Here is a 57,671-nt window from a genome sequence, read left to right as displayed (position 1 = left end):
TTCATCATCTGAAACAAGCACTTTTTTGGTGATATCGTTACTGATAAGATTCAGTTCCATTTCATGCCTATCGGTAAGTCTCAAGCTTTCGACTTGCCAATATTCGTCATGGAGCAATATTGTTGGCATCTTATCAGGATTGCTTGAATCAAACTTCAACTCCTTCTTTCCTGTATATGATTGGTCACCTATAAGAATAGAAATACCAAAGAAGCACTCGTTTGTATCTCGGTCATCCCAGATTAAGAAATTCTCTTTAATGGACTCTTCTTCAACAATGATTCTGCGGGTTTCGTCCAGGACTTTGCCAAGAAGGTTGAGCCCTTTCCACTTAGTCTCGTTGTCTATATCTGGATTACTCTCATACATACGAATACCCCATACTTTATCATAAGGAGAGGCTTCAACAAAACCATGTCCCTTATATTCCGGGGATAGAAGAAGTTGTTTCAAGTCTTCGTTTTGACTGAACTTGGCGACATTGGCTTTAAGCATGATTTGATAACGCTTATCATTCCAAACCTGTTCGTCATAGTTCTGCACCTTACGGCCAAGAGCCTTTACCTTTTTGGGATTGCCATCAGCGAGGATTTGCTTGGCAATTTCTTCATCACCAAAGACAATGGCCTTCATATACATGAAATACTGCTCAGTATTATAGAAGTGACAGTGTACTTCGTTTACTTCAATGTCAAATTCTGCTGGATGCCAATTGCTTGGCCATTCGTTCCAGAAACATACGTGTTTATCTGTTACTCTCATAATTATTTGATTTACTTTACTTCAACGACGAATTGTGTGATGGGATAATAGATAATTCTCGCAGCGACCTTTTTCTTCCCTTCAGCTTCTAAAGCCTGCTGATAGCAGTCGAGTTGGTCGCCATGACGGCCTGCATAGTGTTCACTGGTTGGATTGAACACAAGACTATAGCTGCCGGGACATGTCTTGTAATCAATAATAATATACGAATCTACTGTTTCCCAGATGAGATCAATGTAGCCGCTAACTACATGTCCTTCATCGTCAATATGACGGAAAGGTTTCTCATGATGCCGCATTACAGATTTTCCGTAGCGTGATTCAAGCAAATCTGTCAGATATGTCCACGAATCTAACAGTCGGCCTGGCTCTGGCATATTCTTTTCTGTAAACCCATAGCTGTCACGGAGCTGAATAATTCGCTCAACACTGATACCGTCATCACAACAACAAAATACTTGGTGGATGAAGTCCCCCATGAGAGCTTCTTCGCTCGTTTTGTTACGGACGAGCATACGATACTCTTTGTCGTTTATGGGAACAATGTCATGTGGAGCAGTTCCTGCTTTTGACGGAGATACAAAAAGGATGTTATTTAGCGGAGAGAAGTCTTTTGCCATATCGTGAACACCGTTCATGACGTGTTCAGGCCAAGCTAAAACGTTGTCACTATCATAACGCTCGATATGGAACGGCATACCTATGCCAAAGAGGTCTTGGCTATGACTCCCGTCAAGAAGTTGTGCAACATTCTCAACTCTAACTGAACGGAACCAGCTGAGGGTAATGCCATTGTCTTTCTCTTTAGGGGCAAGAATCAGAATTTCGCGAGCACGGGTTACACCCACATATAGTAGTCGTGCATTCTCTCCTATCTCACGTTCTGAGATGGATTGCCAAGACGGATGTTGCTGCATACGTGATGTGACTGCAGATTTCTTGGCATTCTCGTTTGAAGGAGCATAGATGTTACGAACCAATGAGATAGTCATAGGAGGGTTTGGATTCTCCGGAGTCGGTAGCTGTTCGCGATGATAGTGGCATCCCAACATACTACGTGTAGCTATCTTTGTGGCATCGGAAGCATCGTTTTCAAGCGACAGCAGGATGACTACCTTCCATTCCAACCCCTTCGACTTATGATAAGTAAAAAGCCGAACACCGTCTTCGTTTGCAGCTCCGTCTTGTTTCTGTCCGGTGAAGAAATCTATAAAGCCTGCCACTGTTGCGGGCTGTGCTAATTTGGTAGCATAGTCTTCATATCTCCGTGCAAGGTCTATAAGCACTTGGAGGTTAGTTTCCTCTGCTAACGCGTTTTCCCACCCCTGTACTAGAGCATAGAGGTCAAGTTCGATAACGAGACTCTCAACAAGCGAACTTATACTTTGATAGCCAAGCAAGTTAGTTGCAAACTCCTGTTCTTTCGTGGAGCGAAAACTCAGAAGACTACCCAAACGGTTTAAAATGGGCACTTCTTTTAGATACACAGTAGGGTCTTGACTCTCTTCAGACAGGAAGTCAAGTCGATTTTCGATAATCTTGGTGACATTATAGCCTGGTTCCGTCAGATAGGCTACTTCTGCTCGTGCCAACTGATTATGTGGTCTGTTAACCAAAGTAAGAAGAGCTTTCATAAGACGGCCAGCCCTTGACTCCTTTATGTCATTGGATTCACGACATACAGGAACCTTTAATGCTCGAAGTTCATCGGCCAACTTATCCAAGTTCTCATTCGTACGAGCCAAGACGGCGACGTCTTTCGCATCCATTCCCTCTTGGAGTATGAACTGTTGGATTTGTTGAGCAAGATTCTTGTCACCGTTATAAGGCCATAGGCGAAGCGGATGTTTGACAGGAGTGTCATTGCCATTCTTCTCTGGCATCAATAGTTTCACTTCCTTCTCTGTCATCTTGCTGAATACCTGCGAGAAAATGGCATTAGAGAAGTCAACAAGCGGCTTGACTGAACGGTAAGAGTGCTCCAAATGTTCTGTGTCAGAAATGCTGTCGGCTACTGCAGCTGTCAATTCTGTGTCAGATCCTCGGAAGCCATATATAGCCTGCTTCTTATCACCAACATAGCAGGTGTTAAGCAGTTTGGAAAGTCCCTGAAAGATGCGTACCTGCATGGGGTTGGAATCCTGGAACTCGTCCACAAACAGATGGGTATAACGCGACTTGATGTCATTCTGAACCTCAGGCATCCCAAGTAGGTCAAGGAACATCTCCTCCATGTCGTTGAAGTCTATCAGGTGATGCTCATCCTTATACTGACGGTATTCCTTTTGCCATCTGCTGGCCAATCGGAAAATGAGGGAGGCGTACTCTCTTTGACGTTTGGATCTCTCCTCTGTGAAAATTTCCATTCCTGAAAGACTTGCTGACAAACGCTTTGTATTATCAGAATCCTTGCAACGTCCCTTGGCTATAGATTCCAAGTCATTCAGTTCGTCTATAGAAAGTTCTCGCCCCTTGTAGTAATTGATACGCTCGAATTCAGCTTTTGCCTTTGCCCCAGGTCTGGTCATACTGGTCAGAATCTCTTCAACCTCACAGATAACGGCTTTGGCACATTCCATCAGTGATGTATCTTCCTTAGGTTCCAAACACTTAATGAAGCTTTCGGTTGTTTCAAGGCTTTTCTTCAGTTGCTCTTCATTGATGCCATACCACTGCATGAAGTCGAGAACTTTACAGAGGTCAGCCTTCCAAAACTCATAATTGATACCAGACTTGCGCTCCTTTGGATCATATATAACATTATAGTCTTCCGCATATCTATAGAGGAAATTGCGGTCTTTGGGCTCAAGCAGCCCGCGAAGTGAATGGTCACGATAAAGCTGGAGTTCATTCTCTTCCATAGCAGCGGCATCAGGCATAATGCCGAGCAGATACCAATACTTGGTCAGGAAAGAATTGGCCACAGAATGGACAGTTCCAATAAGAGCATGTTCCATTTGCTGTGCCTCACGATGCTTGCCAAGTTTAGCCAGTTCTTTTTTTGCCTTCTCGCGTAGTTCCTGTGCGGCAGCCTTGGTAAACGTAGTCATTATTACCTGTTCGGGATTCAACTTCCCGTCGAACACCATCTTTGCGACATCGGTGGTTATTCTGTATGTTTTGCCAGATCCTGCTCCGGCGCTTATGAAAGTCTTTGTCATGATAATCTGCAGCGTTAGATGGTGAAACACTTATAGTCTGAATACAGGTTCTCTGCCTTTTTGGGCTCAGTCTTTTTCCCGTCATCTTCCAGAGGATAGACATTGACAGACTGAGCATAACTCAACTTGCTGATGGGTACATTATCAGCCGTTTCAATAACTCCACTACTAATCTCACTTACCCTCTCGGCATAGCCCTTTCGCAGTTGTTCCATGATATCAGGCTGCATGTTGGGAGTAATCAACTCACAATTGCTACCAAAGAAATCATCAGTACTGTAGAGTATTCCATAAGGCATGACAAAATATGCAGTGCGAACGGACTGAGGACGATTATCATGGTGTAATAGCATATCTTTATAAATCGCAAGCTGGAGAGCACGATTTTTCTCCAACACTGTCTTGTACTTATCTTTTTTGCTAACCCATTTTAAGTCGAACACCACATTGTTGCCTGCTTTGTCATTTAGCAACATATCAATAAAGCCATGGAGAGCGACACCCCCTTGTAGTCCCAGATCTTGTTCTTCTTCCTGCTCGCACTGAATGACCGTCAGACCATTCTCCTGAATGATAGTGGCCAACTTACTGACACATTCTTTCAACTTGTATTTTATGCGCTCTTTGTTGAGATGATGCTCAGGCAGCAAAAGTATAGCGCCTTTTCTAATAAGTGCCCTACGGAATGCGACTTCATAATGGCTGACGACAAATTCTGAAAGCGGTTCACCGTTTCTTTCGGAAGTGAAGAGATTCTCAACCACATCATGAGCCACATTTCCATAAGTCAGCGGCAATTTGATGTCCGTATCACTGGCATCTGTGAATCCCAAAGTGTAGTTCATGAAATAGTCGAGGGGGGACTGGAGTAGCTTCTCTAAGGCAGAAAAACTCTCTTTAGACCGCCATTTGACAGGATGCTTTCCCGCATCAAAACAGATTTTCTCTGCATCTGTATCACGGTGATTGTCAATCACGTCAATCTTCTTGGAAGCTATCTCGCTATACAGTTTATCTCCGTCTTCCTGCTTAGTGATGGCGGGCAATTGGAGATACAGGGGATGCATGGGTAGTTTGGTGGCTCCTTGCTGTGAACAAGTTATAACGGTGAGATTACCTGAAGTCTTATAAACAGGCATGGCCAGCATCAAGTGCATAAAGTCACTTTCATGCTGTTTGTCCCAAAGTAAGATACCGGCATCCTTCAGTTGTTTTACCTCAAGATTTGAAAGGAAATCAGTAGAGAGGGTGGCCTGCACATCACCATAGAAATCACACCATACGGTATTCTTGGACTCCCCAATCATATTTGAGGGTCTGTTGATAACGTTCCTTCTATTGACTTGCGCATGATAGAGTGTATAGTCACCGTCCTCATAAAGCGATTGCGCCCATTGGTTAAGAGTAGTAAAGGACAAGTTGCCATCAATCAACGTTTCTATCTGATGGAGCAATGCATCGGTCATCTCTGCAACGTTCCTTAATTGAGCAATCCGTGCGTCATAAGGTTGTACAGCAGCAATCTTTACTGCTTTACTTGATGCGTAGGAACTGATTGAAGACAGAAATTTAGACAGAGCTTTGACATTCACCTCGTTCGCTTCCTCTGCGAGTGGTAAGGCTCCTTCATCTGTCCTTATATCGAACGGTAAATAGGTGATATAGTTCTCCTCGCGCTGTTCCTTTGTCATTTCCTGTGGTGTTTCATCATCTTCATCTTTAAGTTCTCGCTCAATATAGCTGTTGACACAATCCTGCACCTTCTCATTGCAAAAGCCTCCCTCATGAACAATTCTATTTGCCAACTCTCTTCGAAGTCTTCTGTCAAGAGGACATTCTGGCAGGAAGAGATATTGCAGAAGCGTATTCACATTAAGAGGACGCTGGAAAAGTTGTATAGCCAATAGAAACATTTGTGTTATCTGCGGATTGGTATCGGTCATCTCGCTACCGCAGACAGGGTTGCCCGACATATGAAGCCAGTTGTCAAGGCGCTTGTTGTTGGTGTTGATCCAAACTTCATAAGCATTTGGTTGCTGCTGTGCCAACCATGCTTCAGCTTTCCATAGCTGAGAAAAATGTATCTCTGTGATAGTCGCTGGTTGCGACTTTGTATAGTCCGTTTTCTCCTCAATGGTTACATCAAGATTTTGGAGTGATGACATAAGTGGTTTTATGAAATCAGGAAGGAGATCCACATGACAAGGTATCTCAATGATGAGAGTCTTGTATGCCATAGGGACATTTAGCTCTCCAGATTCCATCCTGCGGATAGTGTCTGATAGTTTAGTAAACAATGCGGCAAGGCCTTCGTCCTTGAAATAGTTATCAATCTCAGCCAATGTATTGAGACGAGTACTATCTTTCAAAACAATATTCTTACTCCAACCGCACAGAGCCAAGTTATCTCGCCAACGGAGTAGAGTTTTAGCAACACTCATGCTATCAATGACAATACTCCGATGGAAGATATTGTCCTTAAAACTGCTATCATAATCCAGCAGAGCTTTATGGTACGAGGTGAGCCGTTCCGGATATGATGGCATTTGTTGATGGATACCAGCATGTAAAGCAAGCTGGCTAAGAAGACCTTGGGTTTCCAATACCTGAACATCAAGTGCCACTTTCTGGTCTTGCATGTTCATAAAGTAATTCCCACTGTAGAAAGGACTATATACAATCTTCATACTTGGTTTATTTAGCTATCTTCTGCAAATTTACGAATAATTTCCCAAACTTGTACTTTCTGAGGCTCATTTTTAAGAAATAGTAAGGGACTAATGATGAATCAGTCCCTTTGCACCTATATATGAAACACTTTGAGAAGCAACCCGCTGTGCTTCTTCCAGGCAGTGGGTGACGTTTGGCAGATGAATTCTGTCAAAGGTCAGCATGTGGTGATGCCCCATCTCATTGATGAAAGCCGAGGTTGTCCAGTCACCGGCACCTTCACCATCCACAGCATGTGGGTTGTGTTCAGGAGGAATTGTAATCCAGCCCTCTGAACGAAGCTTGAAACGAAGACCTTTCTCGTTCAGCGTCTGAATGAAGAGCTTGTCAGTAAAACCTTCAGTGAACGAGACGTCAGGATGCTTCTCGTTAGAGAATTTCACGATGTCACTGGCAGCTACAGCACGGAGAAAATTGCGGTCTACAGGCTCATTCGGTTCGTAATACACAAGCACCCCACGCTCATGGAACAGCTGAGCAAGTAGGATGTTGCCAGGAGCGCAGCGGTCGAAGAAGAATACGTCGGGCATCTCCTCCAGCGAGTCGAAGAGTTCCTGCGCCTGTTTCAACGTCCAAAAGCGATGGTTGACGAAACGTCCACCACGAGGAGAGTGAGCCATGTAGGCGGTCTTGGGTTTACCGTCACGCCCTGTTTTGTGGATGATGTCGAGGATGGTCGTACCACCGTCAGGCGCATTGCTGACAAGCCGAGTGTCACAGCCATAAGCCTCCATGTCAGCCTTCAGCTGAAACCCCACCTCAGAGTCATCGAGACGAGCAGCAGGCAGTGTATGCCACCCCATCCATGCGAGGATGGTCATGACATTGCCTGCCGTACCACCCACATGCTGGTAGATGATGTTCACGTTCTTACCGATCTTCTCCTGAAGATTGTCGAGCGGGAAAGTACCCGCACCAAGGCATGTCAGCCCAATCGTTTCATTTACCTTTTTCATATTATACAACCTAAATAAATCAATCTGGGTGCAAAGGTACAAAATACATTTCAGGAGTTCTTTCATTTTATACGTATACCGTTCTGTTCCATCCGTCGAGAATCTCCCGCAGTTCAAGCGGGAGTTTCTCATAAGCGAAGGTGGCAAGGTCGGCAGGCACGTCCATCGAGGCAGCAGCAATGTTACCAGCCATGCAGCCCATGGTGTCTGTATCGCCACTAAGGGAGATGGCACGGATGACAGCATCTTCGAAGGACTCTGCTTCGAGGAAGCAGATTATGGATTCTGGAACGCTCTTATCACAGGTGGTCTCGAATGCGTATGAAGGTCGAATATCGTCAGTGGTACGGTTGAGATCGTAACCGAAGGTCTGTTCGATGTACGACCTAATGTCGGACTTCGAGTGGCCAGTTCTGTTCAGGAAGATGGCGGCAGCGATGGCCTGGGCACCACGGATACCCTCATCAGAGTTATGGGTGACTTCGGCGGAGGTCTTCGCCAGAGCCAGACACTCATCAAGCGACTGGGCGTACCAAGCTACAGGAGCAACACGCATGGCACTGCCGTTGGTATTGGCACCATAAGGTTCACGGTTGTCAGAGCGAACCCAAGCACGGAAGGTTTTACTGAAAGAGTATGGCGCATATCGACGAGCGAGATGTTTGAAGAGGTCAACGAGCGTCTGTTTGTCATGCGATGGGTCATAAACGAGCCACTTGGCAATAGCCAGCGAAAGCACGGTGTCATCGGTGTATGTCATGGTTACAGACGGCTTCAGATGGGATTTGCCAGCGAGAGCTTTTATTTTCAGTTTGTCCTTCTCCAGCTCATATTTCGAGCCGAGTACATCTCCGACGATGCCACCAATGAGTCCACGAGTGGGCAGTGTTACAGGTGCACCTGGAATGACCGTTTCAACACTGATGGTTCCATCGGGTTGGCGAATGAACCACAGCGTGCTGCCCAGCCAGTTGATATATGCATCGTTAAGAATATTGATGTCGGCAGGTTCTCCCTGAAGAAACTTCTTCCACTCAGCACACCAGAGACAGTCGGGCTTCTCGAATTCCAGTGCTCTACGGCACTTCGCATGGAAGCGATCTTCAAGGAAGTCGCGGCGAATACGCTGGGGATTGTTCAGATATCCCTTTTCAGGGTTGAGAATGGTCTGCTGCGTCTTCAGCGCATCACGACTGTCATCGAAGGCTGCCAACAAATACGGCACTTCAATGTCAGAGAAGTGATATCCGAGGACATCAACACTGTTGGTTTTGGTCTTCAGCTGAAGTCTGTCCGTATATGGAACAGGGGCAGCTGTGAAGTTGAGAGGACCGTACAAGCTAAAATCTTCCTGAAAGCTGACGAGGTCGCGGAAGGCTCCTTTACTGAAACCGCCCAGGTTGTTGGGATCGTTGGGGTTGGAATGACGGTACTTCTCGCCGAAGTCGCTGGTGAACATACTCATCTTGTACAGCAGGTCAATGGATCCCAATGGCGAGTCGATGTCAGTACGGATGATGATGACGGGCAGATGACCTGGCAGTCGGTCAAGCAGGTTACGGCATACGGCTTCTTCGCGAGGAGTGACTAACAGCACCAGTGCGCAGTCGGTCTGTGGGTGTTTGGGACTGCTGATGAAGTTGGAGAGTGCAAGGAAACGTCCGTGACACTCGTCGCGGAAGTCAGAGATGACACAGGAGGCCAGACCGGCTTCGGTCATGTTACTCTCCATCTTATGAGCTACAGGTTCACCGTATGATCCGTACAATACGGTGAATTGCGAGATGGAGCTAAGGTCTGGCGGAGTCGAGATACCATCGACACAGCGATATGCGTAATTGTCGGCAGGCTCTGACGAGAGAGCCAGCTTATTCGAGAAGTCGGCATCACCAGTAAAGGCTTTATATAATAAAGAGAAGTACGCGAAGGTTCCATTGACGCTAATGAATCCGTTGGAGTGCTCGAAAGTATGACGGATGACACTGTTGGGATTGGTCTTCTGCATACGCTTCATGACGGCGTTCTCGTCGTGGGACATGGTGAGGGCGCAGCTATGTTGTGGATTCACCCGAATCATGCGGTCTGCGATGTACACGGCGTCCTGATTCTTCAGCGATGTACTGACAAGCAGGAGCTTCGAGTTACGGAGTGTTTCGTCAGAAAAAGAGTTGGCCTGATACGGAGTTACGACACGGCCTAAGCTACAGTTGGTTCCGTAGAGCAGTGCTGCATACGAAGCAGAGGAGTGGGCACCACCATGTCCCATCGCGATGAGGGGACGTTCCGGATTGGTGAGCAAGAACTGACGCAGGGATTCTACGTCTGCTTGTTCCGCCTGTTCAATGTAATTACGAGTGTCTGTCAGTAACTCGCTCATGAGCTTCTTCCCGCCCCGAGTTTTCGGTGTAATTTTGCTTGTCTGTTTTGCTGTCATTGTACTGTGATTTATGTTTCGCGGTGCAAAGTTCGGAATTTCCTTCCATATAGACCGTGAATATATACGTATAGAACGAGGTATGTCAACCAAAGAAAATCTGTAATTTTGCACCTAGAAAAGAATAATAATAAGAATTGGATATGGATAAAAACGTTCATTTGATAAGTATAACCGGCGAGAAGATAGCTATACCTCACAAGGTTTTTAATGATTCTGAAATGCTGAAAGATGGGAAATATGATGAGTACTACCTGGATGTGGATTGGTATCTGGCAAGTGGATATGTAACCATTGAAGAAGCGAGAAGACGAATAGAAGGTCAATTTTATGGGAAGGATAGTTAAAATTAGAGATGGTAAAGGTAATATTTTTGAAATGGATGAGAATCTCCTTAATGGAGAACCTGCAAATCTTTCTGAGGAAGAAATTGAAAATCTTCCCAGGTTGGATGTTTCTTCCTATTTAGAAAGAGGCTATATTTCAGCAAGTGACTATCGTAAATATCTCAATGAAAGATTATATGGGCAGGAAGGTACATCTGATAAATAATGAAGGTGAGAAAATGGTTGTTTATACTCGGGATCTTATGATATCTGAACATAATTGTGATGGTAAATATGATGATTATGATCTTGATGTTGATTGGTATCTGGCTAATGGATATAGTAAAGCAGAAGATATGTTTAGGAGAATTGAAAGAGGATATAGTTCCATTTCCCAAGAAGAGATTAACAATAATGAGTGGCTCACGATAGATGAAGCTAAAGAAGAAACAATGAAAGCAATAAGCAAAGAATATGAAGGACATTAGTTCAGAAGAAATGCTCGCGAAGTTAAAAAAGCAAGAAAGAAGAATCATTGAGTCTGATTCGCTTAAAATCCAGAATACGGAGATTAAACTGCACCCGAAGATAGATGTAGAGGAGTGCTAACGTAATGGTTATATCTCAGCTGATGATTACCGAAAGACCCACAATAAAGAGAATGTGTAATATGAAAGAAGAACAAGATTTGATACCTTATAGTGATGATAATAGTAAAATGGGATATAAAAACCTTCAAGGTCAGATCGTAATTCCTGCCCAATGGAATATGGTTTATAATTTTCATGAAGGGTTGGCTATGGTTCAAAATTGGCAATATGGTTTTATTGATAAGACAGGAAAAGTTGTTATTCCTTTAGAATGGGACAATTGTGAATCTTTCTCAGAAGGTCTTGCTGTAGTTGAAAGAGATGGGAAATGTGGTTATGTAAATAAATCTGGAGAACTGGTAATACCATTAGTTTGGAACTACGCACATCCATTTTATAAAGGAAGGGCGATTGTTTTTGATGATAAACAAAGATACATAGACAAAGAAGGAAACGTAATATGGACAAGGGAAAGAACTGCTCCTCAAATGATTAAAATAAGTGATACCTGTGAAATGGATATCAATGACATGGTGATTATTGAAGATTTGAATGAATTAGGAGATGTTGTTGATTCTGAGGAATTTTTCAAAGCTATAGACGATATTCTCGAAGGCAATGGGAAGAAAGGTACATCTGATAAATAAGGAAGGTGACAAATTGGTAATTGAACATAGGGATTTCATGGATTCTCAGCTCAATGTCGATAATAGATATATAGACTATGAAGTCGATATGGATTGGTACTTGAACAATGGCTATATGACATTGGAAGACATGAAAAAGTCTATAGAAGGTGATTTTAAATAGACATGGAGATACAAAAGGAAATATTGCCATCAAAGATAAGAATCAACGAAAACGTTGAGATGGATATTTCTGACGTACTTTTCGTAAAAGACTGGAGTGAAATAGGTAATTTGGTATCTGCAGAAGACTTCTTGGAAGCATTGGATGGAATAGCTGATGAATAAAAGATAAAGATAGATATGCCTAAAATAGAGAGATGGATAATAGATAAGGTTCTTGATGCGACGAGCATCGTTGAAGTTATAGGCGACTTCGTGGAACTTCGCAAGGCTGGCGTGAACTATACCGGCTGTTGTCCGTTTCATGACGATCACCACGACGGAAACTTTATTGTGCGTCCAGAAGGCGTGAAGTCTGGTGGTGGCACATACCGGTGTTTCGTCTGTGATGCTAAGGGAGGAGCTGTTCAGTTCCTGATGAATCATGAGCACATGACCTTCCCAGATGCTATTCGCTGGCTCGGAAAGAAGTACAACATTGACGTAGATGACGTACCAATTGACTACACTCCACCACTACCACTACCACGTCCAAAACCATTACCTCTGGAAACGCTGAGCATTCCTCGCGATGTAGTTGGGAAGTCAATGCGCTATACCCAGCGTGACCGCTTCTGCAACTGGTTACGCAGTTTGCCTTGGGAAACCAAAGAGGAACGAGACAGAATAGAGAAAACGTTATGGAGATATTGTGTGGGGCATTGGCGAGATGGGCGTGTCATCTTCTGGCAAATTGATGAAAGTGGCAATGTGCGAAGTGGCAAACTGATGAGATATCTACATGATGGCCATCGCGACAAGAAATATAACCCAGGGTGGATGCATAATCAGAAGATTGTTCGTGAGCAAATCGATTTCGAACATACGGAATTTCGCTCTACTCTCTTTGGCATGCATCTCGTCAGCAAATATCCCCAAGCCACCATTCATCTTGTGGAGAGTGAGAAAACGGCGTTGATATGCGCCATTCACTTTGGTGAGATTGAACAGGATTTGTTTCTGGCATGTGGCGGGTTGAAGAATTTAAGGGCTGACACACTACATCCACTCATTGACATGAAGCGCAACATCTGTTTGTGGCCAGACAAAGATGGTATTGAGGAATGGAGAAAACTCCTCGACAAATTCAACTATAACAGAGTGGTGCTTTACACCGACTTCCTGGATCAGAATTGGTGTGAGGAGGATGGTATGAAAGCCGATGCTGCAGATATTATTATACGCAAAATACAAAATGTTGAAGAAGGGTATAGCAATGAAGGAGAATAATAGAAAACAACAGTCAATGAAGCATCTAATTGACAACAGTTATCTACCTCTTGATGTGTTGCATACAATACAAAAAGATTGTAAGTTGCTGGAACTCTCTCATATGTTTCCACATTGGTTTCAGAGACGCATACTGGAGATAAAACAGGTGTTTAACGTAAATCTCCTTGGGCCGAGATGTCATAAGGAACACAATTCTGGTATCTATATTCGTGTTTTCATGGATGATTTCCATCAGGTAGTTTTATGCTTCCACAAATATCACTATCGTTTTATAGATGTACAAGTTTCTGTAAGAACGTATAAAAGCTTAAAAACTATTATTGAAGATTTAAAAGTACAATCCCATATTTCCATTATTAATGGAATGGATTTTTGTGTTGATTTGCCAAAAGAATTCTTCAATAACTGTCCTATTGGGGATAATGATATCATTAGGAATGAAGCTCTTCCTGAATTAAATAAAGAATCGAATGATTATTGTATAGATTCATATATTGGACATGTTGGGATTGTATGTAATAGACATTACGTACATGGAGGATGGAATATAATGATATATCCAGATGAAATAACTACATCAGCATTGTCCTTTATTAAAGAAGCCCGATCTCGTATTGACAATCTTTTGGAGGTGCTCCACAAGAATAATGTTCACACTTCCTCAGATGTAGCTATTGGAGTTCTGCCACTTGACAAAGAAGAAATGATTAAGTATAAGAGGAATATAGATATTTGAAAATAATTTGAAAACAAAGTGATTATGGAAACGATTGTGATAAAAACGGGATTCTCCGCAATTGATATAGTAACGGGAGGACTGAAATCTTCAGAAATGATAGTGATTGCAGGACAAGGTAGAACAGGAAAAACCTCGTTGGCACTATCTATAGCAAAAAACGTTGCCGTTGACGAGAAAATCCCTTGTTCATTCTTCTCCATGGAGATGAGCAATGTAAAACTGGTGAATCGGCTAATTTCCAGTGTATGTGATATTGATGGGGACAAAATCCTGAATGGCAAACTTAACCATGATGAATGGGAGAAACTCGATGAGCATATTTCTCGATTGACGGCTTCACCTCTATATATTGATGATAAGCCTGCTATTACAATTGATGAACTCAGAGACAGAATGCGTAAATTATCATCAGAGCATGGAGTGAAACTCTTTATCATCGACAGCCTTCAACTTATTGACTGCTATAAGCACAATCGTGCGGATGAATTATTTGTATGCATGAGATCTTTGAGAGAATTAGCTGATGAACTTCGAGCTACTATTATCACTACGGCCATGTTAGGATCTGGCACAGAAGAAAAGCATCGTTATCCCATAATGTCAGACCATCAGGAATTCATGACGATTAATGATTTTTCTGACTATTCCGTATTCTTATATCGTCCAGACCACTATCAAGTTCAGACTATCGAGAAGAATGAACAAGGAATTTGCTTCGGTCTTCTTACTATTGCGAAACGTGGCTTTGAACAGATGGGAGAAGGCATCTTGAGATATGATACAGAAAGGAATGTTTATGTTCATTTGAAACATTCTCTTTACAATAAAGCGCTGCGGATGGTTACAGCTATGGATGAGATTTGCAAACGAAGTAAGACTATACTGCTCCTACAAGGCTCTGGACTAATGGACAATATTTCTGATAGCTTAAAGGCTTGTTTTCCTCATGACAATGTTATTGTGCCACATATCGAGTGTAATCCAGATGAAGATTTGCCATATATAAGACTTTTGTGTCAGGGACATCATCCTGATTTGATTATTGGTGTAGAATTGGGTGCAATGTATGCAATTACGCTGCATGAATATCACCGTATTTGTATCAATCCCAGCTCTTGGAATGTATTAAGAGGTATTATGAACGTTATGGCTCTCGAAAACCTGGACAAGCATCTGTTTGATAATCTTTCAGAAGAAAGTCGTAGAAAGTGTTGGGGGTTCTTTATAAGTGAGATTCCATATAACTTTTTGAGGGGAAGCTTCATTCCTCAGTTCTTCCCTAACGTAATTGATATTCCTCGTAATGGTAGAGATAATAGCGTAATTCTCCAAGATGTCATTCTACCTTTTGCTAAAATGCTGCTTGACGAGGAGCAAACAGACGAATGGGGTGTGACCTACAGCAATTATGGTCGCATATTGAAGAAGGTCGATCCTTTGCTCTTCACATGTGAGGAGTATTCCATCCCTGAAGGAGTGGAAATTATGGAGGATTCCTTCTGGCTGCCAGAGGCGAAACTTAAGAAGATCGAATTGCCCAGTACACTGCGTGAGATGGATGTTAACACATTTATTCGCTGTCCAATAGAAGAAATTGAATTGCCAGAAGGTATAACCGAGGTGCCTGAATTTATGTGTGAGAGTTGCAGGAAACTGAAAAAAGTAATTCTGCCTTCATCTGTAAAAGAAATAAAAGGCGGTGCCTTTAACTGCTGCAGCCAACTCGAAAAGATAAATCTGCCTGAAAGTATTGAGTCAATAGAAGATGGCGTTTTCCGCTATACAGAAGTGCTTAGATATCTAAAACTGCCTTCACAAATAGACTATATAAGTCCTGAGTTGTTTTATTGCAGCGGTATAAAAGAGATTGACATCCACGAAAATATTACCAACATTGGTCATTGGGCTTTCTGGGGGTGTAATCATTTAAAGCGTCTTGTAATTCCTGATACAGTAAAAAGTATTGACTATGGTATAGTAAGTGCACACGAAGGTTTTGAAGGCGTTGTCTGTCATGCAGAAGGATACCATGTGGAGAATGACGCGCTGATTGACGATAAGAACCAAGAGCTGCTGTGTTGCTGGACTCAGCAGAAAAACTATGTTGTATCAGAAGATGTCAAGCGTATTGCCGACTTCGGTGGTAATCCATTTGTTGAAACAATAACTGTAAACCAGTATGTAGAGCTGACCTCTGCTGATACTTTCGCTTCCGATATTAATCTTAGAAGAATTGATTTCCAAGGTGGAGTTACGGGAGTTACTTCTCAAACATTTTGGAATTGTCCCAAACTAGAAAAATGAATAATATAGGAATTATCAAAGTTATAGACATAACAGGAAAAATGGATAATTATGTTACGTTGGAGGAGTTTATGAAGAAGACGGAGTATAAGTTTAGTTGTGATTTTAACATGGCTGGCAAAGGTGTTGTTAGTTCTGATAAGGTTAGGGTTTACTATCGATTCTGGGGGCAACTGGGGCCTGCCAAAATCAAACTCGACTGGAATGATGATGATGCCATGCCCTTTGTGTATTATCTTGACCAGAAAGGGAGAATACAATTCGGTTCTTCAGATGAAAGGCATCCAGACCTCTTTAATAAAATGGAACGTTGCCGCTTTAGTTACCCCCATATATATTATAAGGGAAGGTTATGGTCAAAACGAAAGATGATAGTCTTCGATCAGTTCTCGGATAGTAATAAAGAAGAAATGTATGGTCAATTTCGGGAATTCCTTGACATTATAGAACATTATGTGGAAGACATTCATGCGTACAAACTTGTTTTCCCCAAAGCAGAGGGTTGGAGTGACGTTTATATGAACACTATCAAAGATGTTTTTGATATGTGTCTGGATGAATCTACGCGTCTATATATGAAAAGGCATTCACCTGTTGGAGGGAAGTGGAGAAAACTTAAACGTCCACCCAAATCTACTTCAGATACTGAAGGAACGTAAAAGCGTCATCAGGGAGTTTATATTCCAATTTCCCGTTGTCGCGAAGTTCCATCAGGAGTCGACCTAAGAGGTTTGGACCGACATAGTTGTCACCTTGTTGTTTGACACCCCAGGTGTCTGGAGTCTTTTTGGGGAAGGATGTCTGGTCTTCGACAATGTATTTACCTTTAGAGCGCTCCAGTTCCTTACGGAAATCCTCACTTTGTTCGTACTTCTTTGTAAGACAGAACTTCATGGCATCAACGATGATCTTACCCCAGTCTTCTCGACGGTGGGTCTTTTCCCAATGCTTGGTGGTCATCTTGGGATTATTAGCACTGAAGACTGCCTTCACTGGCTCTTCGTCTTTGAATTTCATAAGCTGGAACAACAGCTCTGAAGTTTTGAACGTCACATTATTAATAACAATAGGTGTGGGAGCGAAATTTCCCAAAATACCCCAAAACTCTTTCACCTTACGGATGGCAACACACTCAGAAACAGGGTACGTCTCTATGGAATAATATTCAGGATAGAATTCCTGAATAAATGGGGCTATACTGTAGAAGTTCATACTATCTAGATTTTAGAAACTGTCAAACGGAATTTCTTTTGGGGAACCTTCTACGAGCTGGAACTTCTTCGGGTCAAGCTCCACCTTGTCGATGCGAACAATGCGAATCTTGTCAATGTTCAAGACAACTCTATTTGTCAAGCCATCAGGGTTAGTCTGTGCCTGTGGCCATGCAAAATATTCAAGACCTATCTCGCTGAAGAATTTAGCAGCAGCCTTTTCTGAATCGAGGTCTGCACTACCAATGAGTTTCTTTACAGTACCCTCTTTACCTGTAAGTCGATTACCAACATATTTACGGAAATACTTGCCAACAGTAGTTGCTTCAGCAGGAATCTGCTCGCCAAGAACCTTTTCAGTACGTCCAATGATAGATGGATGAACAGGGCGACAGGAGAACAGATAGTTATCTTCTGTCATATCGGGAATCTCAAGGGTATAAACATAATAGTCTTTGTTCTCTGGACGCTTCTTATTGTAAGCATAGTGCGCAGCAGATGTATATGACTCTGTGACATAAGTACCAAAACCAAATTTCGCCTTGCCATCGCCTTCCAAAGCATGGGCAATATCAAACTTCTTGAAAAGCACTGATGTGCCATGATAAAATATTTCCATATAACAAGCCATTAAAATTGATGCAAATATACGAAAAAAATCGATTATAAGTATAATAAAGAGCAACTTTTGATTATTTTTCGTACTTTTGCGTCATCAAACTATTTAATTGCATGATTGAAGTTATTAAATCCCCGACGCCAGTGACTGAGAAAACTCAGTGGACTGTATTTCTGGCAGGCCCGATGAATGGCGCACCATCTTGGCAGGCTCAGGCTCCCAAGGTGGCTGCAAAGGTTGGTATTGATGACATTACATTCCTGAATCCCCGTAAGACAGATCGATTTGTGACGGGTACCTATCAGGTGAACTGGGAAACCTTTGGCCTGCGCATGTGCGACGTGATTTTATTCTGGATTCCGCCTCAGGCCCGTCCTATGAAGCCTTGGCGTTATTATGCCATCACCACCAGATTGGAGATGGCAGAGAATCTGGCGCGTGGGCATAGGGTAATCATCGGTATTGATCCCGAGTTCAAGAATGAGAATGGTGATGACATGGCTGGTATTCATCATCTGCGGCGTATGGCAAAGTACTATGGAGTAGAAAATATCCATACTTCACTCGAAGGTTGCATGACGGAACTAAAGGCATGGATGGAACGTCCTCGTAAGGAGGAAGAGAAAGCTCACCATATGCCAGGTCCGGCATTTGAGCCGATGGATAAGTTGAGCAGGATGATTAAACCAAGTACGAGTCGCAACGAGACACTGATGGAACACTGGAACCAGACCGTTGCTCCTGGCGATACGGTATTTGTGGAGGGGGATTTCGGAGCCGATGAATGGAAACCATTCCTCAACGGGAAGATAGAAATAATAACAAAATAGGTATTCAGCGGAATATCATACTATCATTATTATGGGAACGTCGTAACTATTCCAATCATCTGTGAGTTGTCCAGATTTATCGGATAGGAAAGACTAAACCTTCCTTTATATGTCTACGGACGGTGCAGTCGTTGAGACTCCACCGTCCTTTATTTATTACCAATTCCATACATCTTTCATATGTCCCCAAGCACACTGACTACATTTATATCCACCTGAACTGAACGGGCCACTATGACTGGAAAGACATGATGGGCAAATACGATACCCACAGGAATCACAAACGAACCAATGTCCTTTATCTGACATTGTTCTATGACAACATTGACATGTAACCAACATAAGCTATTGAGTTTTAATTATCCAAACACTTCTTTAAATGCATTATAGTTTTGACCATGGGAGTTATGATCCTCGATGATGGCAAAATGAATCTCACGGAAAAGTCCCTGGAACTCTGGCTCTTCAAAGACCTGCTTGAACAGTTGAGCCATGTGCTTGGGTGGATTGGCAAAAGCTCCGCAACCAAAAGCCCCAAGCACTAGTCTGCGCTGGCCGTTATTGTATGCAATTCGTAAGATGGTACGAATAAGGTTGAGAGTTGAGGGAATGAAATTATCCGGTATGGTTGTTCTACCATTCATAAACCTTCTTATATTAATTGCTGCGACAGCTACAAAATTCACCTGCCAAGGGTTATCTAACAATGCATAGCCGTTTGCTTCGGTATCGCGGAAAACTGTAACACCATGAGAGTACACGCCACCATAATTCCTTTTCAATGGATAAGAGTGATGTGGATTGTGGGGGATTCCATATTCCTTCTCGCAATCAAACATTGCAGGATCTGCATATTGGAAAAGGAAACGGAAATAATCTGAGCAACGGAAAAGGTATTCTTCCTGTGCGCCAGCACCACCATATACTCCACCTCCAGGATTCTTGGGACTGGCCATATTGAGTACACAAAGGTCGTCTGTATAATCTTGATCAAAGAGAGTCTTGGCATATGCCAAACAATCTTGATTGACAACTTTGTACTCTGTAGTATATTTGTGCTCTACATTTTTCAACGAGATCTCCTTTTCACAAAAGACATTATCTCGAAGTGTCTTTCCATTATGGAGGTTGTCAAATCGTATAGTTATTCCAGAAGGAGCCTTATAACCACCTTTAGTTACTATTTCCAAAGTCGACTGGAAGACTTTGGCTCTTACAGGGCGAGTGCCACCCTGTACCATTTTGGATGGCTCAAACTCTGCGAGCCATGCCTTTGCATCCCATGAGGGGTAATTGTCTGTTGTCATATTTCTACTTTTTGTTTGCAAAACTACAAATAATAAATCAAAATACCAAGAATTAGCTCGTAAAAGAGGTGATAACATCCTCATAAGAGGTCAGTTCTGTAACCAATTCAATTTTTCCCATTTCGTTGAGCGAAAATGCTGCACGACAGTCAAGACATGCAAGGTCTTCTGTGATAATCGGCCCATCAAACTGCATAGTGTGCCCAACAATCTGGTAAATACCAAATAAGGGATTCGAGACGAGCAATTCTTCAACATCAGCCCATACCATACTACCGCTGGGATAATCACCCCAACGCATTTCACCTACTTGTGCCAAAGATTCCAGACCCTCATTGGAATGAAGAAGGCGATTCAAATGCCTTGCGTCCGGTTTCCTAATCAGTTCCACATTCCGCTTAAGCCAGCTCTGCGTGATACCTGCGTGCGAAAACAGATAGTGTTTATTGCCCCAATCTGTTTCCCATGCTAGTTGAAAACAACTATGATATTTTGAGAATAAACGCTGAAGGGAAACGGCAGAAACAGGATCATACCTGACACCACCGGCAAGTTCATAATAATACTCAGAATAGTAATGAAGGTCATGATTACCCAACAGCAAAACGACTTTTTCAGGGTTCTGCTGCTTGAAGGCTATGATGGATTTGAAGTTCTTAAGAGCCTCACGATTCGTAATGTCCTCCATTTCATAGGGATCAGTGTAGTCTCCAAGAAACACAATTTTCTCGTAGTCACCAGATCTCAAGGCCGACTTCCAAAAAGTACGGCCATGAACATCTGGAATAATCAGTATTTTCTTATTCATTATCTTATGCAAACAATTCAACCTAAGTGCCTGAGAAGAAATCTTGACTTGCTGCTTTTGCGCATCTTGTCCAGACCACGCTCACGGATCTGACGGACACGTTCACGGGTAAGTCCCATATCGTAGCCAATATCGTCGAGTGCCCTCTCTTGACATCCAATGCCAAAACTTTGGATGACAATAGTTCTTTCCCTATCATTGAGGACGGTACACAACACTTGCATCAGGTCGCTACACATGGAGTCATGGTCAACCTTTCGGTCAGTTGCATACTCTGAGGAGGACGACATCATATCAGCTACCGTTGTTCCCTCATCTTCAGAAATGGGAGCATCAATACTGGCAACATGTGCTTCACCTTGAATGGCCTTTTCAATCTTGTCAATTTCCAAAGAAATAATGTCACTCAACTCCTCTGCAGACGGGTAACGTTGCTGTTTCTGAATAAATTCATTCGTGGCATTCTTGATCTTGTTGCTGATGGCAATCTGACTCTGGGGCCTGCGTACCATATTGCTGTACTCTGCGATGGCCTGAAGGATGCTTTGACGAATCCACCAGATGGCATAGGAGATAAACTTGAAACCACGTGTTTCATCAAACTTATTAGCAGCTGTTATAAGTCCAATATTTCCTTCACTAATCAGGTCTGTAAGGGAAACACCTTGGTTCTGATATTGTTTAGCAACAGATACCACAAAGCGCAAATTGGCTTTAACAAGCTTGTCTTTGGCAATTTCACCTTTCTTTCCTCCCGCATGAATGGCTTGGGCAAGTAATACTTCTTCTTCAGTTGACACCAAAGGAACACGACTAATCTCAGAAAGGTACTTGTCGAGTGACTGCTCAGAACGAGGGGTAATGCTTTTGTTAATCTTCAGTTGTCTCATATTTCTACTATCTTATACTTTTTGGGTTGCAAAGTTACTATAATATAAACACACATGCCTCCATTATATACGTATAGCGATAAGGATTGGGAGAAAAGCGAGAATTAACTCGCAAGTTTCCTCCTCAAGTCCCTTATTCTTGATTCAAATCCTTTACAATGAACAGAATCTGGTAATCTCAAATAATAATAGTCATAGTGATGCATAAATTCATGAAGAAGTGTATTGATGAAGGTTCTGATGTCACATGGAACCATATAGTGACGATTGTTCCAAAGGGTAATTCCTTCTTTAACTCCTTGATATAATCCCATACATGTGAATCCAAATTTGGGGTCGTATGTCGTATTAAAGACAAATATTGGGCAACGTGGAATTCCATATTTGTCACAAAGGTAGTTCAAAAGTTCTTGCGCAGCTTTTTTCCTTGGTTCAACTTTACTCCCACTATGAAGGAGATTCTGGTACTCCTCATGTGAGAAATCTGAGTAATCGACAGTTTGATACTTGTTACTTTTCTTAATGTTTCTAATACTTGCCATATTGATGTTACTTTTAATTTTATGGCAAAGATAATTAATAGTATTTGTATTACCTGTTTTGTTATATGTATAACAGAAATGTAAATAATTGAAGAGTATATGTTATACCTATAACTCCAGACCATATACATATTTTTTGTCTTATCTTTGCCACAGAAATCCGAGGACTCACCAAGGATAGTAATTAAAAAGAATATAAACATGAGTGTAAAGAGTGCGACAATCGTGGTGAACAAGCCAAAGGCTACAGTGAAGAATCTCCAGTTCGTTAAGAAACTGGATAATATTATTGATGATATAGAGAAAGCAGAAGAGAATGATGAGGTGATAGAGGGAAATCGTCGTTCTTCCTATGACTTAGTGATGATTCGATCCCAATACATTGACCGTTACGACTGGTATGACACCATTTTTGAGAAAAATGGAAAATATGGCACAAAGGATGCGACTGGTAAGGTACTCTTGCCCGCGAAGTATGACGGTATAGGTGAACTTTGTCACAAAATATATTGCGGAAACATTCCTCGGGTTGCAAAACTGAACGGAAAGGCAGGACTGGTAAAGCCAGATGGTAGTGGCGAGGCACTGACTCCTTTTGTCTACGACTCCATCTCATATATGCTCATAGAACCTTATTACACTGTCAAGAAAGACGGTAAACTTGGGATTATAGGCAAGGATGGACATGTAATTGCCCCTTGTATGCTTGATGAAATAACGCATGCTAACGGACGATGTCTTGTGATTAGGTCAGGTAACAAGTACGGCCTTCTTGACAGAACATGTAATGACCTCTATATTGCTCCTCAATATGACAAGGTTGAATTTGTTGATATGGAGCAGCCCTGCACTGTCACAAAAGACGATGTGGAAGGTGTCATCAACGAATCAGGTGATTTTATGACATGCGAGGAAGCCATCGACTATGAGGGGTATCTCGTTGGGGAGTACAATCCAGATACATTTTTTAAAGACTGAGATATGATAAGAGGCAAGAAAATAAGAAAGCCACTACGCAAACTTAAAATACAGGAAAAGGCAGAGATGGAACAGGAACTGACTCCTGACTTTATTGATGAGAATGAAGAACTAACCATGTTGTCAGCAGTGGATCTCATTGTAACCCTTGCTGAGGATTCGGAGCTGAGTTCTTTATTCTTTGAGAAGGCAGATCGTTTTATTACCTTCCTTTCAGAACGTCAGGGCATCACTAAGATACAGGCTGTGCTACTGGCTCTTTTCGCGGAGTCGAGTGCCTCAGGCAATAAGTCCGACTTCGCGGATGTCGCTCGATACCTTGATTGTAACAGCGTACAAGTGCTACAGTATAAAGGAGAGGTGGATGACTTGGTAAGGAAAGGTATGCTTCGCATGATAAGAAATAACATGAATGGAAGTTATGACTATGCCGTGACCCAATCATTTCTGGAAAGCCTCGCTAAGAATGAGCCGTTCCAACGTAAGTCATACAAGAATGCCTCTGGAATTCAGTTCTTCCAGCATTTTTATGATATCACCCATCTGCGCCATGAGGATGAACTCTCTTCAGAACTGATGTTTGAAGAGATAGAACGGCTGATGGATGAAAATCCGGATCTTTCATATGTAAAGGCTCTACGTAATATTGGCATGTCAGCAGAAAGTGAGGCTGTAGTTACTCACATGTGTCGTCATCTGGTATTATGCGGAACAGTTAATATCCCTATGAGTCATCTTGTCTTCTTGTTTGATGCACAGCATCAGAAGTATAATTTTGACAGAGCCATGTCCGAAGGAAGGCACTTTCTGGTTAGGGAAGGTTGGGTAGAAAACGCTTTTTCTGAAGGTTTCAAAGATAAAGACGAATATCAATTGACAGCCAAAGCACGTGAAACACTCCTTCAAGAGTTTGACATCAAGCAGCCAGAGAACAAAGGTTGTGACGTGGTGCGGAGCGATAGTATAGTAGCCAAAGAGCTGTTCTTTAATGACGAGGTCATGCACCAACTTGAAGGACTGGCTGAGTTGCTTGATGAGGGGCATTATATGAGTATATGTAACCGCCTGAAGGAAAAAGGACGGCGTCAGGGCTTTGCCTGTCTGTTCTATGGCGAACCTGGCACAGGAAAGACTGAGAGTGTGCTCCAGATGGCTAAAAAGACTGGCCGTGATATCATGCAGGTGAATATCTCGCAGGTGAAGAGTATGTGGGTAGGCGAGAGCGAGAAGAATATCAAGGCTATTTTTGACCGCTATCGTGCTGTCGCTAAGAATTCCAAGAAAGTTCCTATCCTTCTCTTCAATGAGGCAGATGCTGTCATCGGTAAACGAAAGGAGGGTGCTGAGCGTTCTGTTGACAAGATGGAGAACTCCATTCAGAACATCATTCTACAAGAGATGGAAACGCTGGACGGTATTATGATCGCAACGACAAACTTGGTACAGAACATGGATGATGCCTTTGAGCGACGCTTCCTCTACAAGGTAAAATTTGAGAAACCCGAATTGGCTCAGCGCACCAAAATATGGCAGTCTATGCTACCGGAACTCTCTGAAAAGACCGCTGATAAACTGGCCTCTGCCTATGATTTTAGCGGAGGACAGATTGAGAATATTACCCGTAAGTGTGATATAGAGAGCATTCTTTATGGGAATGATTATGTGACCGATGAGAAAATTGAGCAATACTGCCGCGAAGAGAAAATTGTGAAGAAAGGCGGAGCACATATAGGTTTTATATAAAGAAGGAGCAAAATGATTACATTTAGAAAAGTTAGAGAAGATGATTTGGAACTCAACTCCAAAATAGAGGAGCTGAACATAAAGGTGTTCCCTTCGGCAGAAACAACTGCGAATCTTCACTTCCTTGCAGGGTTATATAATGGCGCATCAGTGGACTTTGTTGCAGTTGAGGATAATAGTGTGTTTGTTGGCTATACTTATGTGATAAACTTCTTTCAAGGTTCTTTCATCTATTATCTCGCCATTGAGCCTGACTTTCAGGATAAGGGCTACGGAACAGCATTATTGAAGTATCTACGGGAGATTCAAGGCAATCGCCCCATAGCTCTGACCATCTTTACACCTCACCCGGACAATGATGACTATGAGGAATGTCTCAGAAGAAAGTGGTTTTATGTCAGAAACGGCTATGTAGATCAGAAGATACCATATCCAGATGAAGATTATCATCGATACGATATTCATATGAACGGTTATGGAATCGGTTATATTGAACTGATGGCCATGCTTAATAAGGTCAATATGTTTATTAATTCACTTATTTGCAATGGAAGGTATAATTTATAGAAACCTATATGATGAGGATGGAGCTATCATATCCCTTGACGGAAAGACTCTTTTAAAGGTTCCAGATGTTTCACGATATCGAGTCCCAGAAGGTGTTGAGGAAATTGATAATAAGGCTTTTAAGGATCGACCCAATCTTAAAGAAATTGATATCCCTTATACTGTTGAATGGTATACGGATTATCCTATGAGCAATGATGCCATGCGTTATGCTCCAAAGGGCTTGAAGGTGAATTACTGGAATTGGCCTTATCCGGAGAACTGTGTTCGTAGTGATGAACTGGAGGAGGAAATTGCCAATGGCTTTGTTGATGAGTTCGGGGCAGTGTATAGTAAAGACGGGAAATGTCTGCTAAAATGTGCAGATGTTAAGAACTACAAGATTAGGGAGGGTACAGAAACAGTTGAGAAACTGGCTTTTGTCGGTTGTGACAAACTTGAATGCCTTTACATACCATATACCTGCCCGGAGGAGTCATTTGATGCTATTCTAGGTGGTTCAGACACGGTAGGGGCAATCTGTTTCTGGGACAAACCGTATGTCCCAGAGGAATTGGATCCCAATGAATCATGGTCTGATGATGAGGTGATCATTGATGATAAAGACGTGGTCTATACAATTGACAGAAAGCGTCTGCTTTATGCCCGTAAAGGTTTTACAGATAATGAATATTTCGTTCCAGAAGGGACATTGACCATCTGTGACCAGGCATTTTTGTTTCATGAGGGTTACTTGATTTTGTCTGTCCCTGCTTCTATAAAGGTAATCGGTGACGATATATTTGGGAAAGATGGTGGTAAGATCATTATTCGGGATGAATAGAGTATTGTATTATTGTAATAAATTTAATTTAGGTATTGACTGTAACCTCGAACAAATAGATGTCAAGAAATATATTCTCGACATCTATTCCGATAGATACATGCTTAACGATGTAATCCTTTCTTCCGATTTCTGGCCACCTGCAGGGATGCATAAAGCAGACAACGGCGGGCAAAAGAGTCCTCATCTTCACCTGGCTTACGGCCATCCCATCGCAAGTCAGAAGAATCTCCGCCACCACCTCCTGAAGAGTAATTCGGATCATTAATGATGTTATTGGCAAGTGCAAGAACAGCACTACGAAGATTTGGCGTACTAAACTGATCAAGGAGCGTGTAAAGTTGAGAATTCAATTCTTGATTCTCTGCAGACAAGTGCTGGTTGTCGGCACGAAGATGGTGTAGCTCACTATAGTCATAAATGACGTTTTTTTGAGCCTCTTCTATCTGTCGGTTGGCTTCAGTTTGGTATGTGGCAGCCATCTTTTGAACAGTATCTTTGAAGGCCTCTTTAATCATTTCGTTCTGCTTTGCAACCCAACTGTCAGCCCCAAATGTAGGCGGTTTTGATGTGATTTTTGGTATGGTGTATGACCCTCCAACGCTTTGTATAGGCTTTCTGATGGTGTATGCTTTCTTCACGTCAGCAGACATTGCATCCAGTTCTTCTTGCTTATGGAATAGCTCTTTTTCTACAGAAATCAGTTTCTGATTCTTGTCGTTGATTTTCTGTTTTACTTCTTCCAAATCTCTTTCAATGGCAGCTTTTCTTTCCTCAATCTGCTTGGCATTACCTTTTTTCATCATCAACTCCCACTTAAGATTATCGCTTTCTCGATTCAAGTTAGCCCTTTCTTTTTCCAGATTGGAGATCATGGTCTGAAGCCCTTTGATGGCTTTCTCTTTCTCCTTGATTTCCTTGTTAAGTTTCCGAATATATTCTGTTTTGTTCAGATGTTTAACATCACGACCACGCACACTGTCACCTCTCTCCAAGCCATATTTCTTGCCGACTTCTTCATAAAGAGAGGTGTGCATATCCCTAAGGATCTTACCATATTCGTAGATGTTTTTGCCAAATTTTGCAGACCACATGACGCATGGATGCTTGTCTTTTCCACGTTCTCCAACAGGGACAATCAGGGCATGGATGTGGGGTGAAGTCTCGTCCAAATGAACTTGGAAACCAATGATATTTTCTTGCCCATATCGTTTAGCACACCATGAATAAACGTCCAATGCCCAGTGCTCGATTTCTTCACAACGCTGAAGGTGGCTGTTGTCTGCCTCTTTGTCCAAGTTAACTTCTTGGCTGCCAAAAGCCATCTCCAATGTCCTGTCATGGTCTCCGCCAAAGATGAATTTTGCACAGCAATTCGGTTGGATTTTGCTGTCTTTTTTGAATGGGTGCCACCCTAATTTTGTTAGCCTTTTCTCTAATCTTTTGTCGAGATTTTGCTTATGATAACCTAGTGGATGCACCTTCCTGTCTTCACCGATTTCGAAGTTTAAATGCATCCTCGTCTTGTCATAATGATTGGTTGGAACCAGGTTTTTCGTATCTATTTTCTGGTCATCCCAACGTCTTTCATTCTCATTTGCCTCTGCTGAACCAAACGATTTTCCTGGCTCAACATGCATGGCTTGTTTCTGTTCTATATCCATTTTAATTCTATTGTTTTTGTTTGTGAGCTTGCTCTTTTTTACACACTTGGGACTGGCTCCCAAGGGACTTTCGACCTATAGGGTGAAAAGTCCTTATTGTGTTATGGACTTTTTTGAGTCCTATGTAGAGCAAGCTCTTTCTATTCGACTATTTCAAGTTGGAATATATCAATGAGCAGTTGAACTGCAGGATTGTTTCTGATCATCTGTTGGAGTATCATCTGTGCCGTCTCTTCCATCAACAAAAAGTCTGCAATATCCAAACCGCCATTGCACTGCTCTTCGGTCGCGCATTTTTCGAGAACATCACTAACACAGATGCTCTTGCAAATCGGCTTAAGCAATTCTGCTTTATTGTGCCACTCATTCGAAGCACCGAGGTCAGGCATTAGAATAACGTCTCTATTTCTCAGAACTTGCATCGCATCAGAGTTGAAACAACCGTTCATGCCACCCGTTGCCAACCAAAGGAAATCTGGCATGAAGTGTGAGGCTATGATTGCAGTCTTCTCACTCTCAACCAACATGACCTTCTTATCAGTGTGCTCAGAAAGCAGATGTTCGCCAAAGAGACACTGCTTCAGATGATAGCCTTCTGTCTTCATAACGGCATGAACCCAGGTGACATAACTTTGTGGCTCCTTGATGCGATGACCATTCTGAGGATTGTAGTTCATAATCTTTCCTGTTCGGACACGCCCAGTAGAATCAATCTGCCAGAAGATAGTCGAGCCTTCCCATTTCTTTGAGGTTCCCACCTTATAAAGTTTAAAGAGTCTGCCTGTCTCTTTCTGCCCAATGGTTCCACATAGGAAACGATGGAGTGGGTTGATATCATAGTGTGTCAATGTCTGCTCCATTATCTCTGATGGGATAAATGAAGGTTGAACAGGCGTTGCAACGGCTTTCTTGATATGGTCGCCAGGACTGAAACAGTCATCGGACTCAGGCTTTAAGTCAGGGTGGTCATGAAAATACTCTTTCGGAGTATAGTGATATCCACAACGGTTGACATGATCACATTTGCCGACAGAATCTGGGAAGATAATCTTGCCTTCTTCGTCAATGTACTTCACGAAGCATTTCTTCATTCCGCATTCAGGACAGGACAGTTTGTTGCCTTGCTTATATTTTTGGAGATGAAATCTATATTCACTCATAGCTATCCAATTATTTGTTGGTTGCACTTTGCACTTTTTGCACTATCGTCTGAAGAGCCGCATATACTCTCTTGGTCAGCACTTTTGTCGGAAAGTGCAAAAGTGCAAAGTGCATTCGTATTTGCAGGTTCTTTTTTCTCATATACGCCATGTCTTACCTTGATGATAACAGGATGCTGTAAACTACACAAGTTATCAAGCGCATAGTAGACGGAACGTCTAGACATACCCATCCGCTTACCAATCTCCAATGCTTCTTTTGAAGTGAATTGGTGGTTGAGGTATGCCAGCCAGTCGTCAGTACCTGTTTCCAGATTTCCAGAAACGATTATGTCCTGAATACGTTGGTAGGTGTTTTCGTAATAGTCAATCATGCGGATTGCACTCTTTACGGAATCAAGATCAACACATAGCATGTTTCCTTCACCTGCAGCCCATTTCATGATTTGGAAAACCAAAGCCAGTCGGGCAGCATTTCCATCGAGTTTCATTCGTCTACTGTCCATCATCAAATCGTCTTGTATGCTGTTAGCTTCATCAACGAAACGGTTATGCCAATCAAAGAAATATTTCTCAGCCTCGTCATTCATTCTTAGAACGTTTGGCTTGATGCTATGGTCAGTATTATCAATAGGGCAGGGGAGATCCATTATTCTATTGACAATAGTTGCCCACATGGATTGAATGTCAGGACGTGTCTCCTCATGATTGCTCCTGACCCATTTTGAGATCATCCTATTTTCAGGATAAACGAACAAGAACCTATCAAGTAAACCATTTCCTTTGTAGGACTTACAAAACACTTCAGATAGTAAGTCGGTCTGTAGAGAGCCAATCAAATTGATGCATGGATTGTTGATAAGGATAGGAATGGATTCTGATTTTCTTATTGTCTTCAAGGTTTGACCACTATATGCAGATAATAAGTCCTCGATGAGGTTGTTCTTATTACTATATCGTTTAACCGAATTGAACAATGCAAGAATCTCATCGGCAACAATGACAATTCCACGAGGATTGTTGTAATGAACCCTCATCATGGCTTCTGGAGTCAAATCAGAAACAACAGTCGTGATAAGATTTGGCTCGTCAATCATTTCCGAATAGCAATCTTCCCCTTTGCAATTCCTTCTTTCTGCCAGTTCTTTTCTGTAGGTATCATATTCCTCTTTGTACTTCTGATAGTTCACCCTGTCGCGTTCACGAATTGGCTTATAAAGGAAGTTGAGTGGAGGCGTCTTGCCAAGTCCTGGCCTTCCAATAAGCATCATGTAGATTGACGGACTAATCTCCCAGCTTCCTTTTACGAGGATATGACAAGCATTTCCTATAGCAGTTGCTATAACTGAAAGGATGATTGCTACAACATATTCGATGTTGAAGTTCTCATAATGAGCTAACAAAAAAATAATGTTCTGAATCTGTTGAGGGAACACTTCCAACGGCAGACTCGTTTTGGAAACATGATCCGCTTCTGCGCGGACCATGTTTGTAATCTTTAATAACATCTCACTCATAACTTGAAGATTTTAGGTTTACGTTTTTGTGAATCCATGATAGAGGCATTAAACTCTTCTGCGCTCATCGCTGCATCAGAATTAGTACGTCCTCCCTCAAGCCAGTGAATAAGCTCATCCTTGAAAAGAATATACTTCTTTCCTCTTCGGATGCCAGGGATATTGCCATGTTCTAAATTGTAGTACATGGTAGACTTCTTCATCCTGAGAAATTCGCAGGCTTCATCAATGGTCATTGGAATATGTCCATTTCCATCACCATGATTCCTTTTACTACCTAATTCGTCTTTAAGCCCATTGAGAGCCTTTTCAAGTCCTTCAACCTTGTCGAGAACTTGCGACATTACCTTTGGCAAGTCGTTGAAACTTATTTCTTCCATGTTCGAAAAAATTTAATAAACGCTTGCAAAGGAACTGAATGGCAGGTCGATTATCAATATAATCTTAGAAAAATCATAGAAGTCTTGAACTAATTATTATTATGCAACTTTCTCTTCAATTTGGTTATCATCTTTATTGATGAGGTCATTTAAATCAATTTTGCATGACCCTTGCTTCTTAAGGTTATTCTTAACTGTAAGAAGTGTTACCGTTTGAAGGTTTTGGGGGAAACATGCTTTAATGAAAATAGCTCTGCTTTTTCCATTCCATCCGAAACACTGACCAATATTCCACGCTAAGTGAAATAGGTCAATCGACGCCAATTGTTTGTCGGGAATATTGCTATGTTGGTGAATGGTTTCTATTTCAGAGATGAAATCGTTATATTCGTTGATGTCTATATCTTGATTTGCGCTATACCGCCCTGCATCTTCTTTAAACTTTTCATTGAGTTCATTTTGTATATTATGCCATTTTTGAACATTAGTCATAAGCGTATTCACGTCTTTGTACTCCATGTGTTTAGCCAAAGTACTTCTAACATAGTTACCACATATTTCTAATCGATTTCGGTATAATTGAGCGTAACTCATTTTTAGGTCGTTAAGGGCTTTTTCATATAGATTATATCCAGGCTCTTCATCAGCAGGCAATACTCCAGAATAATTGCTGTCCGTAGTGTGTTGAGCCATAACTGTATTTGCAACTTTAGGCATTTTCGGTTCTTGGCTTACCTGAACATGCTCTTTGTCTTTAGGCTTTTCTGTTTTTTCTAGCTCTTGTTTTGTAGGAATATCAATCACAGCTTCTACATCCTCCATTGTTTTTTTAGGAGCAATCGGTTTGTCAACGATTTCGTGCTCATTTTCCTTTCTTTCTATGTCACTATCTTTTTGTGGGTTGATACATTCATTCATTATAGTTGAGCTTGCTTCATTCAAAGGTTTTAATAAAGGAATATCAACAGCAAGTGGTCCCAGCATAAATTTCTTAAAATCAAGTTTGCAGACTACGAATAGGATATAAAATACGAGTACAATTTCTGTGATGTACTTAATCATATCCCAAATAATAGGAATATACACGGCCATTTGATTTCGCCAAATGGCATAATCACCACTGTCGTATACCGTGTGTAGATGAATGAAGGTGCCTATTGCCACCCATTTTAATACATTTCTTAAATTTTTAAACATTTTGTTATCCTGTTTTTGTTTTCGGGCGGCAAAAATAATAAGTTTCTTAGAAACTAAAAGGAAATATTAGAAAAACTTCAGAATTTAACATTTCAAAGCCCGACAATATGTTAAATATTTAGGATTGTTCATGTTTTTTCCTAATCTTCCATATTGTCGGGCTACTTTTTTATTCGAAGTCAATCAATTTAATTGTAACATTGGAATCTTTTATGTCCTCTGATTGTTTATCCGTAGACACTACAGGATTATCAGCCTTTTCAAATATCTTTTCAGAGATCAATTCTGCAGCGGCTTTCAACTGTGGATCTGCATGTTTAGCATAAATCTGAGTTGTTGAGATGCTTTGATGAGCAAGGATATGTTGTACAGTCTGAATATTAACTCCCAGTTCTACCATTCTAGAAGCTACGGTGTGACGAAGTCCATGGAATGTGACATGTTTGGTTATTCCAGCTTGTTTAAACCACTTCTTCATGGGATAATTGGTCATGTAGGGTTTAAATCCTTTGAATACAAGGCCTTTCCCTCTTGGCCCAATAAACTCCATTAGTTTGTCAGAGATAAAGATAAATCCCTCACTTCCAGTCTTCTGAGTAGCCATATCAAGATATTGAGAATCATCAGACGTTGCACAGATTTTCTCCCATTCAAGTCGCAGGATATCGCTGCGACGCAATCCTGTAAGACAATCGAAGATGACCGCTTTCTTCAATACCTCTATTTCGCATGGCGTTTCTATCAACTTTTGGATTTCATCAAGTGACAGTGTCTCCTTGTCTGTTGGAACCGTCTTAATCTTTTCGAGGTAATCATTGGGATTCTCTTTGATGAACTTGTTTCTATAGGCAATATTCAAGAATGCACGGAATGTTGCCCAATAGCCTGCTGCAGAATTCTGCTTGAGAGGGTGTCCAGTCCCTAAACTTTTGGCATTCATCAGATAGTCTCGGAATCTGTTGCAAAGGTCATAATCAACTTCCTCAAAGGTGCATTTGCCGCCAACAAACTTCTCAAAATGAGCATAGACAAAATCCCATTTCTCGTTTTTGTTTCTTGCAATAGTCTTGAAGTATGCCAGAAAATCGCCTTTCATCTTTGTCTTGTCAAAGAAGTCATAGCGTTCGTTTACGATTGATTCAAAGCGTCGGCATCGTATAGCCTCGGCTTTCTCAGTCATCAACTTGTTGTACTCCTTCTCTCTATTATTACGCGGGTTCTCATAGATGTAGATTCCAATCGTCTCATGACGGATAGTCTTCATAGAGAGATGGTCGCGGAAACCTGGATAGTAGTCCAAGTAAAAAGACAACATACCATTTTTCATTGTGCGTGTGCGAAGTACAACTGTTTTGCAAATTTGTTTCATAATTATTACTTTTATAATGTTAATATTAAGTGATTTAAAACGCTGCAAAATTCTTGAATTGTAGTCCGATTATCCAGATAATCGCTCGATAATCTGCGAATAATCGTGAATATTTATGATTTTTGTTCATTTTCATCCTGTAAACTACTAAATTCCTTGTCAACAATTGATTTGAGAAATAGAGCTATCTTACCGTCTCGTACCTTCGGAATCTTTCTATAGCGGACAATGCTATATACCTTTTCACGGGTAACATGATATTTCTCCATAATTTCTTCAACCTTGTAATATTCACCTGCATACTTTGAACCAGGGTTTTTGGCAAAGTCCATATGTAATTTAGAATAGTAGATTACACCATATTCCTTCTTGGTTGGTATTTTGTGTCGATGACTGAACCTGTTTCGTTGGTCTGATGTGATGTTGAAGATTTGCTCTACCTCATCTGATGTGTACCATTCTGTAATTCCTTCTGGTGAGTTATATTTGCTAAAGACATCCGCCACGGCCTTTTCGTCATAAAAAAGCAGTCCGCACTTGTATACTCTGGGGATTTGCTTCTTTCGTGTTAGATAATGAACCCACTCAACTGTCAGTTTATATTTCTCAGAGATTTGCTCGGCATTGAGATATCCTTCTATTTTACCAAAGTTCATGTTTGGAGTTATATCATCTTCGTTGTAAGGCATAGGCTCAGGGGCTTGATCAACAGCAATACCTTTAACAATTTCTTCAAACCCATTATCTTTCTTGGCTTGTTTATCTTTCTCTTGATACTTTGCGATTGATTTCTGAATACCCATTCGTTCATTGAATACTTCGTCAAAATTAGCGCGGTTTATCAAAGAGAATCTTCCTTTCTTTATGCTGTCGATTTTGTATCGGTGCAAACAGTATTTAACTTGCGTCTTGGTTATGCCATATTTTTCCATTATTTCTCTTGAAGTATAATAAAGTGAATCGATAGACTGCACTTTGGACTTGATACTGTCAATATATTCTTTTGAATAATAGACAGTACGTTGTCTATTTATCCTTGGAACTTTATGTCTTCTGGCAAAAACAAGCACGGCAGCATGTGTCATGTGATATTTCGCCATGACTTGATCAGGTGTGTAGTACTCTTCTGGGTCGAATTCTTCTATGAGCTCGTCAAAATGCTTCTCTATATCGGTTCGTGGGAAAAAAGTATTTCGACCTTCGTAGATTTTGGGGATGTTAAATCGATCACATCTTCGCCATACCGTTTTGCGACTAATCTTGTATTTCTCAACGATTTCTCCCATGGTATAATATTCGCTGACAGGTTGCCATCTCTTTTTGGCTTTGTTATGCTTGTATTCAAAAGCTTCGTCGAATAATTTGTCAATATCCTTGCGTCTTATCAGGGTCTTCCCTTTGAACTGCCTACATTTGATTTCTTCGGACGATAAATATCGATATAATGTAGATCGACTGATTCGGAGGAGCCGGGCAGTCTCGGTAGGAGTTAGAAACTCTGCACTTTTCAAGTCTGCTGTAGCATTATGGTAGTCCACTTCTTGCCTCAATTCCAATTTTTGATTGATCTCTTTTTTTCTGGTTCTTGCTTTCCATGCTAAATTGACACATCTCTTGCTGCAGTAACGTGATTCTACTGTGTGAGCGACGTAATACTTGCCACACAAAAGACATTTTTTCTTATATTCCATTTGACTAAATTTTGTTTATACATTTTACTTTTACTACTCTAATTCTGTATCATTGTGTCCCAACGTGTCTCATGGTGTCTCAATTGGGACAGTCGCGAACATTTAGGGACGTGTCTCATAGCGTCTCAATTGGGACAACAAATGTCATTTGTATAAAGCACAATTTTTGCTCGCGGTAGAAACACGGTACAAAAATAGGTCGAAAAACTGGGATAAACAAAAAAGGAACTTGAAGTGTTAAAATGACGAAAGTCCCTCAAAATGAGAGACTTTCTAATAGTTGTTCTAAATTGTTCAGAGTTGTTTTAGTCATTCTACTTTCCCACGCAAAAATTTTTAAAAATATTTCCTAACACTTCGTTGGGGGTGATTTGTCCCTCACCTGTGATTTCGGATAGTTCGGAGAGAACTTGACGGAGGTCCTCTGCGACAAGGTCTCCTGGGACTTGAGCCTGGAGACTGCTGATGACACGATTGAGACTTTCTTGGGCTCTCGTCAGGGCATCATAATGGCGAGCATTGGTGACGATAATGTCAGAGTCGGCGAGGGTAGGGATGTCTGCAGCTTCATAGATGACAGTCTCTAGTGCGTCGATATTGGTACCGAGTTTTGCGGAAATGGAAATGATAGGAAAATCAGCAATTGTGAGAGCGTTGCTTTCGCTTAGGTCTGATTTGTTTCTTACAATGATAACTTTCTTGTTTCCAGTATGATGTGCTATCTCGTTTATTTCTTCATTTGTTGGTTTCTCGTCAATTATCCAAAGGATGATACGGGCTTTTTCCATAGCAGAGTAAGTACGACCAATACCAATTTTCTCCACCTCGTCAGTAGTCTGTCGGATACCAGCAGTATCGATAAAGCGGAAGGTGACACCTTTGATGTCAATAGTGTCTTCGATGGTGTCTCGTGTAGTTCCATGTACGTTAGAAACGATAGCCCGATCGTCTTTCAGTAGTCGGTTCAGCAAAGTGGATTTTCCGACGTTAGTCTTACCGATAATAGTGACAGGAATACCTTGTTTGAGAGCCTGTCCAGTCTCAAAAGAGTGTATAAGTTTTGAAATATGTTTGTTGATATTTTTCGCCAACTTATCAAGCTCTGTCCGGTCAGCAAATTCCAAGTCCTCATGGTCAGAGAAGTCGAGTTCGAGTTCCAATAGGGAAGTGAGTTTCAACAATTGCGCACGCAACTGTGCAAGCTCAGATGAGAAATGTCCTCTGAGCTGACTCATGGCGAGATGATGTGTCGCCTGATTGGAGGATGCGATGAGGTCGGCAACTGCCTCAGCCTGACTTAAATCCAACTTCCCGTTGAGGTAGGCTCGCATCGTATATTCGCCAGGTTCTGCCATTCGACAACCCTGTTGCACCAGTAATTCTAATACCTTATTTAATATATAACGAGAACCATGACAAGAAATCTCTGCGCTGTCTTCCCCTGTATAAGAATGTGGAGCACGGAAGATACTCACCATTACCTCATCAATGATCTCAACTTCATCCTTGATATGTCCGTAGTGGATAGTGTTGGGTTGAGCCTCAGAGAGATTCTTGGTGAAAATACGAGAAAGAATCTCAAGAGACAGAGGTCCTGAGACACGGATGATGCCGAGAGCTCCACCGGGAGCCGTTGCAAGTGCGCAGATTGTTTCGTTCATTATATGCGGTCGAATACCTTTTGTATGAGGGTATCAATGGAGTTCTTATACTCCGTATTCATCTCAGTGGTGTAGCGGTTGGCGATGACCATACAGCAGGTCATCGCACGATGTCCTAAGAGGGAAGCCATACCAGCGAGGGCGGAGGACTCCATCTCGAAGTTACAGACCTTCATGCCCTCATATTCGAACGACTCCACTTTGGCATTCTGGTCAGGATCGGCAATAGGAGCACGGAGTTGTCGTCCCTGTGGTCCATAGAAGCCACCACAGGCAATCGTATAGCCGCGAACCATATCGTCCTGTGCTATTTTGTTGATGAGTTCAGCGTCAGCGACGGCAACATAAGGAGCTCCCTTGACAGGATCCCACTGCATGTGTTCCTTGAAAGCCTTCTCAAGTTGGAGGTCACATACCTCATTACGTCCAGCATAGAAATTCAGCAATCCATCGAAACCAATACTCTTGACGCTGGCGATGAAGCATCCAGTAGGTGTGAAAGGTTGTAAGCCGCCACAGGTACCGATGCGCACGATCGTCAGACTACGATGCTCCTCCTTCTCCATTCTGGTGGTATAGTCGACATTCGCAAGGGTGTCGAGCTCATTCATTACGATATCGATATTTTCACAGCCGATACCCGTTGACTGTACAGTGATGCGTTTCCCCTGATACGTACCAGTGATGGCATGAAACTCACGACTACTGACCTCGCACTCTTTCGAGTCGAAATGAGAGGCGACAGTCTCTACACGTCCAGGATCACCCACGAGGATTACTTTGTCAGCTAATTGTTCCGGTTTCAGATGCAGATGGAAGCAAGAGCCGTCGTTATTAATAATCAATTCTGATGCAGGAAAAACTCTTTTGCTCATAAGACTTATTTGTTTCTAGTTAAATAGATAATTTCCGCATTTCGGATATTTTTCTCCTGTTGCCGGATGGAAAGATGTAACTCGTACTGCAGTTTCTCATTATCGAGAATCTCACGAGACAGAGCCTGACGTTCATTTGCAGTCGCCTTCGGGAAGTACATACGGGCTTTGTCTAAAGCCTGTACGATCTTGTCATAACGTTGTTGCAACTGTATGAGTTGTTGATAGCGTTTTTGATTACCAGCAGCTTTGAAATCCTTGAGATAATGGTACGTCAATTGGTCATTGACCACAAAGGAGAACTCATAAGATTTTTGCGCAGGTTGCTTCTTAGCTTGTCGTAACCGCTTCTGTGCCGCGTTATATTGTTGCTGATCATCCTGTGTCATTTTGATATCAGCAATCTGTGCAAATGCCATTATCTGTTCAGGTGTGTATTTCGTTGCATCGTAGGGTTGGTATTTCTCAGCAGGGATGAACGTATAGACGCACACCATACTGTCCGGCTGGTTACGGTCAGAGGCAAAGAACCCCAGATGGTTGTATTCGTCAATAACATACAGATAATCATTGGCAGTCGAATTGAAAGGCATACCGATATTCTCTGGTTTGAGGAAATGTCCCTCTGCCGCATCGTAGGTGGTCATGAACAGGTCGTAGCCACCGATGCTCTCTTCTCCTTCAGCAGCAAAGTAGAGTGTCATACCGTCAGGCATTATAAAAGGATAACAGATATGCCGTAGCTGTCTGTCTGTATTAATTCCCGCCAAGGTGTCTGGCATAGACCATTGTTGCTGAAGCAGTTCTTGCGAGTAAATGCAACTGTCGTTTTCAGCATATAGACATCTGTTATTCAGGGCATTCATATACGTCATTGTCTGAGATTCCTTTTGCGGGAAGAAGGTCGAGTAGGGAGCGATACGTCCTGCCTCTGATGACAGATGATATGCTTTCAGAAACTCTTCTTTCCGCAAGACGACACTGTCGATAAACATAATATGTTGTGTTGACATTGTCATTCGTTGGAGTCGCTCAGAATGTGCGGAAGGTTGTTCTATTTTCTGTCTGACCTGTTTCTTCCGTTGTGCAGGGACAGCCACAGAGACTAAAAGTAATAGCAACAACAAAGATGCGCGTTGTATCAGTTTCTGACTTTTTTCCAGTGCGTTCCAGATGGAATAGCGTGCTTCTTTGTTCATCAGTTGCATCCGGTCAAAAAGTTCCTGAACCATAGTCCGTTGTGTGTCGTGTTCATAGGGACACTGTTTCAACTGTTTCTCGTAGTGCTGTTGTTCCGCATATTCTTTGATGTCCGCTTCCTCACAAAGACATAACGGACGAATGATAGTCAGTGGCATCTTATCCATCTCCAGACAGGCCGGCATTGTCGAGAACTGTCCCTGGAAGGTGAGGTTCATCAATGCCGTATGAATGATGTCGTCCTGATGATGACCTAAGGCAATTTTATTACATCCCAGCTCTTGTGCGAGATTGAAGAGCTGTTTCCGACGTTGCCAGGAACAAAGGAAACAAGCAGGCTTCCTCTTTTGTGTAGAGTGTAGCGTTGAGGGTTGAGAGTTAAAACTCGTAGTGACGATATGAAGAGGTACTCCAAGATTATCGCAGAAACGTTGAAGATAGGAGGTGTCAGTCTCATACTGGATATTCTCCATACGGACATGTAACGCATGAACTGTGAAATGAGGAACATGCACCTTAGAACGGCGGGCAAGAAATTCCAATAAGCAGAGAGAGTCTTTTCCTCCAGACAAACCGACAAGAATCTTGTCATCCTCGTCAATGAGCTGGTACATACCTAATGCTTTATTGAAAGTCTTCCAAAGTCGTTCTTCAAGCGTCATTCTACTTCATAAAGACGAGATAAACAGCACAAATAATAAGGAAGAAAGCAAGAATATGATTCCAATGCAGATTCTGACCTTGGAACATGATGTTAGCAATCACGGCAAAGACTCCCAGGGAGATGCATTCCTGAATGACCTTCAACTGTACCAAAGTGAAAGGACCGCCGTTCCCTTCAAATCCCAGGCGGTTAGCAGGAACCTGACAACAATATTCAAAGAAGGCAATCATCCATGAGAAGAGGATAACTCCCAGGAGAGGCCAGTTGTTGCTAACCCCAGTTTCTGATAATTTCAAATGCCCATACCAAGCAAGCGTCATAAAGACGTTGCTTAGTATGAGCAGTATGATGGTATAGAGTCCGTTCATTTCTTCTGAAGGAATTCATCCATGTTCTGGGCGGCACGACGTCCATCGCCCATTGCGAGAATCACTGTGGCACCGCCACGTACGATATCACCACCAGCAAAGATCTCAGCACGTGATGACTGCATCTCCTCGTTGACGACAATCGTATTTTTGCGACCCAATTCAAGTCCGTCGATAGACTTCGGGACGAGTGGGTTAGGAGATACACCTACAGCAACGATTACCTGGTCAACATCCAGGGTGACAGTCTTGCCCTCGACGGGTACAGGGCTACGACGACCTGATGCGTCAGGCTCACCCAATTCCATCACCTGAAGAACCGCCTGTTTTACAGCACCCTGTTCATCAGCGATATACTCGATGGGGTTGTGCAGTGTCAGGAATTTGATACCTTCCTCCTTGGCGTGCTTCACTTCCTCCAGACGTGCTGGCATCTCAACTTCAGAACGGCGATAAACCAGTGTGACATCAGCACCCAGACGCTTTGCCGTACGACATGAGTCCATAGCAGTGTTTCCACCACCAACAACAAGTACACTCTTAGCAGGATTCAAAGGAGTGTCTGTAGTTGGGTTAGCGGCATCCATCAGATTTACTCGAGTCAGATACTCGTTAGACGACATGATATTGATGCTGTTTTCACCAGGGATATTCATAAAGTTAGGCAGACCAGCGCCAGAACCTACGAAGATACCCTTGAATCCCTGTTGCTCTAATTGCTCAACACTGATGGTCTTACCCACGATGACATCCGTTTGGAAATGTACACCCATCTTGGCGAGGTTCTCAATCTCCACATCAACAATCTTGTTAGGCAGACGGAACTCAGGAATACCATATTTTAGTACACCACCAATCTCATGCAGAGCTTCGAAGACATACACATCGTATCCTTTCTTTACCATATCGCCAGCAAAAGAGAGTCCAGCAGGACCTGACCCCACGACGGCAATCTTGATACCATTGGCTGGAGCAATCTCCGGCAGACTAATATTTCCGCTCTCACGCTCATAGTCAGCTGCGAAGCGTTCCAGATAACCGATAGCAACAGCAGGCTCATTCATCTTCAAGTGGATACACTTACTCTCACACTGCTTTTCTTGCGGACAGACACGACCGCAAACAGCGGGTAATGCAGAGGTGTTCTTCAGTACCTTAGCTGCTGCCAGGAAATCACCACGCTCAATATTCTTGATGAAAGAAGGAATATTGATGTTTACGGGACAGCCCTCCACACATGTCGGTTTCGCACAGTCGAGACAACGCTTCGCTTCCGTCATCGCCATTTCCTTGGTCAGTCCGATGTTCACTTCCTCCGTACGGGTGGTTGCTCGATAAACGGGGTCGAGTTCTGGCATGATGACACGCTCGATGGCTGTACGCTCTTTGGGCTTCATGCTCTTGCGGAGTTCTTCACGCCATGATGCATTACGGTCTGTGAGCGTTTCGATGGGATCTGTGGTTTTTATAGTACCTATAGTGCCTATAGTATCTATAGTTACTTTAGCGTCTTTAGTGTTCTCTGAGTCAAGGTGCTCTTCATAGTGTGAAAGTTCTTCCTGCTCCTCACGCTTAAAAGTACCCATGCGTTTGAACATTTCATCCCAGTCTACTAACGCTCCGTCAAACTCAGGACCGTCGATGCAAACGAATTTCGTCTTGCCACCAATAGTCAGACGGCAGGCACCACACATACCTGTACCATCCACCATGATGGTGTTCAGCGACACCTCACAAGGAATATTGTGCTTCTGAGCGGTGAGGTTAGAGAACTTCATCATGATGGGAGGACCAATGGCGAATACCTTATCCACATGGGGCTCCTGTTCGATGAATTTCTCAATACCAACAGTAACCACACCCTTCTCACCATAGCTTCCGTCATCCGTCATGATGATGACTTCGTCAGAACTCTCGCGTACTTTATCCTCAAGAATGATTAAGTCCTTTGAGCGTCCTGCCATCACAGACAACACACGGTTGCCTGCTGCTTTCAAAGCCTGGATGATAGGTAGCATAGGAGCGACACCCAATCCACCACCCGCACATACGACGGTTCCATATTTCTCAATTTTCGTGGGATTGCCCAGCGGACCTACAACGTCTGTTACATAGTCACCAACGTTTAAGGCACAGAGCTTCTTAGAGGAGAGTCCCACCATCTGAACTACCAAGGTAATGGTACCCTTCTCGATGTCAGCGGCAGCGATGGTCAAAGGCATACGCTCACCTTTTTTACCAACGCGTACGATTACGAAATTACCAGCCTTACGACTCTTGGCAATCAATGGAGCCTCTATCTCAAAAAGGAAGACCTTCTCGGAGAACTGTTCTTTTTTTACAATTTTATTCATAAGAAATTATCCAATATATTGGAGGATCAGGTCTACTGCCTCCTGCTCGGTCTTGCCGTCCATAGAGATGACGAGATCGTAATTACGAGTGTCATAACGTGAAGTACCCGTGAATTTCTTCACATAAGTCTCACGCATGTCATCAATCTTCTTGATGACTTTCTCAGCTTCCTCATGACTCAAGTTTTGCTTCTTCATGATGCGCTCGATACGATGCTCTTTGGATGCCTGAATCAGAATGCTGAGGTGGTTGGGGTGGTTGGCTAAGATATAGAATCCGGAACGACCAGCAATAATGCAAGACTCTTCCTCTGCGAGTTTTTGGAGGACTTCCTTCTCTACTTTGAACATATCATCGGTAGTCGTCAAATGGAACTCATCACCTGACATACGCTGGTAATACCATACCTCGTTCATGTTCTGACCCATGTACATTGCTGTGTTGATGAGCTCGCGCCACCACTGGGTCTTGCTGCCCTTCAGACGTTCAATCTCTTCAGTATTTAAATTGAACTTCTTCTCCAACTCTTTGATGAGAGCCTTGTCGTAGAAGGATACACCTAATTTCTCTGCTAACATCTTGCCGATAGTACGACCACCACTACCTAATTCGCGGTTAATGGTGATAACAAACTTCTGATTCTTGTCCATAATTGAATTGTTTTAAGTGATTTTTTTAGTCAATGATTTCAAAACCTGTATAGGGAACGAGGGCGGCAGGAATCTTGATGCCGTTCTCGGTCTGGTTATTCTCAAGGATAGCTGCTACGATACGGGGCAGGGCTAAGGCGGAACCGTTCAGTGTATGACACAGTTCTGTCTTCTTCGTGTCCGTACGACGATAGCGGCATTTCAGACGGTTTGCCTGGTAGGTGTCAAAGTTAGATACTGATGATACTTCCAACCAACGCTTCTGAGCTTCAGAATAGACCTCGAAATCATAGCAGATAGCTGAGGTGAAACTCTGATCTCCACCACAAAGCAGCAGGATACGGTAAGGAAGTTCCAACTTCTTCAGCAGTCCCTCTACATGTTCCAACATCTCCTTATGGCTCTCTTTGGAGTGCTCGGGCTTGTCAATGCGTACAATCTCAATTTTCGAGAATTCATGCAGACGGTTCAGACCACGCACATCCTTACCATAGCTTCCCGCTTCTCTGCGGAAACACTCGGTATAGGCGCAGTTCTTGATAGGCAGGTCTTTCTCGTCAAGGATCACGTCTCGGTAAATGTTGGTCACAGGAACCTCAGCGGTGGGGATGAGATAGAAATCATCCACCTCACAGTGGTACATCTGTCCCTCCTTGTCAGGTAGCTGTCCTGTTCCGTAACCTGAAGCGGCATTGACAACTGTCGGAGGCATAATCTCCGTATAGCCACTCTTGCGGGCTTCGTCAAGGAAGAAGTTGATGAGGGCGCGCTGCAGTCTGGCACCCTTGCCAATATATACAGGGAATCCTGCGCCAGTAATCTTTACACCTAAGTCGAAATCGATAAGGTTATATTTCTTGGCAAGTTCCCAGTGGGGCAGTTTTGCCGTAGGAACCTCAGGATTTGCAGTCCAATTACCAACGGTGTCTGTGCCGTCGCATTCCTTCTGATTACTTTTAACCACATGATTGTCTTCTGCGGTAGCGCCCTCAGGTACCTCATCGTATGGGATATTTGGAATCTGACAAAGCAGACGTGTCATTTCCTCCTGAGCCTCATTCATGGTGTCCTCCAACTGCTTGTTGGATTCCTTCATCTTTGATACGGACTCTTTGATGGCTTCAGCTTCAGCTTTCTTACCTTCTTTCATCAGTCCACCAATTTGTGCAGCCATCTTCTTTGCCTCACTTAAGTTGGCATCCAGTTTCTGCTGGGCTTCACGACGACGCTTGTCTACGGCAAGGACCTCGTCAATAGCTTCTTTGGCTCCCTTAAAGTGTTTTTTTTCCAGTCCGCGAATCACGCGGTCTGTCTCCTCAGTAATGAGTTTTAATGTAAGCATAATTATATTTTGTTTTAATTTTTATTCGAATAAACGGTGCAAAGGTACAAATATTAATTGAGAATTGAAAATTTTATAATAGAATATTTAATTAATAATGTTCGCGCATGATAATAGATGCCCAATGATTATCTTCCCGTTGACTGACTAATGTGAGTCCCAGTTCTTGTCCTTTGGCTTCCAACAAGGGGATGTCCTCTGTATAGAAACCGCTCATGATCAGGGAGGCACCACTTGCCATAACCTGGTGGAATCTTCTCATGTCTTGCAACAGGATATTCCTGTTGATATTTGCCAGGACATAATCAAAACGCTTGTTGATGGAGTCAAGAATAGAGGCATCTCCGCAAAGAATTTCCATGTAGCTGTCCACTTGGTTAATAATAGCATTGTGTCTAGTGTTGTCGGAGCTCCATTCGTCTATGTCATAAGCCGTTACACTGCTTGCCCCAAGTTTTAGTGCGGCAATTCCCAAGATACCCGTTCCACACCCTGCATCCAAGATCCTCTTACCTTTGAGCTGTTCAGATAACAGGGTTGAGCAAATCATTCTTGTTGTCTCATGGGTACCAGTACCGAAAGCCAGATGAGCATCGATTTCTATGGAGAGAGAAGAGTTGAGCATGGATAATGGAGCGTTGAGATGACGTCCGTCATGAATCACCATTTTGCCTTCATCAATGATGATTGGTTCAAAGCCCTCCTGTTCCCATTGTTCGTTCCAGTCTTTGTCTTCGGCTTCTTCTACATTATATATAATATGCGTCCCTTCCATAGGGAAATACTGGATGGTCTGGTCTAGAACATCTTGGTCGAAAGAGCCTTGTTGCACATATCCCTTCAAGCCATCCTCTGTCTCCTCAAAGGATTCGAATCCCGCTTCACCTGTCATTGCCGCAAGGATGTCACGGGCATCTTGTGTGACAGGGTGAATCTTGAAAATAACCTCGTAATATTTCATCGTGTGTTAAATTTTAAGTGCAAAATTACAAAAATTAGGGAAAAACCTACCTTATCTTAGGGTTTTTCCCTAATTTTGCATTGAAAATCGTTGTATTTTTGCAACGTGAAACTTTAGAAAGATATAAAATGAAGATGAAAAAGTTAGTTCTACTCTCAGTCCTCTTAGGAGCCATGCCCATCACTATGATGGCACAGGACGACGATCTCTACTTTGTTCCTACGAAGGAGAACGTGGCTAAGGATGCGGAGAAGTATGGTATGCCTGCCAATACTTACTATGTGGGCAGTACACGTAGCGCTGACGAATATAACCGCCGTGCGTGGAGCCGTGTAGCCCCCATCGACTCTGCGGGTAATGACATTATAGACTTCTCTGCTGAGCGCGGGGTCTATCCTGACTCTGCTTATAGTGAGGTGTCAGACTATACGTATACCCGTCGGATGAGTCGTTTCGACGACTATACACCCAGTGTAGCATATTGGGAGGGTTATCGTGATGGCAGATGGGCATCTCCTTGGTATTACAGCAGCTATTATCCTTGGTATGACAGTTGGTATGATCCTTGGTATTATGGTGGTTACTACGGCTATTATGGTTATTGGGGATGGCGTTCTCCTTATTACTATTCCACTTGGTATTCTCCTTGGCGCTATCACTATGGTTACTATGGGTGGTACGGACCTCGTTACTATACGTATCGTAATGGTAGTGGTGCTCGCTGGAGTCGTGCAGGAGTATCGCATCATAGATATTCTGGAGGCACACACCATCGCAACGTAGGAGGTTCTCGCAGTTATGGTACGCGTACTTACTCTTCCCACCACAACAATGTTGGTAATCACTCCTTTGGTACTTCTCGCAGCACAGGTTCCTTTGGAGGAGGCTCTCGTGGCGGATCCTTCGGAGGCGGCGGACGCTCAGGTGGCGGTGGACACTCTTATGGTGGACGTAGATAGTTTAGAGAGTTTATAGTTTAGTGTTTAAAGTTTAAAGATATGAAGAAGATATATTTTTTTGTAGCAATGGCGACGGTCGCTATGCAACTGCAGGCCCAGCCAGCCACACAGGACACCTATGTAGGTGCTGCTCTTGCCACAGAGGATCTGAATGGTACAGCACGTTATGTGGGTATGGGTGGAGCGATGGATGCCCTGGGTGCTGAAATTTCCACGATGGGTTCCAACCCTGCGGGTATTGGCTTATTCCGCAAGGGACAAGTCTCCGTTACACTGGGTGTTAATATGCAGGAGGATGGAAAGAGCTTCCAAGACGGAAGTAAGACCCATGTGTCATTCGACCAGATCGGTGTCGTTTTCAGCAGTCGTACTGGCAAGACAGGTTATCTGAATTTTGGTTTTAATTACCATAAGAATCGTAATTTTAACCATGTGTTAGCAGCAGAAGCAGGTCTTAATGGATCGTCGCAGAATCGTCAGACAATTATTAAGGATATTGCAGGTCTGTTTGATACTTATGCATGGTCACAACTTGACGACCTTTATTTTGGTAATATGTTATATGACGACGTAGAGAAGACCATGTACAGTTATGATGGTGAGGCATATACGTTCCAGCGTGCGAATACAGGATATATCGGCGAGTTTGACTTCAATATCAGTGGTAATATCAAGAACCGCCTGTATCTGGGTCTGACCATCGGTGTACATTCCGTCAATTATAAGAACTATAGTGAGTATTATGAAATACTGAACAGTAATACTTATGATGACGTTCTGGTAGCTGACAATCATAAGATCAGTGGTCATGGTTATAACATCAAGGCTGGTCTGATTGTCCGTCCTATCGAGGAGTCTCCCTTCCGCATTGGTGTTTCTGTGGCTTCTCCTACTTTCTATCGTCTGACAACAGAGAACTACACGGAATTTACATATTCTACTTCCGATAATGTGTTAAAAGGAGATCACTCTGCCGCTAAGGAAGACTTCCGTTTCAATACTCCTTGGAAGTTTGGTTTGAGCCTTGGACATACTGTTGGCGACTATCTCGCACTGGGTGCCGTCTATGAGTATGCCGACTATGGAGCCTGTGACATGCGAACCATTGATGGCGGCTATTACGATTACTGGAGTGATACTTATAGTGAGAGCAGTTCCAGTGACAATGTAATGAAGCGTCACACAGAGAAGACACTGAAGGGTGTTTCTACCCTGAAGCTGGGTGGAGAATACAAGATTGACAAGAATATCGCTGTCCGTCTGGGTTACAACTATGTGTCTCCAATGTATCAAGAGAACGGTGTTCGCGACCAGACATTATTGTCACCTGGTGTCTATTATGCGTCAACTACGCATTTTGTCAACTGGAAAGACACGCATCGCATCACAGCAGGTGTAGGCTTCTCTTTCGATAAGTTCCGTCTCGACCTTGCTTATCAGTACAGCATGCGTAAAGGCAACTTCTATCCTTTCATGCCTTCACTGACTGCCAGTGGTGAAATCTATGATGAGAATGATGCTGTAATCGGAACTTTCACGGAGACAAACGGCTGTTCTGCTGTTAGCGTCAAAGACAACCGTCACCAAATCCAGTGCTCCTTGACGTATTCATTCTAAAGAGACAGATGTTCACCTCCTTATGAGATATTTCATCTGGTTCAGTTACGACGGGACAAACTACCACGGGTGGCAGTTACAACCTAACGGGGACACGGTGCAGGAAGAACTGCACCGTGCCTTGTCACTTCTGCTACGAGAGGACATCAGTGTGACGGGAGCTGGAAGGACGGATGCCGGGGTGCATGCCCGTCAAATGGCGGCACATTTCGACACTGAAGTATCTTTTGACGCCAAAGTGTTGACGAAGAAACTGAACGGGGTCTTGCCTGCGGATATCAGTGTCGACAGAGTGGAACGGGTAGCAGATGATTTGCATGCCCGTTTTTCTGCGTCTGCACGTACCTATCATTATTATATTCACACCAAGAAGAATCCGTTTTTGCGTCATTTTTCTTTAGAGTTACACTATGTGCTCGATTTCCCGATGATGAATGAGGCGGCACGGATATTAATGGAATATGATGACTTCGGGGCATTTTGTAAGGCAGGTAGTGATGTGAAGACGACAATCTGCCATATCTATGCGGCGCAATGGCATCAGACAGCCAATGATGTGTGGTATTTTGAGATTACCGCTAATCGCTTTCTGCGTAATATGGTACGTGCTGTGGTGGGTACATTGATAGAGGTAGGGCGTCATCGTATGACGCTTGACGAGTTCCGTGAGGTGATCAAAGGAGGACGCCGTACCCAGGCAGGTGAGTCGATGCCGGCAAAGGCATTGTGTTTGGAGGAGGTTCGATATAACGATATAACGAGATGACGTGGTTAATATTAGCATTTATTTCGGCAGCATTACTGGGCTGCTATGATACGTTGAAGAAGGTGGCATTGAAAGACAATGCAGTGATTCCTGTACTTTTCTTCAACACTTTTTTCTCTTCATTAATCTTCCTGCCATTGATTTTGCTTAGCGGAGCAACGACTATGCTTGATGACAGTATATTCCATGTTGGCAGTGGTGGATGGGAGATGCATAAATACATTGTGCTGAAGGCTATACTGGTGTTGTCGAGTTGGATCCTTGGTTATTTCGCCATGAAAAACCTTCCGTTGACTATCGTTGGACCCATCAATGCCACCAGGCCAGTGATGGTGCTGGTGGGTGCCCTGCTGGTTTTCGGGGAACGTTTGAACGGTTGGCAATGGGCAGGTGTCTTGATGGCGATCCTTTCATATTTCCTGTTAAGAAAGAGCGGAAAGAAGGAGGGTATTGACTTTCGGCACGACAAATGGATATATATGACTATTGGTGCTGCTATATTAGGAGCTGTCAGCGGACTGTACGACAAGTTCCTGATGGCTCCGGTAGGTCAGGGCGGTGTGGGACTTGACCGCATGATGGTGCAGTCGTGGTTCACGATATACCAGTGTTTCATGATGGCTTTTCTGTTGGTTGTCATGTGGTTGCCTAAGCACCACTCGACAACGCCCTTCCACTGGTCGTGGTCAATCATTGGTGTCAGCGTCTTCTTGTCGGCTGCCGACTTCATGTATTTCTATTCGCTGTCCATCCCCGATGCGATGATAAGTGTCGTATCAATGGTGAGACGAGGTAGTGTGATTGTCAGTTTCATGTTCGGTGTCATGCTGTTTCATGAGAAGAATCTGCGTGCCAAGGCACTCGATCTGGCATTGATGTTGTTGGGACTGCTGTTCCTGTTTATTGGATCGGAATAGAAAATACTCAAATAAAATTTGGTTTTCTTCTCGATTTGCACTAATTTTGACCTATGGTCGAAATTACTCACGTTCGAGAAAACTCAAATAAAATTTGGTTTTCTTCTCACTTATTCGTAATTTTGCACCCCGAAATGAATAAGGTAAAAGCTGCATTGTTTGATTTGGATGGCGTGGTGTTCGACACAGAACCACAGTATACCGTGTTTTGGGGAGCCCAGTGCAGGGAGTTTCATCCTGAGCATCCAGGATTGGAACACGAGATAAAAGGACAGACCCTTGACCAGATTTACGACGCGTGGTTTAATGGCAATCTGAAGGAGATTCGTCCGTTGCTGACAGATCGTCTGAATGCTTACGAGGCACAGATGGACTATCAGTATGTGAAAGGCTTCGAGAAGTTTATCTCTGATTTGCGAGAACAAAATGTGAAGACAGCAGTAGTGACCAGTTCCAACCAACAGAAAATGGAGAGTGTGTATCGTCAGCATCCTGAATTCAAGGACTTGTTTGATGCTATCCTGACCTCTGAGGACTTCGAATACTCTAAGCCTCATCCTGACTGTTATCTAAAAGCTGCTGCCCGTTTCGGTGCTATGCCCAATGAATGTATAGTCTTTGAGGACTCTTTCAACGGACTTAAATCGGGAAGAGCTGCGGGAATGACAGTAATTGGACTCGCTACTACGAATCCCGCTGAGGAAATTACTCCGCTGTGCGATCAAGTAATAAATGATTATCTTGAATTATCAGAATATCTAAATAATTAAAAAGAAAAGAATAATGGCTGGATATTTAGTCAGTGACTCACGCAAAGTGACTACGCATCGGTTTATTGAGATGAAGCAAAAAGGAGAGAAAATCTCCATGTTGACCTCTTATGATTTCACAACGGCAGGTATCGTTGACCGTGCCGGCATCGATGGTATATTGATTGGTGACTCTGCCTCTAACGTGATGGCAGGTAATCATACAACACTGCCGATGACAGTAGACCAGATGATCTATCATGCTCGCTCAGTGGTTCGTGCTGTTAACCGTGCCTTGGTCGTTTGTGACATGCCTTTCGGCTCTTATCAAGTGAATGCCGCAGAGGGTGTGAGCAACGCTATCCGTATTATGAAGGAGAGTGGTTGTGATGCCCTGAAACTGGAAGGTGGTGCGGAGATAGCCGATACAGTCAAGCGTATATTGGACGCAGGTATCCCAGTGATGGCGCACTTAGGACTAACTCCCCAGAGTATCAACAAGTTTGGTACCTATGCTGTTCGTGCCAAGGAACAAGAGGAAGCAGACAAGTTGATGTCGGATGCAAAACTGCTTTCAGAGATTGGTTGTTTTGCTGTTACTTTGGAGAAAGTACCTGCTAAGCTTGCCGCAGAGGTTACCAAGGAGATTAGTGTTCCGACCATTGGTATCGGTGCCGGTAACGGTACTGATGGACAGATCCTTGTCATTGCAGATATGTTAGGTATGACCAATGGCTTCTCACCCCGTTTCCTGCGTCGTTATGCTGACCTGAATACCGTGATGACAGATGCTATTGGTAATTATGTGTCGGATGTCAAAAGTGGAGACTTCCCCAACGAAAGTGAATCATATTAATCTTTAAGTATTGAATAGTCAAAACACACCAGTACACGTCAAGCTCTGGCATCGTGAGTTTTGGCAGTTGGCGATTGCCAATCTGTTCCTGTCGATGTCAGTATATATGTTGATTCCCGTATTACCCTTATGGTTGATGCGTGAGGAAAACCTCACTATGATGGAAACGGGAGTCTCAATGGGTGTCTTCGCTTTGGGTTTATACCTGTTAGGTCCCTTCGTGTCGTATCTGGTTCAGCATTACCGTCGTAACAAAGTTTGCCTGTGGTCTATTGTCTTATTGACAGCCTGTGAGGGGCTACTCTGGTATTTAGACACTTTGAAGGGTGAGTTCGCAGACTATGGGATTATCCTGTTACAACGTTTTGGACTGGGTGCTATGTTCGGACTGGCACAAATGGTGCTGGCAAGTACTTTGATTATTGACACCTGTGAGTCCTTCCAGCGTACGGAGGCAAATCACAGTGCCTCTTGGTTTGGGCGTTTTGCCCTGTCGTTAGGTCCGTTGACAGGTTTACTGCTCCATCAGTTATGTGGCTTTGACATTGTCATCATGGTCTCTATGGGATTGTCGCTCGTCTCCCTGTTACTTATCAGAATGGTGGTATTTCCTTTCCGTGCCCCCGAAGACCGTGTACGTGTGTTTAGTCTCGACCGTTTTTTGTTAAACAATGGTGGAGTGTTGTTCCTGAACATGTTGCTAATCACCATAGCCTTGGGAATGTGTATCGGACAGATGAATTCCATCGAGGAATTCTGTATGATGATGACAGGTTTCCTCTTAGCCCTCCTGGCACAGCGTTTTATGTTCCGGGATGCAGAACTGAAGAGTGAGGTGGTGACAGGACTGATCCTCTTATCGGCAGCCCTGCTTATCATGATGACCCAGCATACGCAGGTCGCCACCTATATCGCCTCTACATTTATAGGTATGGCAATAGGAATCACAGGAACTCGTTTCTTGCTGTTCTTCGTTAAGCTTAGTCGTCACTGTCAGCGTGGAACCTCACAGAGCTCGTTCATGCTATCGTGGGAGACAGGACTGGCATTAGGAGTCGGTCTGACCTATATTCTTGCAGACGTCATACCACAACAGACGAATACCGTTGCGCTGGCATTGACAGCTATCGCTCTGTTGATGTATAACAGACTGACACATAACTGGTTCTTGAAGCATAAGAACCGTTGATTCATCCTCTTCCGCATAATTGCGCATAGGGACAGTTCCGGCAGGTCTTCTGATCTTCCACAGGCAGGAAAGGTACCTCAGCATTGAATATCTCATCAATACACTTCTGTAGTCTTTCTGTAAAGGGGACGATGAAAGGCTGGACGTCTATAATCCTCTCTTTTCCAAAAAAGAGGGTAGGGTCATAGTCTTCTGCCGCTGAATGCTGGATAAAAAGCAATGCAGGACTGACAGGCAGTTGTTCCGTGTTGAGCTTCTGGTCTTGTCGTACAATACTACTATATAAAAAGGTCTGGAGATAATAACCATTATGTGAGTCGTTCGTCTCAAAGATACTCTCGACATCAGGCAGAGCATTCATTTTACCCCCTCCCGTCTTATAGTCAATCACACGGATACGTTCCTGTTGGTCTGTCGTTACAGCATCCAGTCGGTCGATGCTGCCACCAATCGTCGTAGTGAAGGAGGTGTCTCCTTGATGAATCGTCCAGTCATGAACCACTTCGTATTCTAACGCATGAATGGTGAAAGGAGCCAGTTGGAGGTCTATCTGCAACAGCTGTCGCACATAATGGATAATCACCTCCCTGTTGATAAGTTGTAGTCCACTATACTCCTTCTTATCAGGTAGTTGCTCACGGAAAGCTTTGTCGACAGCCATTTCTATCGCCACCTTCGACTGTAGGAGTTGTTGCAACTGACCTTTCTCGATATGATGACTTTGTTGCATCAGTTGTTCGTAGAGATATTGTGCTGCCGCATGGAAGACAATACCAAACAAGCGGTCATCAATCTGCAGTTCATCTTCATCAGCCTCTTTGAGACCACTCACATAACGATAGAAAAAGCTCAACGGACAACGACGGTAGGTGTTGATCGCCGTTGGTGTCAACAAGGCGTGGTGTGTATTAGGTTGTTTGGCAAAACGCTCCTTCAATAACTCCATCACCTGTGGAGTCTTCTCTACAGGTTCAGCCTTCCTTGAGACGATCTGTTGTCCTGCCTTCAGCGTATACTGACGGATGGGGTGCCCACTCTCTACCAATAGCTGGAGCATGAAACGGCTCATCTCACCCGTATGTCCCTCGTCTGTCGCATTGTTATAGACGAGGGTGATGTCTGATGCCCGTTGCAGTAGACGATGGAAATAATAGGCATAGATAGATGTCTTGTGGTCAATTGTCGTCAACTCATAGGCTTTTCGCAGACTATGTGGGATAAACGAGCTGTCGTTGACTCCCTTGGGCATATTGCCTTCATTACAAGAGAGCAGCAGGACATGGTCGAAGTCCAGGTTACGTGACTCCAGGATTCCCATGATCTGAATACCTTCAGCTGGTTCACCATGGAAGGGGATGGATGTTGACTGTATCAGCTGGTGTGTCAGTCGCTGCAGGGTGGTAAGGTCTACACTCAGGTCACCACTACCTACCAGACCGGCAAGACGGTTGATGAGTGTATAGCTACGGAAGAGTGCCTCGTCACGTAAGGAAACCTGTTGTTCTGTGGCGTCATCTTGTTGAGCCTGTTGTGCCACATGTCTCAGCAAACGTGCTATCCAAAGCAGGATAGCCTCTGTCTGGAACAAACTATCTGCCTCACAACTCTTCAACAGGTCGTCCGTCAAGTATTTATAATAAGGATGACGACGGATAGCGTTCATTAGTCGAGGTCGGTAACCACCAATCTGGAGGTTCATCAACAAGTTGATAAACGATGCGGCGGGAGTCTGTATCAGTGGGTAGCCGGAGGTGACATTTACCTTGTCGACTTCCTCAGGGATACAATGGATGACGACGGGCAGTAACTGTTCGTCGCACAAGAGGATAGCTGTCCGTTTGCCATCCGCATAACGTTGGTGCTCTTTCAGCCACGTACTCATATAACGAGCTTGTATATTCTCTGTCGGTGCCGCTATATAAGTGATGGTCTTTGGCTGCTGGAACTGTTGGTAGAGAGTCGCGTCGTCATTGTCGAGTTCATTGGGAAAGACCTCCAGATACTGTGAGAGGTAAAAGCCTGCCTCTTGCTGCATGTAATAATGGTCGAAGTCCCAGTAGAAGAAAGCCTTCCCTTCCTTTCTCAGTTGCTTGAACAACTGTTTCTCCACCTGATGTAAGAGATTGAAACCCACGAAGAGGTAACGGTCATAGCGACTATCCAATGTACAACTGGTGGCATGTAGCTTTTCTACGACATGACGGTAGAGGGCACCCTCATAGGCTAAATCCTGTGCTGTAAGACGATGGTTGAAGTTGTGGTAGATATCGGCGAAATGACTCCATAGCTTCAGGAAGCGTTCTTTCAACGCACTATTATGGTCTTCGGAGAAGTTACTGAAGAACTGTTGGATAATGGCACGTTGCTCGTCCGTGAGATAACTGACATCATCCAACTCATGGATGTCACGGAGGTTAGCAAATACCCGGTCGGCATCCGCCATGTTCTTGTCGATATCATCGAAATCAGACAGGAGCAGTTGTCCCCATCCATAGAAATGATCCAGCGTCTCGTCTATTCCCGTACAGGTCACAAACGACTGATGGAGGTCACATACCAGTTTGATAGGATCCGCCACTTGTAATGAACTTTGTTGCCGGAACAAGTCACTGATGGTAATATAAGACGGGCTCCATATCGGATGGTCGGTCAGCCGGGCAAGGTGCTCGTTCAGGAACAATGAGGCACGCTTGTTGGGAAAGACAATTGCTGTACGTGACAGGTCATGTCCGTATTTCTTGATGATATCCTCAGCAACATATTCTAAGAAACTCTTCATAGCTTAACCTCCTCTATCTTGTTCGAATACACATACCACAGATATCCTTCCACCTGTTGGTAGCCCATCGGTTGAAGTAGCTGCATGTACTCCTTTACTTGCTCCTGGTATTCTGGACGTGGATGACCGAACTTGAAATCAACGACAATCATGCGATGTCCGTCCGTCATGACCCTGTCTGGGCGACGCTCGCAGACATGTCCGTCAGCGTCTTTATATAAGATGGTACACTCGTTATACAATGTCCATTTGTCTGAGAACCACTCACGGACACGAGGGTTCTCCAAGCGCTTGCGAAGGAGGGAGGACACCTTTGCCACAGTCATCTCCTCATCATAGAGGACACCTTCCTGCTGCAGTTCTTGCAAGGCAGTCTCCACATCTTCCGTCGTACGGATACGGGAGAAGACATGATGTAGGATACTACCTGTCTTTATATAACTTTGTTGGGTAGACTCTTCCTCATCTGTTTGTATGAACTCACGACTTTTGTTACTCTGTCGGAACTCCGTCTTATGACCAAAGACATTCATCTCCACGGAGAGTGGCTCGGAGGATTTCAAAAAGACATTGTCAGACGTCTTTTTCTCTTGTTGCTCTTCCGTACAACGTGTCCCGAACGAGAAGACGATATCATCCTTCTCATCCTCGATGCCATTCAAGACCGTTCCGTCAAGAGACAGTTCCGGGAGCACATGCTCTATCAGAGACGAGCGACTCAGTTTCGCTTTTCGCTTGCCGATGACGTAGAGACTCTTACAAGCACGGGTGAATGCCACATACAACAGGTTCAGGTTGTCGACCGTCAACTGCAAATGCTCGTTGAGATAGTCTCCCTCATAGATCGTACCCACCATTTTCTTCTCCCCATAGTCGACGGGAGCAACAGGGAGCTCATTGAAAGGAGCCACCTGAGGCTCGCACCAGATGGTCTCACCACGTTCCAACTGCCAGTCGCAGAAAGGTAACAGCACATGATCGTATTCCAGTCCTTTACTCTTATGAATCGTCAGGATACGGATACCATGAAGCTCATCACTCTGTATCGTCTTTTTGTGAAGCTCCTGTTCCCATGTCTCAATGAAAGTGTCAATACCAGTACTGTTGTCGACAGAGAACTGGAGGAGGTAATCGTAGAAAGCACAGAGATAGGCACTTTGGTCTTTCAGTCGTTGTAACCCAAAGATCTGATAGAGTGTCTCCACCAGTTCGTAAAGCGGTAGCATCAAGAGTTCGTCGAAATGACTGATGTATGCCTCTGGCAACAAACTGTCGGCATCCATATTCTTCAACAGGAGGGCGGCATCATTGACTTGCTCGCCTAACACCTCCCGGTGATAGGATTTGATGATATGTGCTTTTGTCAGTGCGTCGGAGGGGTGGGTGAGCAGACGCAGGGCGTCTATCAACAGACGTACGGAGACAGAAGCGTCTAAACGGAAAGCCTCGTCACTGACGATGGTCACCTCTGGCATCTGTTCCGCGAAATAGTTGGCGATGAGGGTGATGATATCATTGGTCCTGACAAGGATGGCGATCTGGTTGGGAGAGACCCCTTGTGCCAGCAACTCTTCAATAGTATCCTTTAATTGCTCTAAGGTACGTTCACGATAGTCTTCGGCAGGTAACAGCCGGATGTCCACATATCCTTGTGGCTTGCGATGCTCAGGAATCTCTTGGCAGACATCCGCATAGGCATTCCTCAACTGTTGGGCACCTGTAGGATGCTGTTCGCTTAACGCATCCTGTTCTTGTTGGGCGGCAACACGAAAGAAGGCATTATTGAACAAGATGATATTCCGCTCAGAGCGATAGTTCGTCTGCAAGGGTTTCACCTCCATCATCTCTTTGTCGAACTGCTGGTCGATATTGTTCAGCAGTCGCCAGTCACCAGAACGCCAACGGTAGACACTTTGTTTGACATCACCGACAATCAGGTTCTCAGACCCCACATGACTCATACACTCCTGCATCAGCACTTTGAAATTCTGCCATTGGACAGTACTGGTATCCTGGAACTCGTCAATCATCACATGATGGAGCTGGGCACCGATCTTCTCAAAGATAAAAGGAGCGTCACTGTCTTGGATCAAAGCATGTAACAGGTGTTGGGTGTTACCCAGCAGAAAAACATTAGCGTCATCATTGATGTCCTTGACTTTCTGTTCGATACTACTCAACAGGCGCAGGTTGTTCAGGTGACTGAGTGTTAGTTTTGCCGACTGATAGAGCCGCCATTGCTGTTCCCGTTCTTTTTCCGCATAACGCAGCAGGGGTATCAGTACCTGATCAGCAAGACAATGGAGATCCTCCGCCCGTGGATGGTCTTTTTTATACCAATCCTTTGGTTCCTCCATCGCTTTCGCGGCTGTTTTGTTGAGGAC

At 43.4% G+C, this 57,671-nt stretch carries 48 protein-coding genes and 1 pseudogene (2 of these 49 running past the window's edge); 21 read left to right on the top strand and 28 right to left on the bottom strand.

Translation table 11 applies throughout. The features are described from left to right. From BM257_RS05975 to BM257_RS15125, 5 genes are all read right to left on the bottom strand, one after another. Positions 1-762, bottom strand: partial view of an NADAR family protein gene (locus BM257_RS05975; protein ID WP_092069696.1) — the 5' portion only. It extends 120 nt beyond the left edge of the window; only the first 762 of its 882 coding nucleotides appear in the window; it begins with the start codon at positions 760-762; its stop codon lies off the left edge, out of view. Between the two features lie 11 nt (positions 763-773). Then, a complete protein-coding gene (locus BM257_RS05970; protein WP_092069694.1) occupies positions 774-3,923 on the bottom strand; it encodes a UvrD-helicase domain-containing protein in 3,150 nt (1,049 codons plus the stop codon). A 14-nt stretch (positions 3,924-3,937) separates the two neighbouring features. Next, on the bottom strand, positions 3,938-6,610 hold the full coding sequence (locus BM257_RS05965; RefSeq protein WP_092069692.1) for a PD-(D/E)XK nuclease family protein: 2,673 nt from the start codon (positions 6,608-6,610) through the stop codon (positions 3,938-3,940). A 90-nt stretch (positions 6,611-6,700) separates the two neighbouring features. After that, on the bottom strand, positions 6,701-7,609 hold the full coding sequence (locus BM257_RS05960) for a carbohydrate kinase family protein (RefSeq protein ID WP_177216033.1): 909 nt from the start codon (positions 7,607-7,609) through the stop codon (positions 6,701-6,703). Between the two features lie 67 nt (positions 7,610-7,676). Next, positions 7,677-9,986, bottom strand: a complete 2,310-nt coding sequence (locus tag BM257_RS15125) for an ADP-ribosylglycohydrolase family protein (protein WP_255405583.1) — start codon at positions 9,984-9,986, stop codon at positions 7,677-7,679. 200 nt (positions 9,987-10,186) lie between these two features. Between BM257_RS15125 and BM257_RS05950 the strand changes: the two genes are divergently transcribed. From BM257_RS05950 to BM257_RS05915, 9 genes are all read left to right on the top strand, one after another. Further along, a complete protein-coding gene (locus BM257_RS05950; RefSeq protein ID WP_092069687.1) occupies positions 10,187-10,390 on the top strand; it encodes a hypothetical protein in 204 nt (67 codons plus the stop codon). Further along, on the top strand, positions 10,374-10,595 hold the full coding sequence (locus BM257_RS14535) for a hypothetical protein (RefSeq protein ID WP_143096774.1): 222 nt from the start codon (positions 10,374-10,376) through the stop codon (positions 10,593-10,595). Before BM257_RS05950 ends, BM257_RS14535 begins: the two co-directional genes overlap by 17 nt. Continuing rightward, the gene (locus tag BM257_RS05945) at positions 10,567-10,857 is read left to right on the top strand and encodes a hypothetical protein (RefSeq protein ID WP_143096773.1); all 291 of its coding nucleotides are present in this window, start codon (positions 10,567-10,569) and stop codon (positions 10,855-10,857) included. Before BM257_RS14535 ends, BM257_RS05945 begins: the two co-directional genes overlap by 29 nt. A gap of 182 nt (positions 10,858-11,039) precedes the next feature. Continuing rightward, positions 11,040-11,606, top strand: coding sequence for a WG repeat-containing protein (locus BM257_RS05940; protein WP_177216032.1), 567 nt, complete (start codon positions 11,040-11,042; stop codon positions 11,604-11,606). A 165-nt stretch (positions 11,607-11,771) separates the two neighbouring features. Next, positions 11,772-11,933, top strand: a complete 162-nt coding sequence (locus BM257_RS14760; protein ID WP_177216031.1) for a hypothetical protein — start codon at positions 11,772-11,774, stop codon at positions 11,931-11,933. Positions 11,934-11,948: 15 nt separating this feature from the next. Then, the gene (locus BM257_RS05930; RefSeq protein WP_092069675.1) at positions 11,949-13,037 is read left to right on the top strand and encodes a DUF6371 domain-containing protein; all 1,089 of its coding nucleotides are present in this window, start codon (positions 11,949-11,951) and stop codon (positions 13,035-13,037) included. Next, positions 13,003-13,776 (top strand): hypothetical protein, encoded by a 774-nt coding sequence (locus tag BM257_RS05925; RefSeq protein ID WP_143096772.1) that lies wholly within the window; start codon positions 13,003-13,005, stop codon positions 13,774-13,776. The genes BM257_RS05930 and BM257_RS05925 overlap by 35 nt, the downstream gene beginning before the upstream one ends. Before the next feature lie 24 nt (positions 13,777-13,800). Further along, positions 13,801-16,083 (top strand): DnaB-like helicase C-terminal domain-containing protein, encoded by a 2,283-nt coding sequence (locus BM257_RS05920; protein ID WP_092069670.1) that lies wholly within the window; start codon positions 13,801-13,803, stop codon positions 16,081-16,083. Continuing rightward, on the top strand, positions 16,080-16,742 hold the full coding sequence (locus tag BM257_RS05915; RefSeq protein WP_092069667.1) for a hypothetical protein: 663 nt from the start codon (positions 16,080-16,082) through the stop codon (positions 16,740-16,742). Before BM257_RS05920 ends, BM257_RS05915 begins: the two co-directional genes overlap by 4 nt. On the opposite strand, the gene BM257_RS05910 is transcribed toward BM257_RS05915, so the two are convergent. Continuing rightward, positions 16,717-17,295, bottom strand: coding sequence for an NADAR family protein (locus tag BM257_RS05910; RefSeq protein WP_092069664.1), 579 nt, complete (start codon positions 17,293-17,295; stop codon positions 16,717-16,719). The genes BM257_RS05915 and BM257_RS05910 overlap by 26 nt on opposite strands. A 12-nt stretch (positions 17,296-17,307) precedes the next feature. Beyond that, positions 17,308-17,913 carry a hypothetical protein gene (locus BM257_RS05905; RefSeq protein ID WP_143096771.1) on the bottom strand — a complete coding sequence of 202 codons (606 nt, stop codon included), beginning with the start codon at positions 17,911-17,913 and terminating at the stop codon, positions 17,308-17,310. A 143-nt stretch (positions 17,914-18,056) separates the two neighbouring features. On the opposite strand from BM257_RS05905, the gene BM257_RS05900 reads away from it, so the two are divergent. Continuing rightward, complete coding sequence (locus tag BM257_RS05900) at positions 18,057-18,743, top strand: nucleoside 2-deoxyribosyltransferase domain-containing protein (RefSeq protein WP_177216030.1); 687 nt, start codon at positions 18,057-18,059, stop codon at positions 18,741-18,743. Between the two features lie 359 nt (positions 18,744-19,102). On the opposite strand, the gene BM257_RS05895 is transcribed toward BM257_RS05900, so the two are convergent. The 4 genes from BM257_RS05895 to BM257_RS14530 form a co-directional block, all read right to left on the bottom strand. Further along, a complete protein-coding gene (locus BM257_RS05895) occupies positions 19,103-20,050 on the bottom strand; it encodes a TIGR02452 family protein (RefSeq protein ID WP_177216029.1) in 948 nt (315 codons plus the stop codon). Between the two features lie 52 nt (positions 20,051-20,102). Beyond that, a complete protein-coding gene (locus BM257_RS05890) occupies positions 20,103-20,858 on the bottom strand; it encodes a metallophosphoesterase (RefSeq protein ID WP_092069652.1) in 756 nt (251 codons plus the stop codon). A gap of 17 nt (positions 20,859-20,875) precedes the next feature. Beyond that, complete coding sequence (locus BM257_RS05885; protein WP_092069649.1) at positions 20,876-21,748, bottom strand: sigma-70 family RNA polymerase sigma factor; 873 nt, start codon at positions 21,746-21,748, stop codon at positions 20,876-20,878. A gap of 104 nt (positions 21,749-21,852) precedes the next feature. Continuing rightward, complete coding sequence (locus BM257_RS14530) at positions 21,853-22,290, bottom strand: hypothetical protein (protein ID WP_143096770.1); 438 nt, start codon at positions 22,288-22,290, stop codon at positions 21,853-21,855. A gap of 201 nt (positions 22,291-22,491) precedes the next feature. Between BM257_RS14530 and BM257_RS05875 the strand changes: the two genes are divergently transcribed. Genes BM257_RS05875 through BM257_RS05860 form a run of 4 tightly spaced genes read left to right on the top strand, consistent with a single transcriptional unit; the run spans position 22,492 to position 26,401 of the window. Beyond that, on the top strand, positions 22,492-23,268 hold the full coding sequence (locus BM257_RS05875) for a WG repeat-containing protein (protein ID WP_092069643.1): 777 nt from the start codon (positions 22,492-22,494) through the stop codon (positions 23,266-23,268). A 3-nt stretch (positions 23,269-23,271) separates the two neighbouring features. Then, positions 23,272-25,011 (top strand): ATP-binding protein, encoded by a 1,740-nt coding sequence (locus BM257_RS05870; RefSeq protein ID WP_092069640.1) that lies wholly within the window; start codon positions 23,272-23,274, stop codon positions 25,009-25,011. Between the two features lie 12 nt (positions 25,012-25,023). Continuing rightward, the gene (locus BM257_RS05865) at positions 25,024-25,578 is read left to right on the top strand and encodes a GNAT family N-acetyltransferase (protein WP_092069637.1); all 555 of its coding nucleotides are present in this window, start codon (positions 25,024-25,026) and stop codon (positions 25,576-25,578) included. Beyond that, positions 25,559-26,401, top strand: a complete 843-nt coding sequence (locus BM257_RS05860) for a leucine-rich repeat protein (protein ID WP_092069634.1) — start codon at positions 25,559-25,561, stop codon at positions 26,399-26,401. The genes BM257_RS05865 and BM257_RS05860 overlap by 20 nt, the downstream gene beginning before the upstream one ends. Before the next feature lie 104 nt (positions 26,402-26,505). On the opposite strand, the gene mobV is transcribed toward BM257_RS05860, so the two are convergent. From mobV to prmA, 15 genes and pseudogenes are all read right to left on the bottom strand, one after another. Further along, a complete protein-coding gene (gene mobV, locus BM257_RS05855; RefSeq protein WP_092069958.1) occupies positions 26,506-28,065 on the bottom strand; it encodes a MobV family relaxase in 1,560 nt (519 codons plus the stop codon). A gap of 140 nt (positions 28,066-28,205) precedes the next feature. Next, positions 28,206-29,225 (bottom strand): DUF6371 domain-containing protein, encoded by a 1,020-nt coding sequence (locus tag BM257_RS05850; RefSeq protein WP_092069631.1) that lies wholly within the window; start codon positions 29,223-29,225, stop codon positions 28,206-28,208. 2 nt (positions 29,226-29,227) lie between these two features. Then, positions 29,228-30,742 carry a DUF3987 domain-containing protein gene (locus BM257_RS05845; RefSeq protein ID WP_255405581.1) on the bottom strand — a complete coding sequence of 505 codons (1,515 nt, stop codon included), beginning with the start codon at positions 30,740-30,742 and terminating at the stop codon, positions 29,228-29,230. Then, entirely contained in the window at positions 30,739-31,122 is a 384-nt protein-coding gene (locus BM257_RS05840) for a helix-turn-helix domain-containing protein (protein ID WP_092069628.1), read from the bottom strand. Before BM257_RS05840 ends, BM257_RS05845 begins: the two co-directional genes overlap by 4 nt. A gap of 99 nt (positions 31,123-31,221) precedes the next feature. Continuing rightward, entirely contained in the window at positions 31,222-32,319 is a 1,098-nt protein-coding gene (locus tag BM257_RS05835) for a hypothetical protein (protein WP_092069625.1), read from the bottom strand. Between the two features lie 169 nt (positions 32,320-32,488). Then, on the bottom strand, positions 32,489-33,688 hold the full coding sequence (locus BM257_RS05830; protein ID WP_092069622.1) for a tyrosine-type recombinase/integrase: 1,200 nt from the start codon (positions 33,686-33,688) through the stop codon (positions 32,489-32,491). A 113-nt stretch (positions 33,689-33,801) separates the two neighbouring features. After that, positions 33,802-35,379 (bottom strand): helix-turn-helix domain-containing protein, encoded by a 1,578-nt coding sequence (locus tag BM257_RS05825; RefSeq protein WP_092069619.1) that lies wholly within the window; start codon positions 35,377-35,379, stop codon positions 33,802-33,804. Between the two features lie 314 nt (positions 35,380-35,693). Beyond that, positions 35,694-37,040, bottom strand: a complete 1,347-nt coding sequence (gene mnmE / locus BM257_RS05820) for a tRNA uridine-5-carboxymethylaminomethyl(34) synthesis GTPase MnmE (protein WP_092069616.1) — start codon at positions 37,038-37,040, stop codon at positions 35,694-35,696. Continuing rightward, positions 37,040-37,915: a nucleoside phosphorylase gene (locus BM257_RS05815; protein ID WP_092069613.1), complete on the bottom strand. Its 876-nt coding sequence runs from the start codon at positions 37,913-37,915 to the stop codon at positions 37,040-37,042. Before BM257_RS05815 ends, mnmE begins: the two co-directional genes overlap by 1 nt. 1,145 nt (positions 37,916-39,060) lie before the next feature. After that, positions 39,061-39,777, bottom strand: a pseudogene (locus tag BM257_RS15120) (tRNA 2-thiocytidine biosynthesis TtcA family protein); the annotation flags it as partial. Position 39,778: 1 nt separating this feature from the next. Next, complete coding sequence (locus tag BM257_RS05805; RefSeq protein WP_092069607.1) at positions 39,779-40,147, bottom strand: DMT family protein; 369 nt, start codon at positions 40,145-40,147, stop codon at positions 39,779-39,781. Continuing rightward, entirely contained in the window at positions 40,144-42,501 is a 2,358-nt protein-coding gene (locus BM257_RS05800) for a bifunctional dihydroorotate dehydrogenase B NAD binding subunit/NADPH-dependent glutamate synthase (protein ID WP_092069604.1), read from the bottom strand. The genes BM257_RS05805 and BM257_RS05800 overlap by 4 nt, the downstream gene beginning before the upstream one ends. Before the next feature lie 6 nt (positions 42,502-42,507). Then, entirely contained in the window at positions 42,508-43,152 is a 645-nt protein-coding gene (locus BM257_RS05795) for a cytidylate kinase-like family protein (protein WP_092069601.1), read from the bottom strand. 25 nt (positions 43,153-43,177) lie between these two features. Next, on the bottom strand, positions 43,178-44,494 hold the full coding sequence (gene serS / locus BM257_RS05790; protein WP_092069598.1) for a serine--tRNA ligase: 1,317 nt from the start codon (positions 44,492-44,494) through the stop codon (positions 43,178-43,180). A 91-nt stretch (positions 44,495-44,585) separates the two neighbouring features. Next, the gene (prmA, locus tag BM257_RS05785; protein ID WP_092069595.1) at positions 44,586-45,455 is read right to left on the bottom strand and encodes a 50S ribosomal protein L11 methyltransferase; all 870 of its coding nucleotides are present in this window, start codon (positions 45,453-45,455) and stop codon (positions 44,586-44,588) included. Between the two features lie 134 nt (positions 45,456-45,589). Here prmA and BM257_RS05780 point away from each other — a divergent pair, with 134 nt between their 5' ends. From BM257_RS05780 to BM257_RS05750, 7 genes are all read left to right on the top strand, one after another. Next, positions 45,590-46,414 (top strand): hypothetical protein, encoded by an 825-nt coding sequence (locus tag BM257_RS05780; RefSeq protein ID WP_092069952.1) that lies wholly within the window; start codon positions 45,590-45,592, stop codon positions 46,412-46,414. 39 nt (positions 46,415-46,453) lie between these two features. Further along, on the top strand, positions 46,454-48,031 hold the full coding sequence (locus BM257_RS05775; RefSeq protein ID WP_092069592.1) for an OmpP1/FadL family transporter: 1,578 nt from the start codon (positions 46,454-46,456) through the stop codon (positions 48,029-48,031). A gap of 22 nt (positions 48,032-48,053) precedes the next feature. Further along, entirely contained in the window at positions 48,054-48,797 is a 744-nt protein-coding gene (truA, locus tag BM257_RS05770; RefSeq protein WP_092069589.1) for a tRNA pseudouridine(38-40) synthase TruA, read from the top strand. Further along, positions 48,794-49,714, top strand: a complete 921-nt coding sequence (locus BM257_RS05765; protein WP_092069586.1) for a DMT family transporter — start codon at positions 48,794-48,796, stop codon at positions 49,712-49,714. The genes truA and BM257_RS05765 overlap by 4 nt, the downstream gene beginning before the upstream one ends. 134 nt (positions 49,715-49,848) lie before the next feature. Next, positions 49,849-50,484, top strand: a complete 636-nt coding sequence (locus BM257_RS05760) for an HAD family hydrolase (RefSeq protein ID WP_092069583.1) — start codon at positions 49,849-49,851, stop codon at positions 50,482-50,484. 13 nt (positions 50,485-50,497) lie between these two features. Next, entirely contained in the window at positions 50,498-51,319 is an 822-nt protein-coding gene (gene panB, locus BM257_RS05755) for a 3-methyl-2-oxobutanoate hydroxymethyltransferase (RefSeq protein ID WP_092069580.1), read from the top strand. A 10-nt stretch (positions 51,320-51,329) separates the two neighbouring features. After that, positions 51,330-52,508: an MFS transporter gene (locus tag BM257_RS05750; protein ID WP_092069578.1), complete on the top strand. Its 1,179-nt coding sequence runs from the start codon at positions 51,330-51,332 to the stop codon at positions 52,506-52,508. Between the two features lies 1 nt (position 52,509). Here BM257_RS05750 and BM257_RS05745 read toward each other — a convergent pair whose 3' ends face one another. Both BM257_RS05745 and BM257_RS05740 read right to left on the bottom strand, forming a co-directional pair. Further along, on the bottom strand, positions 52,510-55,287 hold the full coding sequence (locus BM257_RS05745) for a PD-(D/E)XK nuclease family protein (RefSeq protein ID WP_092069575.1): 2,778 nt from the start codon (positions 55,285-55,287) through the stop codon (positions 52,510-52,512). Next, positions 55,284-57,671, bottom strand: partial view of a UvrD-helicase domain-containing protein gene (locus BM257_RS05740; protein WP_092069572.1) — the 3' portion only. The gene runs 840 nt beyond the window's last position; 2,388 of the gene's 3,228 nt are visible here — the last part of the coding sequence; its start codon lies beyond the right edge, outside the window — the gene reads right to left on this strand; the stop codon is at positions 55,284-55,286. The genes BM257_RS05745 and BM257_RS05740 overlap by 4 nt, the downstream gene beginning before the upstream one ends.

This window comes from Prevotella sp. tf2-5, from assembly GCF_900115435.1.
Taxonomy (GTDB): Bacteria; Bacteroidota; Bacteroidia; order Bacteroidales; family Bacteroidaceae; genus Prevotella.
The sequence above is the reverse complement of the archived record's forward strand: the minus strand, read 5'-3'. Positions and strand labels throughout refer to the sequence as shown.

Coding starts and splice junctions, on each gene's coding strand:
- prmA (WP_092069595.1), bottom strand. CDS start 45,455: ATGAAATATTACGAGGTTATTTTCAAGATTCACCCTGTCACACAAGAT.
- BM257_RS05905 (WP_143096771.1), bottom strand. CDS start 17,913: ATGGAAATATTTTATCATGGCACATCAGTGCTTTTCAAGAAGTTTGAT.
- BM257_RS05830 (WP_092069622.1), bottom strand. CDS start 33,688: ATGAAACAAATTTGCAAAACAGTTGTACTTCGCACACGCACAATGAAA.
- panB (WP_092069580.1), top strand. CDS start 50,498: ATGGCTGGATATTTAGTCAGTGACTCACGCAAAGTGACTACGCATCGG.
- serS (WP_092069598.1), bottom strand. CDS start 44,494: ATGCTTACATTAAAACTCATTACTGAGGAGACAGACCGCGTGATTCGC.
- BM257_RS05775 (WP_092069592.1), top strand. CDS start 46,454: ATGAAGAAGATATATTTTTTTGTAGCAATGGCGACGGTCGCTATGCAA.
- BM257_RS05950 (WP_092069687.1), top strand. CDS start 10,187: ATGGATAAAAACGTTCATTTGATAAGTATAACCGGCGAGAAGATAGCT.
- BM257_RS05910 (WP_092069664.1), bottom strand. CDS start 17,295: ATGAACTTCTACAGTATAGCCCCATTTATTCAGGAATTCTATCCTGAA.
- BM257_RS05945 (WP_143096773.1), top strand. CDS start 10,567: ATGGGCAGGAAGGTACATCTGATAAATAATGAAGGTGAGAAAATGGTT.
- BM257_RS05920 (WP_092069670.1), top strand. CDS start 13,801: ATGGAAACGATTGTGATAAAAACGGGATTCTCCGCAATTGATATAGTA.
- BM257_RS05970 (WP_092069694.1), bottom strand. CDS start 3,923: ATGACAAAGACTTTCATAAGCGCCGGAGCAGGATCTGGCAAAACATAC.
- BM257_RS05860 (WP_092069634.1), top strand. CDS start 25,559: ATGGAAGGTATAATTTATAGAAACCTATATGATGAGGATGGAGCTATC.
- BM257_RS14530 (WP_143096770.1), bottom strand. CDS start 22,290: ATGGCAAGTATTAGAAACATTAAGAAAAGTAACAAGTATCAAACTGTC.
- BM257_RS05745 (WP_092069575.1), bottom strand. CDS start 55,287: ATGAAGAGTTTCTTAGAATATGTTGCTGAGGATATCATCAAGAAATAC.
- BM257_RS05865 (WP_092069637.1), top strand. CDS start 25,024: ATGATTACATTTAGAAAAGTTAGAGAAGATGATTTGGAACTCAACTCC.
- BM257_RS05895 (WP_177216029.1), bottom strand. CDS start 20,050: ATGACAACAGACAATTACCCCTCATGGGATGCAAAGGCATGGCTCGCA.
- BM257_RS15125 (WP_255405583.1), bottom strand. CDS start 9,986: ATGAGCGAGTTACTGACAGACACTCGTAATTACATTGAACAGGCGGAA.
- BM257_RS05825 (WP_092069619.1), bottom strand. CDS start 35,379: ATGGAATATAAGAAAAAATGTCTTTTGTGTGGCAAGTATTACGTCGCT.
- BM257_RS05765 (WP_092069586.1), top strand. CDS start 48,794: ATGACGTGGTTAATATTAGCATTTATTTCGGCAGCATTACTGGGCTGC.
- BM257_RS05915 (WP_092069667.1), top strand. CDS start 16,080: ATGAATAATATAGGAATTATCAAAGTTATAGACATAACAGGAAAAATG.
- BM257_RS14760 (WP_177216031.1), top strand. CDS start 11,772: ATGGAGATACAAAAGGAAATATTGCCATCAAAGATAAGAATCAACGAA.
- BM257_RS05960 (WP_177216033.1), bottom strand. CDS start 7,609: ATGAAAAAGGTAAATGAAACGATTGGGCTGACATGCCTTGGTGCGGGT.
- mnmE (WP_092069616.1), bottom strand. CDS start 37,040: ATGAACGAAACAATCTGCGCACTTGCAACGGCTCCCGGTGGAGCTCTC.
- BM257_RS05925 (WP_143096772.1), top strand. CDS start 13,003: ATGTTGAAGAAGGGTATAGCAATGAAGGAGAATAATAGAAAACAACAG.
- BM257_RS14535 (WP_143096774.1), top strand. CDS start 10,374: ATGGGAAGGATAGTTAAAATTAGAGATGGTAAAGGTAATATTTTTGAA.
- BM257_RS05845 (WP_255405581.1), bottom strand. CDS start 30,742: ATGAGTGAGATGTTATTAAAGATTACAAACATGGTCCGCGCAGAAGCG.
- BM257_RS05815 (WP_092069613.1), bottom strand. CDS start 37,915: ATGAGCAAAAGAGTTTTTCCTGCATCAGAATTGATTATTAATAACGAC.
- BM257_RS05875 (WP_092069643.1), top strand. CDS start 22,492: ATGAGTGTAAAGAGTGCGACAATCGTGGTGAACAAGCCAAAGGCTACA.
- mobV (WP_092069958.1), bottom strand. CDS start 28,065: ATGGATATAGAACAGAAACAAGCCATGCATGTTGAGCCAGGAAAATCG.
- BM257_RS05870 (WP_092069640.1), top strand. CDS start 23,272: ATGATAAGAGGCAAGAAAATAAGAAAGCCACTACGCAAACTTAAAATA.
- BM257_RS05805 (WP_092069607.1), bottom strand. CDS start 40,147: ATGAACGGACTCTATACCATCATACTGCTCATACTAAGCAACGTCTTT.
- BM257_RS05780 (WP_092069952.1), top strand. CDS start 45,590: ATGAAAAAGTTAGTTCTACTCTCAGTCCTCTTAGGAGCCATGCCCATC.
- BM257_RS05795 (WP_092069601.1), bottom strand. CDS start 43,152: ATGGACAAGAATCAGAAGTTTGTTATCACCATTAACCGCGAATTAGGT.
- BM257_RS05835 (WP_092069625.1), bottom strand. CDS start 32,319: ATGTTTAAAAATTTAAGAAATGTATTAAAATGGGTGGCAATAGGCACC.
- BM257_RS05885 (WP_092069649.1), bottom strand. CDS start 21,748: ATGAGACAACTGAAGATTAACAAAAGCATTACCCCTCGTTCTGAGCAG.
- BM257_RS05760 (WP_092069583.1), top strand. CDS start 49,849: ATGAATAAGGTAAAAGCTGCATTGTTTGATTTGGATGGCGTGGTGTTC.
- BM257_RS05890 (WP_092069652.1), bottom strand. CDS start 20,858: ATGAATAAGAAAATACTGATTATTCCAGATGTTCATGGCCGTACTTTT.
- BM257_RS05800 (WP_092069604.1), bottom strand. CDS start 42,501: ATGAATAAAATTGTAAAAAAAGAACAGTTCTCCGAGAAGGTCTTCCTT.
- BM257_RS05930 (WP_092069675.1), top strand. CDS start 11,949: ATGCCTAAAATAGAGAGATGGATAATAGATAAGGTTCTTGATGCGACG.
- BM257_RS05840 (WP_092069628.1), bottom strand. CDS start 31,122: ATGGAAGAAATAAGTTTCAACGACTTGCCAAAGGTAATGTCGCAAGTT.
- truA (WP_092069589.1), top strand. CDS start 48,054: ATGAGATATTTCATCTGGTTCAGTTACGACGGGACAAACTACCACGGG.
- BM257_RS05965 (WP_092069692.1), bottom strand. CDS start 6,610: ATGAAGATTGTATATAGTCCTTTCTACAGTGGGAATTACTTTATGAAC.
- BM257_RS05940 (WP_177216032.1), top strand. CDS start 11,040: ATGAAAGAAGAACAAGATTTGATACCTTATAGTGATGATAATAGTAAA.
- BM257_RS05850 (WP_092069631.1), bottom strand. CDS start 29,225: ATGAGTGAATATAGATTTCATCTCCAAAAATATAAGCAAGGCAACAAA.